This window comes from Leeuwenhoekiella sp. NPDC079379 (assembly GCF_044542075.1).
In the GTDB taxonomy this organism is placed as follows: domain Bacteria; phylum Bacteroidota; class Bacteroidia; order Flavobacteriales; family Flavobacteriaceae; genus Leeuwenhoekiella.
Window position 1 is genome coordinate 172,485 of record NZ_JBITTU010000004.1, and the last position, 57,671, is coordinate 230,155.

Sequence of the window (57,671 nt, forward strand, 5' to 3'; positions counted from 1 at the left end):
TAGGTAAGGTCATATTAATAACCTGTGTCTGCGTATTCTGCGTATGTCTAGCAGTAAGCGCTAGATTAACTTGTGGTACGGTTTGAAAGGTTTTAGAATAAGATACCGAAGAGCTTAGTGTGTTTGTAAGTCTACTGGCGACATTGTCAATGTTTGTAGACTGCCTAAAATAGTTACTACTCCCCAAATTCACAGATGCCGAAAATCTCGAATTAGGGCTCGACTTGGTATCCTGGCTATGCGACCACTGAATGTTGTAGGTGTTTGTTTCGGCAAAATCGGGTAAACCTCGCTCGCTATTGAGTAGTCTTTCGTATCTGATATTTACATTTCCGCTAAACTTGTAGCGTTTTCTATAGGCACTGCTTCCGCGCAGTGCATAACTTCCGTTTGTATAGTAATCACCGGTAAGGGTAAGATCTGCATAATCGCTTAATGCAAAATAATATCCTCCATTTTGAAGAAAATAACCACGCTCGTTATTTTCTCCGGGAGATGGCATTATAAACCCAGAAACACTGGTTTCTTTTTCCATAGGAAAGTAAGCAAAGGGCACTCCTAAAGGAATAGGAACATCGTACACAAACATGTTAACCAGGCCGGTAACAATTTTCTTCCCCGGTACAAATTTCACTTTTCTTGCATAAAAATAATATTCAGGGTCTTCCTCATTCTCACTGGTTGTAAAACGCACGTTGCGCATAAAAACAACGGAATCATTAACCCGTTTGCTAACCTCATTTTTAATATAAAATTCCTGTTGCTTTGTACGAGATCCGTAAATAAGCGCTTTTTCGGTTTTAAAGTTATATTTGATTGAGTCTGGTTCAACGGTGTTTTGCGCTTGTACAAAAACGGGACCTTGAGTGTAGACACCTGCAGAGTCTAGAATACCTTTAGCAAAAACTACATTATTTGTATTATCAACAATAATCTGACCGGCTTTTATGTTGATATCTGTGTAATTAATCTCTGCCTCGTTGTATAAATACAGTTTGTTAGTACGTTTATCAAAACGTGAATAATCAGTGGCACTGTATTTGACAATATCGGTAAGCGGCTCTCGAGTAGGTGTTATACTGTCTATCTTAGTGCTGTCGCGTTGTGTAAGCGGAAGCATACTAGTGAGTTGACTGCCTTGAGGTTTATTTACAAGTTTTTTATATGACGTGTCTGCAGGTATGCTTTTTAGTGTATTTACAGATATCTCTTGAGCCTGTAAAGACCCACAGCAGATAAGGAATACGCCTAGAATTTGCAGTACGATAAGGATCTTTGTTCGCAATGGGATTAGTACTATTTTTGTAAATGAAAGGGCAAAAACCAATGTGCCAAAATTACATCTATTTTTTAGAAGCCATAAGTAATGAAGATTAAAAATGGCTTTGTAAAATTGCATGATATTAAATGACGTTCCCCAAATATGAAAACGAATATATCTTATATAATTGTATTTACCTTGAGTTTGCTGTTTAGCAATTCTTTTTCTAATGATAAACCTGCTGATTTTAAGAAGTTTGTAGTGGTTATTGATGCCGGTCACGGTGGTAAAGATCCCGGTAAACCTTCAAAAACCGGTGTTAGAGAAAAGGATGTTGCACTAAAAATCGCTTTATTAATAGGTGAAGAATTAGGTAGAAATAAAGAGATCGAAGTTTTATATACTCGTAAAACAGATGTTTTTGTTGAATTAGATCGTCGAGGTGAAATTGCAAATAAGGCAAAAGCAGACCTTTTTATCTCTATACATTGTAATGCGCACACGTCTCAGGCTTCTGGTGCAGAGACCTATGTATTGGGTTTACACCGAAACAACACCAATTTTGAAGTTGCTAAGGCCGAAAACGAAGTGATTTTTCTGGAGGATAATTACGAAGAGAAATATGCGCAGTATAATTTAAACTCTCCAGAGTCTTTAATAGGTCTTACGCTTATGCAAGAAGAGTTTTTAGACCAGAGTATCCAATTAGCAAGCTTAGTTCAGGATAACTTTAGAGAAAAGTTAAATCGCAAAGATCGTAGTGTAAAGCAGGCAGGTTTTGTGGTTTTACATCAAACCGTGATGCCAAGTATTCTTATCGAAACTGGGTTTATTACTAATAATGAGGAAGGTAAATATCTAAATTCTTCAACCGGACAAAAAGAAATAGCTCACGCTATAGCTACAGCAATTGAGGAGTATAAAGGTAATGTAAGCGCAAATGATTTTCTAGGGATAACTAAAGTTGTTCCTGCTGTTGAGGTAAAAGATATTGTTTCAGATAGTGAAGTTTACATGGTTCAGATTGCAGCAAGCAGTAAAAGTGTTGAGCCTAAATCATATAATTTTAAAGGATTAGCTGAAATTACTAGGGCTAAAGAAGGAAAGCTATATAAATACTATTATGGTGATACTTCTAATTATAGTGATATTCAGCGTAAACTTTCCGAAGCTAAATCTAAAGGTTATAAATCTGCTTATATTGTAAGCTTTAAAAATGGGGTAAAGCGAAAGGTCAACTAAGTTATAAATAAAAGTTAGCGTCGTAAGTCCTAATAGATTTTATTCCTAAATTTGAAGCTCATCAAAAATAGTACACATTGAACATTTCTAGAGAGGTAAAAACAGGTCTGTTAGCCGTTGTGGCAATAGCTCTTTTAATTTTTGGTTATAGCTTCTTAAAAGGCAATAATCTTCTTCAAAATGACCGTACATATTATGCCGTTTATGATAATGTAGAAGGTCTTTCACCCGGTTCTAGTGTTACTATAAATGGTCTTGCGGTAGGTAAAGTTTTATCTATAGATTTTGCAGATCAGCAAGGTAAGTTGTTAGTTACCTTTAATGTGAAAAACGATTTTCAATTTTCAAATAGCAGTAAAGCCCAAATTTATGGAGGTGGTTTAATAGGAGGAAAGTCCCTTTCTATAGTTCCTGATTATGAGCGTGGGGAAGTTGCTAAATCTGGTGATACCCTAGAAGGTACCATTGATGAGGGTATTTTTGAACTGGTAAATGAGCGATTAACTCCATTACAGAAAAAAGTAGAATCTGTAATAAATAGTACAGACTCTGTATTAACAGGCGTTGCTGATGTTTTAGACAAGGATACTAGAAAAAATTTACGTGCTGCAATTGCGGATATTACTCAAACAGCAGCATCTTTTAAGCAAGCGTCACAGGGATTGAATAAATTATTATCTGATAATGATCAGAAATTAAGCCGCACATTTACTAATCTAGATGAAATGTCTGCTAATTTTAACCAGATGAGCGATAGTCTTTCTCAGGTTAATGTAGGTCAGCTTGTAACTAAAATGGAAGATATGATTGCAGAAGTAGAAAGCATCACATCTAAGATAGATAATGGCGAGGGTAGTTTAGGACAGTTAATTAATGATAAAGATATGTACAATAATCTCGAACGTGCTACAAAGCAGATGGAAGAGCTTATGCAAGACATAAAACTTAATCCTAAACGTTACGTACATTTTTCAGTTTTCGGTAAAAATCCGGGTCCCTACAACGAACCGAAAGATTCACTTAAATAAATTAAATGCAATACCTTCCTAATATATTGTTCATAATCGCATTAGCGATTGGAGTTGTTTTTTTTGCTAAAAACGTTCAAAAGCTAATCCGCAATATAAAATTAGGCCGCGATGAAGATCGAAGCGATAACAAGTCACAACGCTGGCGAAATATGGCTAAGATTGCCTTAGGGCAGTATAAAATGGTACGAAGACCAGTCTCGGGCATAATTCATGTACTCGTATATCTGGGATTTATTATCATCAACATTGAAGTTCTTGAGATTGTAATTGATGGTATTTTTGGAACCCATCGTATATTCAGTTTTATGGGTGGTTTTTATAACTTCCTAATAGCTGTTTTTGAAATTTTTGCACTCCTTGTTTTAGTAGGCGTTATCATATTCTGGATACGTCGTAATATTTTGCACATAAAGCGTTTTCTAAATCGCGAAATGAAGGGTTGGCCTAAGTTAGATGCTAATCTTATTCTGTATTTTGAAGTGGTACTAATGCTGTTATTCTTAACGATGAATGCAGCAGATTATATGCTTCAGGTAAAAGGAGCAGAACATTATGCAAGTGCTTCGGGTATTTTAGGATCTTTTCCTGTGAGTCAGTTTATAGCACCTTTATTTGAAGATATGAGTATATCTTCATTAATACTTGTGGAGCGCACTGCCTGGTGGATTCATATTTTAGGAATACTTGTATTTTTAAATTACCTATACTATTCTAAACATTTACATATTTTACTTGCTTTTCCAAATACATATTTTGCAAGATTAAAGCCGCAGGGGCAGTTTGATAATTTAGATGCGGTCACACAAGAAGTAAAATTAATGATGGATCCCGATGCAGATCCTTATGCAATGCCAGAAGAAGGTGCGGCTGATGAAGTGCCGGCAAAGTTTGGTGCTAGTGAAGCGACAGATTTGAGCTGGGTTCAGTTATTAAATGCATATACTTGTACCGAGTGTGGTAGATGTACTAGTGAATGTCCTGCAAATCAAACCGGAAAATTACTGTCGCCACGTCGCATAATGATGGCTACACGTGATCGTCTTGAAGATATAGGGAAAAATATTGATGCTAATAAAGGAACCTTTCAGGATGACGGGAAACAATTATTAGATGACTATATTACCCGTGAAGAATTATGGGCGTGTACCACTTGTAATGCTTGTGTAGAGGCTTGTCCGGTGGGTATAAATCCACTTTCTATTATTATGGATATGAGGCAGTATCTTGTAATGGAGCAGAGCGCGGCGCCTACAGATTTGAATAATGCAATGACCAATATTGAAAATAACGCAGCACCATGGCCTTTCAATCAAATGGATCGTGCAAATTGGATCAACGAAATTTAGAAACCAACCAATAAATTTTAAAATAGAGAACTCATGAAAAAAGAGGAAGTGGACAAAATGTTAAGTGAAAAGCTGCAGGATGGGGAACATGTAAGCCCGGTTTTGCCAGAAGGAGTGAAGAACTACCTCATTGATATTGATGGGACCATTACTGAAGATGTTCCTAACGAGGAGCCTGAGCGTATGGGAACATGTGAACCTTTCCCAGACGCATTAGCAACCTTAAACAAATGGTATGATGAAGGTCATATTATATGCTTTTTTACTTCTCGTACCGAAGATCATCGTGAAGTAACCGAAAATTGGTTAAACAAGCATGGTTTTAATTATCATAGCCTTTTAATGGGGAAACCCCGAGGAGGTAATTATCACTGGATAGATAATCACTTAGTGCGTGCAACTCGCTACAAAGGAAAATTTACAGATCTTGTTGAAAAAGATGTAACTATAGAAGTGTTTAAAGACTAAACTTTTAAGAACTAATAGGAATAAAAATTAGATTATGGCAGAAGCTATCAAGGTACCTACGATGGCAGAATTTATGGCACAAGGCAAATCTCCAGAGGTTCTCTTCTGGGTAGGCTGCGCCGGAAGTTTTGACGACAGAGCAAAAAAAATAACAAAAGCTTTTGTAAAATTATTAGCAAAGGCCGGAGTAGAATTTGCTGTATTGGGTACCGAAGAAAGCTGTACCGGCGATCCTGCAAAACGTGCTGGTAACGAATTTTTATTTCAAATGCAGGCGGTAACTAATATTGAGGTTCTTAATGCGTATGACGTTAAGAAAATCGTTACTGCGTGTCCGCATTGTTTCAATACAATAGCTAATGAATATCCGGGACTAGGCGGTAATTATGAAGTTCTACACCACACTCAATTTTTAAAATCATTAATTGATGAAGGTAGACTTACTGTTGAAGGTGGTAAGTATAAAGGTAAGCGAATTACCTTTCACGATCCTTGCTACTTAGCTCGTGCTAATCGTATTTACGAGGCTCCGCGAGATTTACTTCGTAAATTAGAGGTAGAGCTTGTTGAGATGAAACGCTGCAAAACAAAAGGTTTCTGTTGTGGTGCTGGTGGCGCTCAAATGTTTAAAGAGCCAGAGCCGGGTACAAAAGATGTTAATATAGAGCGTACAGAAGAAGCTTTAGAAATTAAACCAGATGTTATCGCTGCGGGATGTCCTTTCTGCAATACTATGATGACTGACGGAGTTAAAAATAAGGAAAAAGAAGATTCTGTAGAAGTTTTAGATATTGCAGAGATGATCGCAAATGCAGATGATCTTTAAAGAATCTAAAGCAAGAAATTTTAAAAAGCATCGGTTTTACCGATGCTTTTTTTATTTAGAATTTGGGGTCTAGTTTTTGATATAAGCTAAGTAGAAATTTAAAATTTTCCATCTGACTCTAAATTACTTATTCATTAAATAATTATGATTAAAATAATCTTAGAGAACTCTTGAGATAATTCTAGATACTTTAAATTGTAATAATTACATTTTTAAAAATTTTGAAGGCTTTTAACATTATCTTTTTTAATGACCGCCTTTATATACATTAAGTTTGTGCTATTAATTTTTATATACATTTATGTTAATTCCTTTTCAAGATTTACCTGCTAATTCCCGACTTTGGATTTATCAAAGTGACCGCAAATTTACTGAGGAAGAACTTGCTAAACTTCAAGAACTATTAGAGAACTTTCTAAAAGAGTGGACCGCTCACGGAGCAAGTTTAAATGCCGGTTACGAGGTAAAATATGATCGATTTATTGTAATAGGGCTTGATCAAAGTGCAAGCGCTGCAAGTGGGTGTTCTATAGATACGCAAGTGCGATTTATACAACAAATTGAAAAAGAGTTTGAAGTAGAATTATTAGATAAAATGAATGTCACTTACATTCAAAATGATCGAGTGCATTTTAAGCCTTTAGCAGATTTTAAGAAAATGGCAAAAGAGGGTGCTGTAGGTAAAAAAACCATTGTATTTAATAATCTCGTAAATACTAAAGAAGAATATCTAGAATTTTGGGAAGTACCTGCAATAGAAAGCTGGCACAATCGTTTCTTTAAATAAAATATACCGCTTATGATGCGTGAACACTTACTCGTTGGAGTATTTCTTATACTTACTTTTCAAGGTTTTTCACAATCAAAAAATCCGTTACTGGCAAAGCAATTAACTGAGCAACAAGCTTGGGTTGATAGCATTTACAATAAAATGACCTTAAAAGAAAAAATAGGTCAATTGTTTATGGTAGATGTTTTTTCTAGTGATCCAAAATCTAAAACAGATGCTATAAAGACACTTATCAAAAATAATCATATTGGAGGGGTTATTTTTTCTAAAGGAGGTCCTATGCGTCAGGCAAAGCTCAATAATGAATATCAGGCATTGAGCAAAGTTCCTTTAATGATGGCGATGGATGCAGAATGGGGTCTGGCAATGCGATTAGATTCTACTTATGCTTTCCCATGGAATATGACTTTAGGAGCTATTAAAGACAGTAATATTGTAGAGGAAGTAGCCAAGCAAATAGGTTTGCATAATAAACGAATGGGCGTTCATATAAACTTTGCGCCGGTTGTAGATATAAATGTAAACCCTGAAAATCCCATTATAGGCAACAGATCATTTGGTGAAGACCGCAATAATGTAACCGATAAAAGCGTGGCTTTTATAAAAGGAATGCAAGGAGCCGGCGTGCTAGGAAGTGCAAAACATTTTCCGGGTCACGGGGATACAAATCAGGATTCGCATAAGACGCTTCCTTCGATTCCATTTAGCAGAAAGCGCTTAGATTCCATAGAAATGTATCCGTACAAAAAAGTTATTGATGCGGGGATCGCTAGCATTATGATTGCGCATCTTAATGTTCCTGCATTAGAGAGCAAACCGGGTTATCCTACGTCGTTATCTCAAAAAGTTGTAACTGGCCTCTTAAAAGATAGTTTAGGTTTTCAAGGATTGATATTTACAGACGCTTTAAATATGAAAGGCGCATCTAACTTTAAAGAACCAGGTCTTATAGATCTGGAAGCTTTTAAAGCAGGTAACGATATTTTGCTTATGAGTGAGAACGTGCCTAAAGCGATGGCCAAGTTTGAAGAAGCGTACAACGCAGGAGATATCACAGAAACCCGCCTGTCGCGTTCCGTGAAAAAAATATTATTTGCAAAATTTAAAGTAGGTCTTAATAATTACCAGCCGGTTAATACTACAAATCTTATTAAAGACCTAAACAGTGTAGAAGATGATGTGATTTACCGTAAGGCAATGGCTAGTGCTCTTACTGTACTTAAAAATGACCAAGCGATTTTGCCGGTTAAAGATTTAGATCTAAAAAAAATAGCATACGTTGAGCTGGGCGATGACAGTGGAAATCCATTTTATAAATCGCTACAGAAATATGCCGAAGTGACAAAAATAAGCGCTTCTAGCAGTGCCGAATATTTAAATAAATTAGAAAAATATAATTATGTTATTATAGGTTTTCATCGTTCTGATGATAACCCCTGGAAATCATTTTCAATGACTTCTGCAGATATTGCTATTATAGAAGCCATAGCCAAGTCAAAACCAACGGTTCTCGATGTTTTTGTAAGACCATATGCACTTTTAAAACTGAATGATATACGTGCAATTAAAGGTATTGTAATGTCTTACCAAAATAGCGCAATAGCTCAGGATTTAAGTGCTCAGTTGATCTTTGGTGCTATAGGTGCACAGGGCAAATTGCCGGTTTCACTAGGAAAAAACTTTCAGATTAATACAAGTTTTGAAACGGGTACTTTACGCAGGCTACAATATGGTGTACCTGAAGAAGAGGGTATGAATTCAGAAAAACTGAAAGAAATTGACGAACTCGTCAAAGAAGGACTTACCAATGTGATGTTTCCGGGGGCTCAGGTTCTGGTGGCGCGCAATGGTAAAGTAATCTATGAGAAAGCTTTTGGTCATCATACCTATACAAAACGAGAGGATGTAAAACTTACTGATGTTTATGATTTGGCATCAATAACTAAAATTCTGGCTACATTACCTTTATTGATGGAACGTTATGATGCTGATAAATTTAAACTTAACGATAAATTAGGGAGTATTCTTCCGGTTTTAAGAGGCACTAATAAAGAAGATATAACCATTAAGCAGGTGCTTTCGCATTACGGTAAGTTGAAACCCTGGCTTCCGTTTTACAGAGCCACTTATGATGAAACCGGTCACATATCAAAAAAATACTATCGCTCTTCTTCCGAGGGCGATTTTTCTATAAAGATTGCTGATGATATGTTTTTGCGTAAAGATTATCCTGATACAATTGTCAAGATTATTGCAGATACAGATTTATTACCATCTCGAGTCTACAAATACAGTGACTTATCTTATTTTCTGTTTAAAAAATATCTTGAAGATACTGCTTTAACAGATCTTGATACGCTTAGCCAGCGCATGTACTACAAGAATCTTGGTGCAAATTATATGGGTTATAAGCCTCTAAGCTTTACTCAAAAAAGTGGTATAATACCTTCTGAAAATGATACGTACTGGCGTATGCAACAAATACAGGGTTATGTACATGATATGGGAGCGGCAATGACAGACAACGTGGGTGGTCACGCCGGTTTGTTTAGCAACGCTAATGATGTGGCTAAAATGATGCAGATGTATTTACAAAATGGATATTATGGCGGTAAACGCTTTTTTTCAAAAAATACAATGAGTGATTTTAATACCTGCTATTATTGTAATGAAGGTGTGCGCAGAGGTGTAGGCTTTGACAAGCCGCAGCTAGGAACTGTAGGCGGCACGTGTGGTTGTGTTTCTAAAGCTAGTTTTGGACATTCAGGATTTACAGGAACTTTTACCTGGGCAGATCCTGAAACGCAAATCGTGTACGTTTTCTTATCAAACAGAACCTTCCCTGATGCAGAAAATCGAAAGTTAATACAGTCAGATCTTCGCAGTCGTATTCAAGAGGTAATTCAGAATGCTATAATTCCTTAGCAATTCTTCTTAAATAAAATCTAAAACCGCTTTAGAGATATCGGTGCTGGCTTAATAATTGGTAATTTTAAGCCATGAAAATAGCTATAGTTTGTTATCCCACATTTGGCGGTAGTGGTGTTGTCGCTACCGAGTTGGGTATTGCATTATCTAAAAGAGGACACGAAGTTCACTTTATTACTTACAAACAGCCGGTTAGGCTTGATTTGCTTAATGAAAAGATTTTTTTTCACGAAGTAAATGTTCCCGAATATCCACTTTTTCACTTTCAGCCGTATGAGTTGGCGCTTTCTAGTAAACTTGTAAATATCATCAAGGCCTATCATATAGATGTGTTGCACGTGCATTATGCCATACCACACGCCTACGCCGGTTATATGGCAAAAAAAATGCTTCAGCAGGATGGCATAACCATACCGATGGTAACTACTTTGCACGGTACAGATATCACGTTAGTAGGAAGTCATCCGTTTTATAAACCTGCAGTAACCTTCAGCATTAATAAAAGTGATGTGGTAACTTCAGTATCTCAAAGTCTAAAAGACGATACAAACCGTTTATTTGATATCAAGCGTAAGATTCAGGTAATTCCTAACTTCATAGATATAAATACGCTTAAAGACTCTTTTACAGATTGTCAACGCGGATTAATGGCTACCGAAGAAGAGCGTATTATCACCCACATTAGTAATATGCGGGAGGTAAAATGTATTCCCGATGTAATTAAAACCTTTAATGAAATTCAAAAACATATTCCTTCAAAATTAATCATGGTAGGAGAGGGACCAGAGCGTGGCCCTGCCGAGTTGCTCTGTGAGCAATTGGGTATTTCAGGTAAGGTGATATTTTTAGGAAACAGTAACGAAATTGACAAGATATTGTGCTTTTCAGACTTATTTCTGTTGCCTTCAAAAGCAGAGAGTTTTGGTCTGGCGGCTTTAGAAGCAATGGCGCACGGTGTCCCGGTTATCTCGTCTAACGCAGGTGGTCTTGCAGAGGTAAATACACACGGTTACTCGGGTTATATGAGCGATGTAGGTGATGTAGATGCGATGGCAGCAAATGCGTTGAGTATTTTAAAAGAGCGTGAAACTCTTGATCTTTTTAAAAAACAGGCCCGTTTACAAGCTCAACAATTTGCTATTGAACGCGTAGTACCTATGTATGAAGAGGTATATTTAAAAGCTATAAATAGAATTAAAGAAATTTCTTCAAAAGCAATTAGTGAATAAAGATTTGATTTTATACGGAACAAAAAAATCCCGTTAGCGCGAGCTAACGGGATTTTTTAATTTATAAAGTTGAGATTAGAATTGGTAACGCAAACCTAAAGCTATATCAAAACCTAAATCATCATTAAAATCATTAAAGCCTATTTCTGGTCTAAAATCTAAAGAGATTAAAAGTGGAATATCAAAATTGTATTCGATACCTATATCACCAGCTCCAAAAAGGAAAACTTCAGAGTTATCGTCATTATTTCTTCCTGGAAAATCATCATCATAGCTTACACTACCTAAACCACCACCTACACCAGCATACCAGTTAAAACCACCGTCAATATTCCAAACCCATTGGTAAAGACCAGCTAATTTAAAAGCATCATATCTGTTACCATCATTGATACCTAAATCTACTTCAAGACGGTTGTTATCACCAAGAGCACGCTGATAGGATATTTCTGCACCAAAACCATCATTGTCTCCTAATCTAAGACCTAATGCATTTTTAGAAATCTCTTGTGCTTGCGAAGAGAACGAAAAACCTGCAATTAAAACAAAAGCTATAAATAATTTTTTCATAATTGTAATTGAATTTGTTGTTTGTTCGGCAAATGTAAGTTCACACCTCCTTTAGTTTTACGAGGGTCCCCCCAATTTTTTGTTAAGCTTATCTTACAAAATGTTAACGCTCTAAAATGAATATAATTGTAACTTTATCCTATGATTACAGACTTTACAGAAGCACTTGATGACCTTGCGAAAACTTTAAAAGGAGATTTATATTTTGATGATTTACACAAAAAACTGTATGCTACAGATGCTTCCGTTTATCGTGAGCTACCTCTGGCTGTGGCCTTCCCGAAGTCTGATGAAGATCTAAAAAGTATAATACTATTTGCAAGGCAACATAAAGTAGGTATTATACCTCGTACTGCTGGTACTTCACTTGCAGGGCAATGTGTGGGAGAAGGTATTGTTGTAGATGTATCTAAGCATTTTACAAAAATAGTATCATTTGATGCAGCTCAGAAAACAGTCACAGTACAACCGGGAGTGATTCGGGATGAGTTAAATAGGTACTTAGAACCACATGGTTTATTTTTTGCGCCAAATACATCTACTTCTAACCGATGTATGATAGGCGGAATGGTGGGTAATAATTCTTCCGGTACAACTTCAATACAATATGGGGTTACGCGTGATAAAGTAATTAACTTAAAAACTATTTTAAGCGATGGTAGCGCTGTTGATTTTAAAGAAATTAATGCTGAAGAGTTTGAGCAAAAGCGAAATTTAGAATCTTTAGAAGGGAGTATTTATTCAGCAATATACAGGGAGTTGAGCACACCCGAAGCGCAACAGGAGATACACGCTAATTTTCCGAAGCCAGAAATACACCGAAGAAATACAGGGTATGCGATAGATGTTTTACTTGATAATAGTGTTCTTGGTACACAAAGTAATTCACCATTCAATATGTGTAAACTACTTAGCGGTAGTGAAGGTACGCTCGCATTTACTACAGAAATAACATTAAAACTTGATGAGTTACCTCCTGCTGAAGCAGTTATGGTTGCAGCACATTTTGAGAGTATAAATGCCTGTCTCGAAGCCGTTGTACCTGTTATGAAGCACAATCTGTATGTGTGTGAAATGATGGATAAAGTAATACTTGATTGTACCTTAAATAATAGAGAACAACAAAAGAACCGGTTTTTTATAGAAAGAGATCCTGCTGCTATTTTAATGCTTGAGGTACGCGCAGCAACTCTAGATGAAGCACGTATTAAAGCGCTACAACTTATTGAAACTATAAAAGCTTCTGGTCTTAGTTATGCCTATCCTACATTAGAAGGTAGCCAGATAAATCAAGCGCTAGAGTTACGTAAGGCTGGGCTTGGCTTGCTGGGTAATATAGTGGGAGATCGTAAAGCAGTGGCTTGTATAGAAGATACGGCTGTTGCTTTAGAAGATCTCGCACCCTATATAAAAGAGTTCACAGCTTTAATGGCGCACTTTAAACAAGATGCGGTTTACTATGCACACGCTGGAGCGGGTGAAATACACTTGCGACCTATTCTAAATATAAAGACTAGTGATGATGTAACTCTTTTTAGAACCATTACCACAGCAGTCGCAAATCTTGTTAAAAAGTATAAGGGTTCTATGAGCGGTGAGCACGGTGATGGGCTCGTACGTGGAGAATTTGTGGAACTAATGATAGGGGAAACCAACTATGCCGTATTAAAACGCATTAAACACACGTTCGATCCTGATAATATATTTAATCCCGGTAAAGTAATAAATGCTAAACCTATGGATGAGCAACTGCGATATACGCCAGACCGTAAAGAGCCTGAGATAGACACGCTGCTTAATTTTGATGATTCGCAAGGGATTTTGCGTGCTGCAGAACAATGTAATGGTAGTGGTGATTGCCGCAAGTTACCAGAGGCAGGCGGCACTATGTGTCCCAGTTACAGAGCTACCCGAGATGAAAAAGATTCTACACGAGGTAGAGCAAATACGCTACGCGAATTCTTAACCCATTCTGAGCGTAAAAACAGTTTTAATCACAAAGAACTTAAAGAAGTTTTTGACCTGTGCTTGAGTTGTAAGGCCTGTGCAAGCGAGTGCCCAAGTAATGTAGATGTGGCTACTTTAAAAGCCGAATTTGAATACCAGTATAAGAAAGAAAATGGAAGTTCGCTACGTACACGCGCATTTGCCTTTAACGCGTATCTTAATAAGTTTGCTTCAGTTTTACCGGGAATTACAAATAAGTTGTATAAGGCTAAATTATCTGGGAGCTTTATTCGCAAAACGCTTGAGGTTGCTCCAGAACGTAGTCTTCCGCCTTTAGCGAAAAAAACATTACGGGCACGTTTTAAAAAATTAAGAGCCTTCAATCCTAAAAATCCTATAAAAACGGTTTATCTGTTTGTAGATGAGTTTACAAATTACCTTGATGCACAAATAGGCGAAGACGCTGTGATATTACTGCAGCGTTTAAATTATGAAGTACGCGTGATTACACATGCAGAAAGCGGGCGTTCTCTAATCTCAAAAGGATTTTTAAAACAAGCTCGAAAATTAGCTCAAAAAAATATCCAAACATTTAAAGATCTTGTAGATGCAGAACATCCTTTAATAGGTATAGAGCCTTCTGCTATTTTAGGGTTTCGGGATGAATATTTAAGATTGTCTAATAATGTGGAAGAAGCTAAAATACTGGCACAAAACACATTTATAATTGATGAATTTCTAAATGCTGAAATTAAACTGGGTAATATAAAATCTACCTCTTTTACTTCGGAAGCTAAGAAACTGAAAATTCACGGGCATTGCCATCAAAAAGCTTTGAGTGGTATAGAACACACCTTTAATTTACTCAATCTACCTGAAAATTTTAAACCTACGATTATACCTTCGGGATGTTGTGGTATGGCAGGTTCTTTCGGCTACGAAAAAGAGCATTATGCATTAAGTATGCAAATAGGTGAGCAAACCTTATTTCCTGCTGTGCGTAAAGCCTCACAAGATACGATAATAGCTGCGCCGGGAACCAGCTGCAGGCATCAGATAAAAGACGGGACGCAGCGCGAGGCATTGCATCCCGTAACTATTTTAAAAGAAGCTTTAGTTTAGAATTAATTTTAAACTGAATTTAGCATCAGATTCTTCTAGTGTCATAAAACCATCGTGTAGATTTTTTTGTTCTACCGCATAAGGGTAAAAACTTATAGGTTCTATACAAATCATATTAGTCACCTCTGTCCACAGCATAAAATTGCCAAAACCTGCAGACTTTAGAGTAATTGATTTTTTATCTTTTAAAGTGATTTCTGTGCAGTCTGCTACTTGATAGGCTCGGCTACCTACAGCTAAAACTTCTTCTAAAGTAATTTCTTTTGTAGCAGTCTGAATTATCGGTTTTTCAGTTTGCAGGTTAAATGCAGGATGATAGCCCAGCATAAAAGGCATTCCTTTTTCTCCGCTTATTATAAATTCAACTTCTAAAGCATTCTCGCTTAAGGTAAATTGCTTTTTAAAATTGAAATCATACGGCCAGGAAAGCCATTCTTCAGTAGACTTATCTGGAAATTTTGAGTTTTTTACTTTTGTATTTGCCTTATATTTTTTTTCAAATATAGCAGTGGTTTCCGTGGCCTCTATACAAGTATAGGTAAGTTCACGTAACAAACCATGTTGATCTTGAATAGCACTTTCTTTAGGTGTTTCTACTCTAAAATTAGCTTGATCTGTAGGACCTATTATCGGAAACATTTCGGTATCTGCACTGCGCCATCCGGGAGTTCCTTTTTGGTGTATATATTGATAGTCGTCTTGCAGGAAGCTAACAAGTTCGCCTTTATCAATAGTTACGTTGAGGTTTTTTAAGTGTAGCTGTGTCATCTAGTTTAGGTTTTCTAAAGCGTTATAATAATCGAGTCGCAGATCTTCGTGAAGACCTTCAACTTTCTTGGTGATATATTCTAGTTGTCTCAAATAAAGATTCCGTAAGGTATTGTTATTACGAATAGATGGTTCAAAAGCATCCATTTTCTCGCAGAAATAAATAAGAAGCTGTACTTCAGTTTCTTTGTTACCTGAGTATCTGATGTATTTTTTTATTTCCTTTAAAATTTTACGAATCGCCTTTTTAAGCCAGTAGTAATTTTTTGTATTCGCTGCTTCAAACTGCGCATCAATTAATTCTTTGACAGAATCTATGTAACCCGCCTCATAGTCTGACTCAAAAAGCAGGTACGTAAGGAGTTCTTTATTTTCCTTTTTAAAACGAGAGAGTTTAAGGCATAGTTGTAGTAATTCTTCTGTGTCTTTTTCCTTAAGTTCTTTTTTAAGTTGCGTTACGGTTGCTGTCTTCATTGTTGCAATTTAGCGAAAATGCTGTTAAGGCTTGTTAATACTAGCCTTTCAAAAGCTAAATTAGATTTAAAAAGTTGCGGTTGGTAGGATTGATTGTTAGATTTAGATATAATTAAAAAATAAAAAAACAACGATATGAAATTTTCAAGAAACGCATCTGCAAACTGGAAAGGAAAAATAAAAGAAGGACAGGGTACAATCTCAACCGAAAGTACTGTTCTTGATGAAGCAAAATATGCCTTTGGTACCCGTTTTGAAGATGGAAAAGGTACAAATCCTGAAGAGCTTCTGGGAGCGGCACACGCAGGATGTTATACGATGCAGCTTTCTGCATTTTTAGGAGAAGAAGACTATACTGCAGACAACTTACACACAGATGCAAAAGTAACTTTTGAAGATGGTGAGATTACAAAAGTGCATTTAACCTTAAAAGGTAAAGTATCAGGAATTAGCGAAGAAGAATTCGTAAAAATTGCTAACAAAGCAAAAGAAAATTGCCCGGTTTCAAAACTGTTTAAAGCAGAAATCACTTTAGATGCTACTTTAGACTAATTATTTTGAACTGAAGTAAATATTAAGTCGCCTACGGCGGCTTTTTTTATGAGTAGAACTCAAATACTGAAAGTGTATATTTGAGCATTTAAAAGTGATTCTCTGTGGTGCAAATGCTTCTATTTCTTTTACCGGCACTTATAGCTTTTGCAATGACCTTTGCTATCGGGCAATTGTTATGTAAACCTTTTTTTGCCCAGTATTTTTTAGCAGAAACCGGTGGAGAAAAATTACACAAAACAGCTGTGCCTGCATCGGGAGGTATTGCGTTATTTTTTGGTATTTTTTGTACCGCACTCGCTTTTGAAGGAGATTATTTGATTCGTAATCACTTATATCTCTTGTTAGGATTCTCGGCAATGTTTCTCTTAGGGCTTGTAGATGATCTAAAATCTTTAGGATGGTTACCAAAGTTGTTTTTTCAGATTCTGATTATTAGCCTTGTGGTCATTTTTGCAGATTTGCGCTTACAATCTGTTTTACTCGAGCACAGTTTTTTTCAGATACCGTATTACATCAGTGTTATTTTAAGTATCGTGTTACTCACTTTTTTTACCAATGCTTTTAATTTTATAGATGGCATAGACGGTCTTGCAACCACAGTTGCTTTACTCTTTATTTTAGGTTTGTTGTATTTTCAAATTCCATTCTCTAGTGTATTTTTAATGTGTGTGGGAGCAGCACTTTTTGGATTTAGAAGAATAAATAAAGAACCTGCGGCATTATTTATGGGAGATAGTGGTTCTTTATTTTTGGGCTTTTTGTGTGCAGCTTTTTTAATAATTTTTATAGAAGCAGATTTAACGGCTTCAAACACCAGACTTGAGAGTTACCAACAACGTTTACCTATTATTGTAGCGCTCTTTTGGTATCCTATTTTTGATACAATACGCGTTTTAATAATACGTATATTAAGTGGTACATCTGTTTTTAAAAGAGATAGATTACATAGTTATTCGTTACTGTTACGAGTGGGTTACAGTCATACTCAGATTGTAATTCTGGTTGTTTTTTTAACACTTATTCAAGTAGCTGCTGTACTGTTTATAGAACCTAAAATAGGATTGACCGTTTTTTTTCTTTTGCAAATTGTTTTTTGGCTCCTACTTCATTTATTTCTCAACTTATTGATTAAAAATTTCAAAAGGAGAAATCTAAAAAAGTAACAATGCTTAAACCCAAGAAAATAGCACTTGCCTTACCGCAAATTAGTGAGCAGGATACTGTTTCCGTAAATGAGGCCTTGAAAGCAAACTGGGTTACTTCTGGCGGGCCATTTGTAGCTGAGTTTGAAACAAAGTTAAAAGAGACTTTAAATACAAGCCGCAGTATAATAGCGCTAAACTCTGGTACTGCTGCGCTGCATCTTGCTTTGACGTTAACAGGTGTTAAACGTGATGATTTAGTCTTGTGTCAAACTATGAGTTACGTTGCAAGCGCTAACCCCATTCAATATTTAGGAGCGCGACCAGTTTTTATAGATAGTGAGCAAGACACCTTTAACTTATCACCTAACTATCTCAAAACTGCAATAGAAGACTGTTTAGAAAAAGGCAAATTACCGGCTGCACTTGTTGTGGTGCATTCTTATGGATTACCTTGTAAAATAGAGGAAATTGCAAAAATTGCAAGCCACTATAAAATACCCTTAATTGAGGATGCGGCAGAAGCATTAGGAAGCAGGTATAAAAATAAGTCTTGCGCACTTTTTGGAGATTATGGTATTCTTTCTTTTAACGGAAATAAAATTATTACTACCGGTGGCGGCGGTGCATTAATTTGCAAATCTGCAGAAGATGCGCAACGTGCACGCCATTTGGCTAGTCAGTCAAAAATAGGTCAGGCAGGTTTTGAGCACGATGCTGTAGGTTTTAACTACACGATGCCGGGACTTAATGCAGCTTTGGGAATGAGTCAATTAAAAGCGCTTAATTCGCATATTGAAGCTAAGCGTAACATTCATTTTTTTTATAAGGAAGTCATTGCGCAAATACCAGGTGTTGAGTTGTTAGAAGTACCTGATGATTCGTACTATTCAAATTATTGGTTAAGTTGTATTCGGTTAAATTCTCAACTACTAAAGAATAAGTCTTCGGAAGGTTTACGCAAGTTTCTGGAGCAACACGAAATTGAGTCTCGTTTTCTATGGAAACCGCTACATTTACAGGGTATTTATGAAAATCAGGAATTTTATGGCGGAGATGTGGCAGAAAACTTATGGAAATCTGGACTTTGTCTACCTTCAGGTTCTGGTTTGACAGCATTTGATCTAAATAGAATTAAAGATGCTTTGCTTGATTATTTTTTCAATTAGATATGAATGGTATCTCCTTATTAACTAACGAAACATTACTTATTACCGGAGCTGCCGGAAGTATAGGTCGTGAACTCGTTTTAGGGTTTGCTTTTAAAAAGCCTAAGCGACTGATTTTAGTTGATATTTCAGAAACCGGTTTGCATAGTTTGCTTGAAGAATTAACTGTTAAGTTTTCTGAAGTAACAGTTTCTTATTTTGTAGAAAGTGTTTGCAATGCAGATTTTTTAAATCATCTTTTTGTAAATTTTAAAATTACATCTGTTTTTCACGCTGCAGCCTATAAACACGTTTCTTTAATGCAGGAAAATACCTGTGCTGCTATTACTACAAATATTTTAGGAGCACAATTACTCATTGATAGTAGTATAAAATACAAGGTCAATCAAGTAGTGGTGATTTCAACAGACAAAGCAGTGAGCCCTGTAAATACAATGGGAAGAACAAAAAAGGTAGTTGAGAGTTATTTAAATTTTAGGCTAAAAGATTGTGTAAATACTAAGCTGATTGCATTAAGACTTTGTAATGTATATGGGTCAGCAGGCTCAGTAGTGCCGGTCTTCAAAAAGCGTATCGAACAAAATTTACCTATTGAGATAAAAGATAAAAATCTTGTGCGTGATTTCATCTCATCGACACAAGTGCTTGAGATGTTTAACTATTTACTCGCTAATAAAGAACTTGAGGGACTATTTATTCCGAAGAAAACTGAAAAAAAAGCCATTACGCAAATTGCAACAGAAGTACTTCATGCCTTTGCTGTTGATGCTAAAAGTTACCCTATTGTATTTACAAAACTTCCTAAAATAGAAAAACTAGAAGAAAAGCTTTGGTCTTCTACGGAATCAAGAAAAAATATTGAAAATTCTCCTTTAGTAGCTGTAGAAAACACAACTGATATATTGTTTGACTTACAAATAATGCAAGAATGTATTGCAGCTGCACAAAACTATTCGATAGAAAATGCACAAAATAAATTAGTTGTGCTTACCTCGGCTTAGCTACTAAAAGTAGTATTAGTGTTAGAAATGATGCGATCTAATGCAAGCTCATATTTACCTGAAAGCTTCACCTTTTTTAACCCCTCTATATGACGCATATGGTGAGTGTCTGTTCCTAAAAATTCGTATTTACCATCGTTTAAAAGTTGAAGTGCTACTTTTTCAATTCCCGGGCCATAGTATCCACTTATCGACAATGCATTTAGCTGAAATTTACAAATAGCACCTAATTCGGTATAAACATCCATAGTTTTGTGATAAAACGCGTAACGCTCAGGATGTGCTAAAACAGGTATAAAGCCTGCATTACCCAACTTAAAAAGTATTTCTCTAAGATTAATAGGTGGTTGCAGATAAGACATTTCTACAAGAACATAATTATCTTTTAAAGGAAGAATATTTTTTGCTTCTATGAGATCTGCAAAAGACGAGTCCATCATATATTCTGAAGAAGCTCTTATTTTAAAATCGTTTTGATTTTTTTCAACTAAAAAAGCTTCGAGTCGCTGCTTAGCATCTATAATAGTTTCAGGATTATTGGGGTAATAATCACTTATAGTATGAGGTGTGCAGATGAGCTCTGTAATACCTAACTCTTTAAAATAAGTTAAAAGCTGCAAAGAATCTTCAGGAGTTTTAGCTCCATCGTCAATTCCGGGTAGTATATGATTATGAATATCTGTAAATTCGCCCAGCTTAGAGGCTAAAAATTTTTTAGAATTAAATATAGAGAACATGCTTCTTTATTTTTGGCAAAAGTAAACAATAGATTGAGTTAAAGCCTACACTTAACAGAGCTTTAGAGTTAAAATACTTATGATGAAAAAAATACTGATTTTACATATATTTCTTGGTGCATTATTACTTAATGCTCAGGATAGTATAGTTACATCTATAGAGACACGTGGTATGATATCTAGCGGTGATTCACAGCCATTTTGGTTCTATGCCAATCAAAAAGGACGACTAGATTCTCAAACAAACTTTTTGGCATTAGCAGAATTGAAATATGCTAATCAGTTTAATGAGTCAAATAGTTTAGAAATAGGGGGAGGTTTAATGTACAACGACGGTCTATATGACGGTGCTAAAATTGATCAATTATATGCAACCTACAGATGGAAAATAGTCGAAGCAAGTGTAGGTGTTAAACACAGAGCTGAAAAATTAAAAGGGATCTCAAGCGTAGGTGGTGACATAATATGGAGTAATAATGCACGAGCGCTGCCAGGTTTGTATATAGAAATGAAAGAACCTATAAAAATTTTTAAGTGGCTTGAAGCCAAAGCAACTTTTGGACATTACTTTTTAGAGGAAGATCGTGTTGTGCAAAATGCCTTAGTTCATCACAAAAGTTTGGATCTTGCATTAGTATTTTCTCCTAATGATCGTCTATCTGGCGGTATGCAGCATTATGTACAATTTGGAGGAACTTCAATTAGTAGGGGTAAGCAACCTAGCAGTTAAAGAAATTTTATAGATGTTTTTTTGGTCAAGCTTCGAGTACAAATGATGCATTTGAGGGAGATCAAATTAATTCACTTGGTAATGGCCTTGGTTCTTATCAATTAGCTTATGATATGAATAGAGAGAAATTTCTTTTAAAACTATATCATCAATCATTATTTGAAGATACATCAGGCATTGAGTTAAGCAATTTTCCTGATGGAGTCTGGGGGGCCTTTTTAGAACCGAAAAACTCAAAATATATTGATGCCATATTATATGAATACGTGCAGACCGTTTCTCAAAGTGGCAGGTTTGAGCGCGGAGGAGCAATAGGTAGGTTTAGCGGTGGCGATAGTTATTTCTGGAACGGTATTTATGGTACTGGCTGGCAATATCAAAATCGTATTATAGGATTGCCTTTTATACTTCCGGGAGAATTTGGACAACGTTTTAAAAACGATCGTAGTTTTGTGCATCATCTGGGAATGACGGGTTCGGTAGGATCATTTAATTATAAAGCAAAAGGAACTTATGTAAAAAATCTCGGTACTTATGATAAGCCCTATCCTAAATCTGAACAAGCAATATATTCCTTTTTAGAATTGGAGTATCCTACTCATTTTGGGGCTTTTACAGGTCTCTTTGCTGTTGATTATAGTAATCTAAGTAAAGAAAATTTAGGTTTAGGATTAAAATATAATTACAGTTTTTAAGAGCGCTTGATAGCTTCATAGATTTTGGAGTAATTGAGTATATTGCTTTATAATCTATGCTTTAGTGAGATTTCCTAATTTATATTTTCATATATTAATTCTACTGGCTTTTAATTTTTTAAATGCTCAGGAACTTCCTCCTATACTTAATTTTTCTCCAGATTACTACAACGCAGAAAATCAAAATTGGGCTTTAGCCCAAGATGATTCTGGTTATATCTATTCAGCAAATAATAGTGGTCTATTGCAGTTTGATGGTGCAAAATGGCGCTTGTACCCTTCACCTAATAACACCATTATAAGATCTGTAGCTACTGTAGGTACCCGTATTTATACAGGTAGTTATATGCAGTTTGGTTTCTGGGAAGAAGACCATACTGGGAAGCTTGTTTACAATTCACTCAGCGATTCATCAAAAATACCCATTTTAGAAGATGAGCAATTCTGGAATATAATACCGCTAGATCATTGGGTGTTATTTCAATCTTTGAATAGAATCTACAGCTATAATATTAATACGAAGTCTTTTGAAGTTATTAAAAATGACGGTACGATAAGTAAATCGTTGTTGCTTGACGGGAAGATATATTTTCAAAGTGTAGATGAAGGATTGTTTTCTATGTTAAATGGAAAGAAAACTTTAGTATCAGATTCACCAATATTTAAAGATAAACTTCTTGTAAATCTTTTTAAAGTAGCTAATTATATTGTAGCTGTGACTCAGCATTCCGGTTTTTATAAATTAGAAGGGGACGAGGTTTCTACCTGGAATACTTCCGCAGATAAAGAACTTTTAGATAAGACCATATATAGTAGTAAACAACTTGAAGATAAAACGCTCATTGTAGGTACCATTTCTAATGGTGTTTATCATTTAAGTGAAAACGGATCTATTTTATATCATATTAACCAAAATGCAGGTTTAATAAATAATACAGTGTTGAGTATCAATGAAGACCGAAATGCAAATGTGTGGTTAGGTCTTGATCGTGGTATTGCTTTAATAAACAGTAATTCACCGTATCGGGTTTACAAAGATAATAGTGGTGAACTTGGAGCTGTATATAGTGCTGTTGTAAATGATTCAACACTTTATTTAGGTACAAATCAAGGGTTATTTTATAGAGATTTATATAAACCGGAAATCCCTTTTAAGCTCGTGCCTAGTACAAAGGGGCAGGTGTGGTTTTTAGAAAAATTAGGAGATGATCTTTTTTGTGGCCATCATGAGGGCACTTTTTTAGTCAAAGATAGACGTGTTGAACGTATTTCTTCTGCACAGGGAACCTGGAAAATACAATGGCTTGACGAAACCAAGAAGCTGGCCTTGCAGGGTAATTACAATGGACTGTATGTCTTAGAAAAGCGAGGTGATGATTGGAGTGTACGTAATAAAATAGAAGGATTCAACATATCAAGTAGGTATTTTGGCTTAGGAGATGCCTATACACTTTATGTAAATCATGAATATAAAGGGGTTTTTAAATTAAAGTTTGATAAGAATTACCAACGAGTAACCAATCAAGAACTCGTTCAGAATTTAGAGAAAGGTGAGAAATCGGGCATTGTAACTTACGGTGATGCTTTGATTTATGCATCAGATAACGGAATTTTCAAATTAACCGAAGGGAGCCCAATGTTTATTAAAGATTCTGTTCTAAGCAGTGGAATGTTTAAAAAAGGTAATTATTCTAGCGGTAAACTTACCTATGATGCAATCAAGAAAAGACTTTGGGGCTTTAATTCTGAAGATATTTTTTATTTTGAACCCGGCAGTCTTGCTCTAGCACCTAAAGTAACTCATATTCCGTTTTCTGCAGAAAAAAGAAGCGATGTAGCAGGTTTTGAGAATATAACTTTTCTGGAGAATAACAGGTATCTTCTAGGAAACTCCTCTGGTTATACCATTTTAGATTTAGATAAAGATATAGATCGTGATTATTCAATACATCTACGTTCTGTGCAGAATGGGAGTATAGACCAGAATCTAAAAAATATTTCGTTAAATGAAAGTTCAACGTTTAAATCAAAAGATAATAATTTTCTGTTTAATTATAGTGTCACTAATTACGACACCTTTAAATCTATAAAATTTCAATACAGACTTTTGGGTCTTTATGAAGATTGGAGTAGTTGGAGCAGTGCTTCTCAAGTTTCTTTTGAAAATTTACCATCAGGCTCCTATACATTTGAAGTACGAGCCCGCGTAGGCGATAAGGTTACAACTGAAGTAACTTCTTATAAGTTCACCATTAAGCGCCCCTGGTACCTGTCAATAACTATGCTCATTATCTATGTTATTCTACTTCTAATAATATTTATTACAATTCACATATTCAACCGAAAATTCTATAAAAAACAAAAACAACGACTTATTGATATTAATGCACGTAAAATTGAACTTTCGCGTTATGAAAATGAGCGTAGAATTATGCAGCTTGAGAACGAAAAACTCGTTCAGGATGTAGAAAGTAAAAACCGAGAACTTGCAGCTTCTACAATGAGTATTGTTAAGAAAAATGAATTGTTGAATGCAATTAAAAAGGAGTTAATGCCATCAAGTGATGAGGGTGATATGAAATCTGTGATTAAGATTATAGATAAAAATTTAAACCCTAAGAAAGATTGGGAGTTTTTTAGTCAGGCTTTTAATAATGCAGATAAAGATTTTCTAAAAAAAATTAAGGCTAAGCATGCTAAGCTAACTCCGAATGATTTGAAATTGTGCGCATATCTAAGACTTAATTTATCTTCTAAAGAAATTGCACCACTTTTAAATATTTCAGTACGTAGTGTTGAGATTAAACGATACCGTTTGCGTAAAAAAATGGATCTAGATCACGAAGATGGCCTTGTAGAGTACATTTTATCTATCTAAACGACTACAACAATAATTAAATTCACCTATACATTACCTATACGAAAACGATAGTAATAGAGGTTTTACAATGTTTATATGCTCTCTTCTAAACTTTAACATATACCCTTTACGTGCCTTTACGCATACGTTTTCGTTGAGATTTTTATAATGCAGAAGATCTATTTATGAATTGTATATTTTTTGTTGTGGTCTAAATTTTCAAATTTGAAAAACACTTATATAGATTTGATTCACAAATTAAATTTATATGAAATCATTTTTATCCTTGATCTTATTTGGGTTTTTAAGTACTGCTGTTTTTAGTCAGGCTTCTACTCAAGTTCGTATCTCTGGTACCGTGACAGATGCAACAGGAATGCCATTACCGGGCGTTAATGTTTTAGTAAAAGGTACTAATAGAGGTACAAGTACAGATTTTGATGGTCTGTTTACTATTGATGTCGCATCAGGAAACCTATTACAGTTTTCGTATTTAGGTTTTGTAACCAAAGAAGTGTCGGTTACAAGTGCTACAAACTTGTCTATTACTCTAGATGAAGATGCAAGCACACTTGACGAAGTGGTTGTAGTGGGTTACGGTACTCAAAAAAAGAAAGAAATCACCGGTGCAGTTAGTGTTGTTAGTTCGGAGACTATTGAAGATCAGAATCCCGTGCGTGTAGAACAAGCTTTACAAGGTAGAGTTGCGGGTGTAAACATAAGTTCTAACTCGGGTTCTCCGGGTAGTGCTTCTACAATATCGATACGTGGTATTTCTACTAATGGTGATAACAGACCTTTAATTCTTGTTGATGGCGCTGTTATCGAAGATTTGAGTGTGATTAACCCTAACGACATAGAAAGTATTAATGTATTAAAAGATGCAACGGCAGGTATTTATGGTGTGCGTGCAGCAAATGGTGTAATTTTAATTACAACTAAAGGCGGTCGAAAAAACACAGATTTACGAGTTGATGTAGATTCTTATGTAGGTCTTCAAGAAACTACACGCAAACTTCCGGTTTTAAATGCTACTGAATATGGAGCAATTATCAACGAAGCTTACGTCGCAGGAAATCAAGCTCCGCCGTTTCCTAATCTTGCTTCTTTGGGGCAGGGAACAAATTGGCAAAATGAGGTATTTAGACAAGCTTTATTGTCTGATGTAAATGCAACGGTTTATGGAGGTGGTGAGAAATCTACGTATTCCGTTGGTGCAGGGTATTTAGATCAAGATGGTATTGTAGGTGGTGGTGCTGTAAACTTTAATAGACTAACAGCAAGAGGAAGTTATAATCTTGATATTTTAGAAAATTTAAAGCTTTCTACAACGGCAATTTATACAAATTCTAACCGAAAAACACTTTCTGAAAACGCATTAGGTTCAGTATTGTTTAATGCGGTAAATATGGCGCCTACGTTTAATGTACGCGATGCTAATGGAGACTTTACCATAGCTAATGGTTTGGGCAATGAGGTAATTAATCCTATAGCACAAATAGCAAATACATTTAATACGAATGAGGTTGCTAAAATTACCGGGACCGTTGGACTTTCATACAATTTCTGGGATCATTTTACAGCAGAATCACGCTATCAGTTTAATTATTCTGAAGTGCGTGGCCGTAGCTTTTTACCATCAGAATTGAATTTTGGTGATGGAAAAGTGTTTAACAATTTAGGTGTTAATCAATATTTTGTAAACGATAGTTTCTTTAGAGATTATACGTTTGATAACTTTTTAACCTATAAAAATACATTTGCAGACGATCATAATCTAACAGTGTTGTTAGGTATGTCTGTCTTTAAAACCAGTGGTGAGTTTTACAATTTTACGGGGCGTGATGTTCCCGGTAATACATTTGCCGAAGCTGGTTTAGATGGGGCAGGAGAAGTGATAGATGCACGCGATATTAGTGGTCCTGCAGAATTTGACCAGCGTTTATTATCTTATTTTACTCGTGTTCAATACAATTATAAAGAACGCTATTTACTTTCGGCCGTACTACGTCGAGATGGTTCTTCAAACTTTGGTCCTGAAAATAAATTTGGTTATTTCCCTTCTGCATCTATTGGTTGGGTAGTAAGTGACGAGCCATTTTATGGTACGAGTGATGTTTTAAACTTCCTTAAAATTAGAGCGAGTTACGGTATATTAGGTAATGACCGTATAGGGGCTTTTGGTTATATCTCTACGCTAAATGCTGAAGGTACTTATGTTTTTGACAACGAGCTTGTAAATGGTGTGGCTGCTGGCCAACTTTCTAATCCCGAAATTAAATGGGAACGCCAAAAAACATTTGATTTAGGTTTTGATTCGCGTTTGTTTAATAACAAAATTGATCTAACAATAGATTACTTCAAACGTAGAACAGATGATTTACTTCTTATTCCACAGGTTTCTGGTATTCTGGGTGTATATGCACCTGGAGCAGGAGCACCTATTGTAAATGCAGGTAGTGTTGAAAATAGCGGTTTTGAATTTTCAATCTCTTATGACGAAAATATAAGTGATGATGCAAGTTTCAATCTAAGTTACAATTTTACGACACTTAAGAATGAAGTAATTGCTGTGGGTAATGAAAGCGGTTTTATTCCCGGAGGCAGCTTCGGTTTTGGTCAGGAAGAGCCTGCACGTATGGAAGCTGGTTTTCCAATCGGGTATTTCTACGGTCTACAAACTAACGGAATCTTTCAGTCTCAGGCAGAAGTAGATGCACACGCTACACAAACCGATGCAACACTCGGTGATTTAAGATTTGTAGATCAGAATGGCGACGGATTGATAGACGGTAACGACCGCGTTAACATAGGCGATCCTATTCCAGATGTTACGATGGGGCTTAATCTAGGTTTTAAGTATAGGAATTTTGACTTTACTGCATATGCTTTTGCTTCTATAGGTAATGACATTATACGCTCATATGATCGTAATCAAAATCTTACTAATAAAACAAATTATGTACTAAATCGCTGGACGGGACCAGGATCAACAAATACATATCCGCGAGTTACAATAGGGCCCAACTCTAACTTATTGTTTTCAGATTTTTATGTTGAAGACGGCTCGTATTTAAGACTACAAAATATACAGCTGGGTTACAGTTTAGGTAATGATGTTTTAGACCAGTTAGGAATACGCAAATTACGCTTTTACCTGGCAGTAACTAATGCATTTACGCTTTCAGAATATAACGGTTATGATCCCTCTGCATCGTCTGGAGCACCTATAGGTGGTGGTATTGATCAAGGTTTTTACCCGGTACCCAGAACCTACACAGCAGGAATGAACTTCAAATTTTAATAGAAGAGCGATGAAAAAAATAAAAATACAATTAGGATTTATTGCGATGCTGGCTTCAGCTGTACTTGTGGCTTGCGGTGATGATTTTGTTGAAGTTGACCCTATAAATGAAAATTCTGAAGATTTCTTTAATTCTGAAGAAGATTATCAGGATGCTTTAGTAGGAGCTTATGATTTATTACAAGCGACGTACTTAAATGTAATGGTAGGTGAGATCGCTTCGGATAACACATTAGCCGGTGGCGAAAGCGCTACAGATACTCCGGGTATTCAGCAAATAGATAATATGACGCATACCCCTGTAAATCAACAGTTACGAGATATCTGGGGATGGATGTTTGCGGGTGTAAATCGTGCAAATTATATTTTAGAATTTCAGGATAAAACAGATTTTGCCGGAAAGGATCAGGTAATTGCCCAGGCACGTTTTTTAAGAGCATACTATTATTTTGAATTGGTAAAATGGTTTGGCGATGTGCCTTTAGCGGTAGATCAGCGTCTGCTATTTGGAGATCAGTTTACTATAGACCGCACACCTAAAGCGGAAGTTTATGCACAGATTGAACAAGATTTGATTTTTGCTGCAGAAACGCTTCCGGCTACACAGGCAGAGCAAGGTCGTATTACTAGCGGTGCAGCACGTGCACTTTTAGGTAAAGCCTATTTATATCAAGATAAATTTGCAGAAGCAGCGAGTGCATTAGATCTTGTAATTGCCGGCCCTTATGATTTAGTAAATGATTATTCAAGCATTTTTGAGCAAGAAGGAGAAAATAGTATAGAATCTGTTTTTGAAGTTCAGTATACAGATAAAGAAGGAGCTGGTTTTGGCTGCTTGCAGTGTAGTGAAGGTAATGTGGCTGTAGGTTTTAATGGAATACGTAATTATAGCGGACCTCTCTTTGACAGTGGATTTAGCTTTAATATTCCCGTTAAAGATGTCTATGATGCTTTTGAACCCGGTGATTTGCGAAGAGATATTGCAATATTAAATATTGAGGAGTTTTCAGCAGCTAACGGAGCTACATTTAATGAAGGCTTTGAGCATACGGGGTTTTATAATAGAAAGTACATCGCTCGTAAGGGTGATGCAAACTTAGGTGATGCAAACCTTACTAATCCTAATAATTACCGTTCTATACGTTTTGCAGATGTACTACTTATGGCTGCAGAAGCACATAACAGTAAAGCCACTCCTAACGACGGTCTAGCGCAGCAATATTTAAATCGCGTGCGTAGAAGAGCATTTGGTGATACTAATCATGATATAACTGCTTCAGGAGCTGCATTAACAGATTTTATTTATGAAGAAAGAAGACTTGAGTTAGTGGGAGAAGGACACCGCTTTTTTGACTTGGTACGTACCGGTAGAGCAGCTCAAAATATAGATGGCTTTCAAGCCAATAAAAATGAATTATTCCCTATTCCCGCAATCGAGATTCAACTTGCTGGAAACCGTTGGGAACAAAATCAAGGATACACTAATTAATACACTACGATACAATGAAAATTTTAAAATTACTAGTTGCATTTATAGCGGTAGTTACAGTTTTTACAGGTTGTGAAGATGATGTCATTACTAATTATGCATTTCAAGATATTTCTGCGCCTACAGGCGTAACAGCAAATTTCGGAATAACGCAAGATGATACTGGCTTAGTAACAATTACACCAGTAGGTGAAGGCGCTTCTACATTTACAATTTATTATGGGGTAGAAGGCGCAGAACCACAAACTATAAATGCGGGTGAAACAACATCTTTTACCTATACAGAAGGCGAGTATTCAATACGTATTGTAGCTACGGGATCTACAGGATTAACTAGCGAGTTTAATCAAGTAGTTAGGGTGTCATTTACAGCACCTGAAAACCTTTCTTTTGAAACCGCAGTAAGTGGTTTAACAGCTGTAGTAACTCCTGCAGCAGCTAATGCAACTATGTTTGATGTGTATTTTGGAGCTAGCGACGATGAAGAGCCGGTTACTGTAATGGCAGACTCATCTGTAGAATTTACATATGCAGAGCCGGGTGAATATAGTGTACGCGTAGTGGCAAAAGGAGCAAGTGTAAATACAATTGAATTAACAAAAACTATAACAATCACCGGTGCTGTTGATCCAGTTGTATTGCCCGTTACTTTTGATAACCCAACTGTAAATTATGCATTTGGGGTATTTAATGGTGCGTCGTTTGAAGTTGTAACAAATCCTGACCTTTCTGGAGCAAATACAACAGATTCTAATGTAGGGGCAATCACAAACTCTGGAGTACAATTTGAAGGCGGAGCGTATAATCTAGGTGAGCCGGTTGATTTTAGTGGAGCCAATAAAACAATTACAATGAAATTTTGGTCTACAGTTGAAGTACCGGTTTTATTAAAATTTGAAGGTGGTGTAAATGGTGAGCGTCAAACTGAGATTACAAAAACACACAGCGGCTCGGGATGGGAAGTTTTATCTTTTGATTTTGCTACTGAGGCGATAAAAAGTTTTATTGATGGTAATCAAGGTGTAGGTGAAGCATTCGTTCCTTCAGGACAGTACGCAACCATGGTAATTTTTGTAGATGGTCCCGGTACAACTGCAGGTACTTTTTATATTGATGATATAGAGCAGTCTGGAGGAGCTACAGAACCAATGATTGCAGCAACTGCTCCGACTGCAGCAGAAGCTGATGTGCTTTCAGTTTTCAGTGATTCGTATACAGATCCGGCATCGGTAAATTATTTTCCTGATTGGGGGCAGTCAACAACTTACGAGCAAGTTGATCTTAGTGGAAATGCAGCGATTAAATATGGAAATGCAAACTATCAAGGTATAGATCTTGGAGGTGAATTTGACGCCTCCAGCTATGAATTTATACATATTGATGTATGGTCTGCAGATTATGCAAGTATTCCGTTTTTTATCATTGATACTTCAGGAGAACGTCCGGTAAACTTAGAAGTTACCGCTGGAGAGTGGACCAGTATAGATATTCCACTTTCAGCATTTACAGATCAGGGAATTTCGTTAAGTAACGTATTTCAATTTAAGTTTGATGTACAACCTAATAATGGAGGTACTTTTTATATAGATAACCTGTACTTCTACAATGCGAGTGCTTCAGTACCAGATAGCCCGCAAGCAGCTGCACCGGCACCTTCGTTTGACGCGGCAAATGTGATCTCATTATTTAGTGATGCGTATTCAGATGTAAATATGGCTACCTGGAGAACAGACTGGTCTGCTGCGACTTTAGAAGATCTAAGCATTGCAGGAAATGCTGTTAAAAAATATTCAGCATTAAATTTTGTAGGAGCAGAACCGGTGTCACAAATTAATGCCAGTGCAATGACGCATTTTAGCACCGATATGTGGACGGGAGATGCTACTCAAATCAGAATTAAATTAGTTGATTTTGGAGCTAATGGAACCTACCAGGGAGGTGATGACAGTGAGCACGAGATTGTATTAAATTTTGATAATGGTGATTTTATTCGCAACAGCTGGGTAACGTTAGATATTCCATTAGCAGATTTTACAGGGCTTACCTCACAATCTAATATTGCACAATTGATTTTTTCTGGAGGACCAGCCGGTGAAACAACGGTTTATATTGACAACGTATACTTTCATAACTAGGATTTAAATAGCAAGATATTATGAAAAAGATAATTCAAATCGTATCCTACTGCTTTATACTGTTTACTGTATTAAGCTGCCAAGATGATGATTCCACATTAGAGCAGGTTCTGGTTCCTCAGAATCTAGAGGTAATTACAGAGATAACCACAGACGGTTCGGGCAATGTAACCTTTACAGCTTCGGCAGATAATGCAGTGACCTTTAGATTCTCTTTTCCTGATGGCTCTACGGTAGTTGCTCCCGCTGGAGTTTACACAAAGCGTTTTACAAAAACCGGTTTAAATAGCTATCAGGTAACTGTTTTGGCTTATGGTCAGGCAGGTGTGAGTAGTTCTAAACTCGTAGAAGTTTCGGTAGAAAGTGATTTCTCAGATCCCGATGCTATTGAGTTATTAACCGGCGGGGGATCCAAAACCTGGTATTGGGCAGCAGATGTTCCCAATCATCTAGGTGTAGGTCCTAATAATGATGATCCTAATCAGAACTATTTCTGGGCATTCTTTTCATTTACAGAACCTTTTGCCTTAGCAGATATTCCTTCAGCATCCTGTGCATATGATGATGAGTTTATTTTTAGCACATCTAATGGTGAGAATTTAACTTACGTATACGATAATAAAGGCGCATCATTCTTTAACAGAAGCTACGCAAGTGTTGTAGGTGGGCAATCTCCAGATGACAGTTGTTATGAATTTGATACTAGTGGAGAAAATGCTGTTATATTGGCCCCATCTGAGTCTGTAGTTGCTGCAGAGCGTAAGCGCGGTACTGTAATGACACTCGGGGATAATGGTTTTATAGGTTACTATATAGGTACTAATGAATATGAGATTATATCTCTTACCGAAAACAGAATGGTTTTAAGAGCAGTCCAGGGTAATGATCAAGGCTTGGCCTGGTACGTTATCTTAACCTCTCAAAAACCGGTACGTGGAGCTACTGGTCCTGTTGCTGAAACAGATACATTTCCTAACTTATTGTGGTCAGACGAGTTTGATGTTAATGGAGCTCCTAATCCTTTAAACTGGACCTATGATATGGGTAACGGTCAGGTAGGATGGGGAAATAACGAACTTCAATATTATACAGATCGCGCAGACAATGTTAGTGTTGCTGATGGAGTTTTAAATATTACCGCTAAACGCGAAAACTTTATGGGACAGGAGTTTACTTCTGCTCGTTTAAAATCTGAAGGGTTACAGGAATTTACATTTGGTCGTGTTGAGGTACGTGCAAAACTTCCTGAAGGTGTAGGTACCTGGCCTGCAATCTGGATGTTGGGAGCAGATTATCAAACCAATCCCTGGCCGGGAACTGGTGAGATTGATATAATGGAACACGTGGGACGTAATCAAAATGAAGTGTTGTCTACGTTGCATTTTCCGGGAAATTCAGGAGCAAATGGAATATCTCAAAGTACTACAGTTAATGATGTTGCGGGTACCTTTCATGTATATGCAGCAGAATGGACCGAAACTCAAATACGTTTTTATGTAGATGATGAGTTATTTCATCTTTTTGAAAATGATAGTGAAAAACCATTTGACAAAGATTTCTTTTTGATTTTGAACGTTGCGATGGGTGGAAACCTGGGCGGAGACGTAGATCCGGCATTTACACAATCAAGTATGCAGGTTGACTATGTGCGCGTTTACCAGCGAGATTAAAACCTAATAAATGAAAAATAAACTCATTATAACCCTTTACATTTTAATGCTTTTGCCTTTGCTAAATGCAGTGGCGCAAGCAGAGGGTATAAATAATATCGATCCCGTAATTGAGCAAAAAATAGATTCTATAATCAGCTTAATGACGGTTAAGGAAAAAGTAGGTCAAATGACCCAATACAACGGAAGCTTTGACGTGACAGGCGCTCCTTCAGATATTGATTCTAAAACTAAACTTGAAAAACTAAAGAATGGGGAAGTTGGGTCTATGCTTAATGTACTAACTGCAAAAGCCACACGAGAGGCACAGGAAGTAGTAATGCAAAATTCCCGTTTAAAAATACCTTTGATTTTTGGCTACGATGTGATTCACGGGTACAAAACTATGTTTCCGGTTCCTTTAGGGGAGAGTGCCAGCTGGGATTTAGAAGCTTTAAAATTGAGTGCACAAATTGCCGCTGAAGAGACTGCTGCTTCTGGTGTACACTGGACGTTTGCTCCTATGATAGATGTTTCTCGCGATGCGCGATGGGGTCGTATTATGGAAGGTGCAGGTGAAGATCCCTACTTAAATAGTGTTATAGGCGTTGCGCGTATTAAGGGTTTTCAAGGTGAAGATTTAAAAGCTATAAATACAATTGCGGCGTGTGCAAAACACTTTGCAGGATATGGATTTGCCGAAGCAGGTAGAGATTATAATACAGTTAATGTAGGTGAGTCTGAACTGCAAAACGCTATTCTATTACCTTTTAAGGCAGCCTCTGAAGCAGGTGTAGCTACATTTATGAATAGTTTTAATGAGATAGATGGTGTGCCGGCCACAGCTTCTACACATTTGCAGCGAGACATATTAAAAAGAGACTGGGATTATAAAGGATTTATGGTTTCAGACTGGGGATCTATCGCTGAATTAATACCGCATGGGTTTGCAAAAGACAAAATGCAGGCAGGTAAATTAGCTGTTGTTGCTGGTAGCGATATGGATATGGAAGGTCGAGTTTATGAAATGGCTTTAGAACCTTTAGTTGCAGATAATCAAATTGATGAAAAACTACTTAATGATGCAGTGCGTCGTATTCTACGCGTAAAGTTTGCGTTGGGTCTTTTTGAAAATCCGTATAAGTATAGTGATGAAAAGCGCGAGAAGGAGGTTTTGCTTTCAAAAGAAAATCTAGAAGCCTCTCGGGATATCGCTCGTAAATCTATTGTGCTTTTAAAGAACGAAAAGGGAATGCTTCCACTCAAAAAATCGTTGAAAAGTATAGCCGTAATCGGTCCTCTAGCAGATGACAAAGATGCTCCACTAGGAAATTGGCGTGCCCAGGCAATAAAAAATTCTGCAGTTTCTGTTTTAGAAGGAATTAAAAATGCAGTGGGCAAAAACACACAGATTAATTATGCACAAGGCGCTTCTTTAGGTATGGGAGAACGTAGTTTCCTAATGCCATTAACTATAAATGAAACAGATACGTCTGGTTTTACTGAAGCTTTAGAAGCTGCTAAAAAATCTGAAGTGGTTGTTCTGGTAGTTGGTGAGGATGCATTTCAATCTGGAGAGGGGCGTAGCCAAACAACAATTAAGTTAAGAGGTGTTCAGCAAGAATTAATAGACGCGGTAGCTGAGGTTAACAGTAATATAGTTTTAGTTCTAATGAATGGTCGCCCTTTAGATATTAGTAAGCCTAATGAGCAGGTTTCTGCAATTTTAGAAACCTGGTTTTTAGGTTCAGAAGCTGGCAATGCGATAGCCGATGTACTTTTTGGAGCATATAACCCTAGCGGCAAATTACCGGTATCTTTTCCTAGAAATGTAGGACAGGAGCCATTGTATTATAATCAGAAGAATACAGGAAGACCATCTAGTGATATGGTAACTTACTCTGGGTATCAGGATTCTTCAAGAGAAGCCTTGTTTCCTTTTGGTTTCGGGTTGAGCTATTCTACGTTTGAGTATGGTAATGTAAGCCTTGACGCTAAGGACTTTTCTGGTGAGGGTATGCTTAATGTTTCGGTAGCTATAACAAATACCGCTAACGTAGCCGGTAAAGAAACGGTACAATTATACATTAGAGATCTAGTTGCAAGTCGCACGAGACCTGTAAAAGAACTACGTGATTTTAAACAGATTCTGCTTGAAGCAGGAGAGACAAAAACAGTGACTTTTACGATTAACTCAAAAACCTTAGAATTTTATTCCGCGAATGCGAAATGGGAAGTAGAACCAGGAGATTTTGAGATTATGATAGGTACAAATTCTGTTGATTTACAAACAGTAAAGATTACTTATGAGTAATTAAATTTAAACACCTATTGTTTCCCTAGACGTTAGGTGTTTTTCTTAAATATAAAGTGATGATTAAAAACATATTGACTATAGTTGGCCTTACTCTTATATTAGTGAGTTGCAAAGCACAGAAACAGTCACAATTAATTTGGTCAGATGAGTTTAATGGAAACAGACTAAATACGTCTGCATGGAATTTTGAGACGGGTGATGGCTGTCCAAACCTTTGTGGTTGGGGAAATAATGAACGCCAGATCTATACCAAAGATAATCATCGATTAGAAGACGGTAAATTGATTATTACAGCCCGTAAAGATGGAGACGTCTATACATCTACGCGTATTACTACAAAAGGGAAGCACGAGTTTAAATATGGTCGTATGGAAGCTCGTGCAAAATTAGCATTGGGTGAAGGCTTATGGCCGGCATTCTGGATGCTAGGGTCAAATATTGATCAGGCAGGGTGGCCGTCGAGTGGTGAAATAGATATTTTAGAATATGTAGGCAAAGAGCAGGATATGGTATATACAACACTTCACGTTCCTGCTGGTCACGGGGATTCAGCCTTTAGTAAGAAAACAAAAATTGAAGATATAGAAGAGGGATATCATACTTATGCGGCCGAGTGGTCTCCACAGCAGATAGAATTTTTTGTAGATGACAAATCTGTATTTATTTACAACCCAGAAGATAAAACTAAAGAGGTTTGGCCTTTTGATCAGCCGTTTTATTTTATAATTAATCTCGCCATAGGCGGAAACTTTGGCGGTCCTAAAGTTGATGATTCTGTTTTTCCGCAAGAATTTATAATAGATTACGTGCGGGTTTACAAGATGGATTAAACTGGTGTTTAAGAAAAAAAAGGCTCCTATCTAAAGTTAGATAGGAGCCTTTTTTTCAAAATGATTTTTTAAAAGGAATAGCTGAGGTAAACCCCTTGAAAACGAGAATCTAATACTGGCGTAAACGATAAATCTTCGTATTTTTTCTTATGCAATTCAGGAATTAAGATCCCCGATGCCGCACCCATTGCATAACCTAGTAAAACGTCGCTTAAAAAATGATTACCGGCTTCTACTCGCATAACGCCTACGGTTGCAGGTATGATTGCAGCTCCAGTCCAGACAAGCCATTTATTTTTCATATCGGGGTTAAAGTCGGTTAATACTTTAGCCGCAAAAAAAGTAGCTGTAGCAGAAGCAGCTACGTGACCCGAGTAGAAACTTCTTGTATTGGTAGACTTCATACGTTCATCAAGGTCTAAATCTTCATTGTAAGCACGTGGCCGAATACGATCTGTTAAGCCAGCAGATAGTGTAAATAGCGCAGCAGTAGTTGATAAAGATTCCAGATACATCACACTTAACTGACCTATATGATTATTTTGATCGCCCGTAAAGAGCACTGCTAATGGCACAGCGAATGCTGTATAAAAGGGAATATCACTTAATTTATTTAAATCATCGTCATAATTTCCGGCAGACCATCTATCAAAAGAAGGAATATTTTTTTTATCGAGATTTAAAATAGTCTCTTCAGAGATATCTTCTTTATTTTGAATTATTAAAAAACCTCCCGCGGTACCTGCCAGACCTGCACCCAGCCAGGTTGCATCTTTTGCCCAGCTTATTTCGTAAGGAGACGGTTTGTTTTGAGAGTGAAGTGTTATCGAGAAGAAAAGCAAAATTAAAAATGTACTGCGCATAGATAGGTTATTTGGTTGTTGGGCTAAATTCTGTAATTTATAAATATGCTGTATGCGATTTAACGATATTATAGCACTTTCTTCCACCGAAGCAATGACTATATTTGCAAGGTATGAGCACACTTATTTCTTTAAATATTCTTCCGGAAGAATTAGAAAATACAGATCTTATTTTGAGGTATGCTTCAAAAAAAGCAAATATTAAACCAGACCAGATTAGAGATTGGCGTATACGCAAGCGATCAATAGACGCCCGTAAAAAGCCAGTTAAAATGCAACTTCAGATAGAAATATGGAAAACTGAAGAGCAGCGTGAGCATCTTAATAAATTTAATTCTCAAGATGTAAGTAGTTGCCCTGCAATAGCTATAATAGGCGCAGGTCCTGCAGGTTTATATGCAGCTTTGCGTGCTATTGAGGCAGGTTTAAAGCCTATTGTTTTTGAACGCGGTAAAGATGTACGAGAACGCAGACGCGATCTTGCTAAAATAAATAAAGAACAAATTGTAAATCCTGAGTCTAATTATTGTTTTGGAGAAGGGGGTGCCGGTACTTATTCTGACGGGAAGCTTTATACGCGATCAAAAAAACGCGGTAATGTATTAAAGGCTTTAGAGTGGCTGGTAAATTTTGGTGCAGATGAAGATATTTTGGTAGATGCGCACCCGCATATAGGTACAAACAAGTTGCCTAAGCTTATTACAGCAATGCGTGAAGCTATAATTGAAGCCGGTGGTGAGGTTCATTTTGATTCAAAACTTACCGATTTAAAGATCGAAGAAAACAGAATAAAGGGTATTGTTATTAACGAAACCCAGAAGTATGAGTTTACAGAAGTGATATTGGCAACAGGTCATTCTGCCAGAGATATTTTTTATATGCTTCACGATAAAAAGGTAAAGCTTGAGGCTAAACCTTTTGCACTGGGTGTGAGAATAGAGCACCAGCAGGAAGTGATCAATTATATTCAATACCATGGGGAAACTAATAATCCTTATCTCCCGCCGGCTGCTTACAGTCTGGTAGCGCAAATAGATGGAATGGGTGTGTATTCGTTTTGTATGTGCCCCGGTGGGATTATAGCTCCGTGTGCTACAGCGCAGGAGGAGGTAGTTACTAACGGTTGGAGTCCTAGCAAACGTAACAATCCTTATGCAAATTCTGGAATAGTGGTTAGTGTAGAGCCAAAAGATTTACCCAATTACACTCCAAATGATCCTTTTGTATGTCTTAATTTTCAGAAGGAAGTAGAACGTATTTGTTGGGTTGCAGGGGGAAAAACGCAGCAAGTGCCGGCACAACGTATGACCGATTTTGTAAAAGGAATTAAATCTAAAGATTTCCCTAAAACTTCGTATCAACCCGGAATTGTAAGTGCAGATCTTAATAAAGTTTTACCGCATTTAATAGCTAGTAGGCTGAAGAAAGCATTTCTAAATTTCGGTAAAAAAATGCCGGGCTATTTATCTAAAGATGCCGTTTTACATGCTCCGGAAAGCAGAACTTCATCGCCGATATCTATACCCAGAAATAATGAAACTTTAGAACACGTAGAAATTCACGGACTTTACCCTTGTGGAGAAGGAGCAGGTTATGCCGGTGGTATTATGTCTGCTGCAATTGACGGTATTAATTGTGTAGATGCGATAGCTTTAAAATATAAGCTCTAAGATTATAATCACATACACCCATAAATTACAAAAGCCCTGCAATTGCAGGGCTTTTGTTTGGATCTTTGTAGTTTTTTGAATTACTCAGCAGCAGGAGTTTCAACTTGAAGAGTGTCATTAACAACTTCTTCAACTTCAACTTCTTGAACAGGAGCTTCAGGAGCAACTTCTTCCATAGAAGTTTCTTCCATTACTTCTTCTGTCTTCTCCTCAGATGCTTCTCTGCAAGATGCAACTGTAATCATTAGACTCAATGCGAAACCAGCTAATAAAATGCGTTTCATAATTATAAATTTATTGCGTTTAAAATGCGTGCGAATGTAATCTAAATCTCAATACGCCAAACAAATTAATTTAAAATTTTTTTGATTTTTTTAGGCGTATGCCTGGGTGATCATTTTTATTCTTCTATCTAAAAATTGCTTCTCATTTAAATCGAGTTGGGATGCAAAATTATTGATATAAAGTTTAGAATAATTTTTAATAATGTGATGTAGAATTTGACTTCTAGATTTCTTTAGGAGTGCTGTATTTAAACCTATTACCATATTTTTAGGTTCAATTATACATTCTTTTTTAAATGGATTCCAAAAGGTTGTTATATGTACTTTGTCAGAATCAGAATTATTCATATCATCAATGATTTTTTGAAATTTCAAAGCATCATTATGATTTAAATTATTGAGTAATTGTTCCTGGAAGAATGGACTACGCAAAATTAGATCTGCTCTATTAACAGCGCTTTTAATTAGCGTATTTTTTCCCTCGTATTTTAGGTTCATGATAATTAAGTGATTAACTAAATCGATATTTATATCGATAATAAATTAGATTATTTTAATGCTATTATAGGAGGGGTATGGGGCGCTGTAGAGGTCGAAAATATTCTAAAATCATTTGTAGGTTGTCTTAACAACGTAACTAATTTCCTACTAGACTTCTGTCCATTCTCTTACACTACCTAACAAATTTAGAAATTTAATTTTCACTCAAATGTGAGAAAGTACAAATTTAGATACATTACAGAAATAAACGATTAAGTGTAAAATAGAACATTAATAGTTGCTCTATTTCTTAATATTCAAAATAATTTATAGAAATTAATTGATTTAATTGAAGAATATTCATGTATGCTGAAATATCTACTGGGCAATTGAGATAGTTCTATTTTAAAATTAAAATCTAATAGAAATCTTAAAATAAGGGAATTTATTTAAAAACTTGGGAAATAATTAATAGTTGCTATTAAAGTATTTGTAATCATTATTATTAGAAGTGAATTGTCTTGTAATTTAGAGTTGTAAATAACAAGATTATGAAAACTCTTATAACCATATTCAATATATTTTTAATTTCATTTAGTGGAATTACCCTAGATGAAAAACCTGCAGAACTTATTCAAGACCAACTCGTTTTTGATGGTTATGAAGGAAATTATTATTTCTTTACAAATAAAGATTATCAAGCAGTAGTGCTAGAATTATCAAATCAAGAATCTTTAAAATATGATCTTGTAAATGGCAATCTAGAAGGTAAAACTTTTAAAGTCGCTTACAAATCAATTGAAAACCCTAAAAATTCTTCAGCAATAGGTACTATTCAATCTTTAGAACCCATACAGTAACCGTAAATACTAACTTTTAAAAAGCCTATTCGGGCTTTTTTTACAGCTACTAACGACCCAAAATGGTGAATGTCTGGTTAATTTTGTAAAAGAATTTTTAATTGTAATAAAACTGATGTTATGCTGAATACCATACGTGTTGAAGAGAATTTACAGGCAAAGCATATTCGACCCACGGCAATGCGTATTTTGGTTTATAAACTATTAAACAGTGCAGATAAGGCGCTTGCCCTGGCAGATATTGAGCACACCTTTACTTCAGCAGAACGCACCACATTATTTAGAACACTCAAAACTTTTGAAGAGAAGGGTATTGTACATCAAATTCAGGATGGGACAGGTATTACTAAATATGCATTGTGTGAACCTAACTGTAATTGCGAACTCGATCGTGATTTACATTTGCACTTTCACTGTACCATTTGTGACGATACCGTATGCCTTACAGAGCATAAAATACCTCATATTAACTTACCAGAAGGCTATAAGGCCGAAGATGCCAATTTAGTTATAAAAGGAGTGTGTGATAAATGCAATTCACTGTAAATGCACTTCTGTTGCATTGATTTTATAGAGACCTTGCAACTATGAAAACTAAGAATACACCTCCAAACAAAGTTAAAGATTGCTGCATTACAGGCGATGAGCATTCAGAACATGATAACCTTAATGAATCAGGGCATAATCATTCTGTAAATAGTAGTTTTAAATCCTATTTGCCGGGTATTTTCAGTTTTGTCCTTCTAATAACCGGCATTGCATTAGATTTTTTTGAAGTTGGTTTTTTTAGGGGATGGGTGCGGCTTATCTGGTATCTAGTAGCTTACGTTCCGGTAGGCTTACCGGTCGCATTAGAAGGATGGAATAGTATTAAGAATGGGGATTTTTTTACCGAATTTCTCTTAATGACCATCGCAACAATAGGTGCTTTTATTCTGGGAGAATATCCAGAAGGGGTGGCTGTAATGGTTTTTTATGCGGTAGGTGAAGAGTTTCAACATACCGCGGTGAGTAATGCCAAGAAAAATATTAAAGCATTATTAGATGTGCGTCCTAATGAGGCATTGGTATATCGCAATGCTCAGTTTATTTCAGTAGATCCTGATGCTGTAGCAATAGGTGAAAAGCTTCAGGTGCGTGTGGGGGAGAAAATTCCTTTAGATGGAATTTTAACTTCGGAAAAAGCAACGCTTAATACTGCTGCACTAACAGGAGAGAGTACGCCTGCTTCGGTACGAAAAGGAGATAAGGTTTTTGCCGGAAGCATTAATCTTGAGCAGGTAATTGAATTGAAAGCTACCGCAGTATTTAAAGACAGTTCGGTAGCGCGTATTTTAGATCTGGTTCAAAATGCAACTTCCAGAAAATCAAAAACAGAATTATTTATTAGAAAATTTGCTCGTATTTATACGCCAATTGTAGTTTTTCTGGCGATAGGATTAACCTTGTTTCCGTATTTTATTGTTGAAAACTATGTGTTTGGAGATTGGTTATACAGAGCATTAATCTTTCTGGTAATTTCGTGCCCTTGCGCTTTAGTGATTTCAATTCCGCTGGGCTATTTTGGAGGTTTAGGAGCTGCATCCCGCAACGGAATATTATTTAAAGGCGCATCGTTTTTAGATACTATGACTAAAATTAATACGATAGTTATTGATAAAACGGGAACGGTAACACAGGGAGTTTTTAAAATAAAACAAATTGTAAATAATACAGATTTTAGTGAAGCAGAATTTATGGAATATCTGCTGACACTAGAAGAAAAGTCAACTCATCCCATTGCAAAGGCACTTTTAGCGTATAAGCGTGAGACTTCAGGATTTGAAGCGACCTCAATTGCAGAAATTGCCGGTAAAGGTCTGTCGGGTATTGTTAATAATAAAACGGTTTTAGCAGGTAATAAAGCATTAATGAATGCGTACAACATAATCGTACCCAAAGAAACTGAAACAATTGTTGAGTCTTTAATCTACGTTGCTATAGCTGGAAATTTTGCAGGTTATGTAGTTATAGCAGACGCGTTAAAAGAAGATGCACACAGAGCAATTGCTGATCTTCGCAAAGCAGGCATTTCAAAAATCATTATGCTCTCTGGCGATAAAGATTCTATAACTCAACAAGTGGCTAACGAACTTAAACTAGATTGGGCAAAAGGAGGTTTATTACCCGAAGATAAATTGAATGAAGTAGAATTACTTAAAAAGCAGCCCGGTGTTTATGTGGCATTTACAGGTGATGGTATCAATGATGCTCCGGTGCTTGCTGTGAGTGATGTAGGCATTGCAATGGGAGGGTTAGGGAGTGATGTTGCTGTAGAAACGGCAGATGTAATTATACAAACAGACCAACCATCAAAAATTGCAAAAGCCATAAAAATAGGTCATTCTACCCGCAAAATTATTTGGCAAAATATTGCGCTTGCTTTTGGTGTAAAAGCCATAGTTCTGGTGCTAGGAGCAGGAGGTCTGGCTACTATGTGGGAAGCTGTTTTTGCAGATGTAGGCGTTGCATTCTTAGCAATATTGAATGCGATACGTTTACAAAAAATGAACTGGTAACTAACTGGCTTTATGAGCGTAATAAAAATGGTATTACCAAATACTACAAGGTATCTCTGTCTTTTTCCGCTCTGCGTTCTTCTCTATTTTGTTTACGTTCTTCTTTTCGGGCAGCTCGTTTTTCTTTAGCGGTTAGATCTTCATCATCATTAAATGCATCTTTAAATTCAATTTTATCATCAGTTTCTCCTTTAAATGCGCTTATCCAGGCATTTTTAAAAATTCCGCCTATCGTAGGCCAGACACCTGCTTCGACATTATTTAAATCACCTTCAAGAGGAATTTCGGTAGCCAATGTATCTGTACGTTGATTTTTAAAAGCAAATTTAAAAAAGCCTACAAAGCCTTCCCATAGGGTTTCTAGAAAGCCATCTTCTTTGCCTATAAGTTTTGTGTCTATAAGTAACGGTTTCATATACCCCTTAAGATATCCGTCTGCAATTGCTAGCTCGCTATACAATTCTACCGTACCGCTATCAAAATCGATCCCTGCATAGTAGTTTGTAAAATCATTCAATGCCGTTGCATTAGCTTTCTGTAGTGAGAAGGCAAGATCCATATCAGGAACTTCTTTTATAATATTGATATTTCCGTCAAGTTTCACGTTTCCACCTCCAAAAGAAATACCTGTTGCACTAATAGGAGAGGGAAGTACCCGGCCTTTTTCAACCACATTACGCAGGTTGTCTGCGGTAAGCTCTAGCTTTTCAATAGCAAGGTCTACATTAGGATCTGCAGCTAATTGTACAAAAGCCAGTTTACCATTATGCACTTCAAAATGGTTAATTTCTAAAGGAACAATTTCGGTGATCGCTTTAGTCCAGTCATCAACATCTGCAGTACCACCTTCAGGAGTTGTTTTTTGATCTTCAAAAACGTAGATAATTTCGGGGCTGTTCATGGTAATTTCAGCAACAATTTTACCTTTGATTATAGATTTCCATTCTATAGAAATATCAGTCTTCGGGAAATTTAAAAAAGGGACCTGAGTTCCGGCATCTACTTTATTTAAATAAAGTTTGTTAAGCACATAAGCGCCTCTGTACAGTGCAATATCTACATCATCAACCTGCCCGTAATAGCCCGGGATATCTGCTAAGGCTTTGTTGATACTGTTTTTAACCAGAGTTGGTAAATACAGTCTAAACGCAATAAGTAAAACAAGCAGCGTGATGGGTAAAATATATCGCTTTTTTTTATAGCGTGGTTTTTTTGTGGTAGCCATAGTTTACTATTTTATGAATTATGCGTGAATACTTCCGGCAATATCTCTTAGCGATTTTATTTCTTTCTTTCGCACGACAGCTGTAATTTCAGAAATTATAGAATTAGCTATTTCCTGAGGCGTTATCGCCCCTATATCTAAACCTGCCGGGCCGTAAATCTTTTCAATAAATAAATCTGCTTTATCAGGTCGAAATTCGATTAAATCATTTAACAGTTTTTCACGACGTTTTACAGAACCTAACGAGCCGATGTAAATCGGATTTTTTTCTAGGATATGTAAGAGGAAATTAAGATCTGTAGCGTAATTGTGATTCATCAAAACAACCGCAGAATTCTCATCAATAGACAAGGTGTGACTTTCTTCAGGACTAATATGTAGTAGGTTTGTAACGCCCGGAAAGTGTTGTAATTCTTTCTGATCTTTAGCTGAAGCAATTACAGTGACTTCCCACCCCATAAGGCTTGCTAATTGACCCAGTTGTACCGCGTCGTGTTCTGCACCAAAAAGGAATATTTGAAATAACGGATTCAATTCTTGCTGAAAAAAGAGTAGTGCTTCATCATTTTCAGGTCTAAATTCTTCCGGTTCTGAATAGGTTTTTATTTTTTCTCCGTTATTCAATAGGATCTCAGAACCTAAACCATGTAAAGGTTTTTCAATATCTAAGGAATAGTGTGAGGCAATTTTAAAGGGTGTACGTTTCTCAAATTCTACAGTAAGATTTTTAAAAATCGACTCGTTTACTACAAAGGGTTCAATAAGAATATATAAAATGCCCTCACAGCCTAAGCGATAGCGACCATCATAGGTCATCATCTTGGATTGGCGACTTTCAAAAACGGCAGCAGCTTGAAATAGAATTTCTTTTTCTACACAACCACCACTTACCGCACCGGTCATAGTACCATCCTGAGCGATTAACATTCTAACGCCAGGTTTACGGTAGGAAGAGCCTTTGAGATGCACTACAGTCGCTAGAACGCAGGAAATGCCTTTGGTATGATACGCAAAGGCATTTTCTACAATTTTTTTAAATTCGTGAGTCATTGAATAGCACTAGATTCTGAAAACTTCAGAATAAATTTTAGATTTCTTAACCGTTTACCGAATTTACGAAAGAAAGCCTGAAACCAAATTTTTTAGCATTTAATTGACATTAGACTTAAATGATACGATGAGACTGTTTGTTTCAATTTAACTCTTCCACAAACTTTTTAAACACATCTTTATGTAGCTCTAGATTTAAGTTGGGTGATAAAGATACCCGTACGATATAATCTTTGTCACCTTCTTTAGTCGTTCCCTGCGTTGAGGTTGCAGGTATCGTCCAGTAACATCCTTTTAACTGACCATAACTCACACAATATTTACTCTCTTCTGGAATAGCTGTAATCATCATATTGATAAGTTTGAGATTTAATTCCCTCTTGTAAGTCTCTTTTTCTTCTGCGGAGTCTCCTTTTGTAGGGAGATCAAGAGAAAAAACAGAGGGTGTAAAGCCTTGTTGCGCCAGTTCTTCGGAAACAAAATTAATTTTAGCAGCTGGTAAGGTTACTTTTATAAAATTCACAAATTCACGTGTGTTTTTATAAGCTTCTGCAATACGAGCATTCATAGAAGGCAACTGTTCTGCAAGAATTTCAACCTGAAGTGCTGTAGCCTCGTTATCGCAAATTTTAAAGTGTTTTTCTATTTTTTCGAGTAGGTATTCCGCTTTTTTATTGGCCACGCAATATCCTGCAGTACACTTTCCACCACTGGGAAATTTAGATCCGCTTACGTAGGATATGGTTTTTACATCTGCAAGTATACCGCTCTCACTTAAAAACTGAACATTAGGACAAAAAGTTTGATCTAAGATAAAAACAGGATTAATCGCTTCAGTTCCTTGAGGCGTTTTACGTTTTTTACTTAAGGCTTCTCGTAGCTTATCAAGATCAGGAACCTCAACTCGCGGATTAGTTGGAATTTCAGCAATTATGTAAGGCACAGCATCTTCGCGGGCAACCTGATCTAAAACCTGATCTGTACTTTTGACCATGTCGTTATTTCCATCTACTGGGAGATCTAGTATTTCTACCCGATCAACACTTGCTGCCACGCGTCTTGCCTGATCGTTTGTACCTCCATAGCAATTAGGCGGAACGATAATCTTTATAGCCTTACCGGGATGCTTTTCCAGCGCATCATCAATAAGCCCCATCATTATCGCATATTGAACCGATAAACCCGACGATCCCAAAAGCACTTTAGCCTGAGTCGCCGTTATTTTTTGTATAGTACTTACGACTTTGGTTTTATTCTTATTTAAATCACTTTCAGCAGAATCAGCTACGGGTTTCCCGGTTAATAGTTGTAGCATTTTAAGACTGTCTGCTGGCGTCATTGCGATAGATTCTCTTCTTCGTACGTGCTGTATGGGTGCTACATAATCTGCATTTTCCGCTCTATTAATCAACAGAATACTTCCCAGTTTATCGTGAAGACTTACTAAGAAATCAATAGACTTATGAATATGTGTTTCAGCAAGATTTATGGTATCAGAAATATAAATAGTGCTTCCTTCAAATTGAGGTAATGCAGCAGGATTCTCAACTTGTATGAGTTCAAAATCGTAGCCGTAAACCTGTTTTAGACTTTCGGTATTAAAATGTTCAGGTAAATTACCGGTGTAGGCAATTCTCGTTTTTTTATTAGCCAGCGCATTGGTTCTTAAAATGGCTAGAACAGGCATTGTTTGAGAAGAAAAACTAATAACACATTCCGCTTTAAGTGCATTTATCTTAGCAACACTCCATTCAAGAATACTAGATAATGGATGCCCCAGCCTAATGTAGTCGTACGCAGTAGGTAATTGGCTTAGGTTTGCCGTACTGATTCCACCAGAATTTAGCAGGTTTTCAAATTCTTCTATAAATTGGCTTTTGGCCCGTTCTTCGTTATAAATATCAAGTCTGTGAGTAGTTAATCTTAACCAGTCTCCCGGTATATTAACTAACACCTCTTCTATGGCTTTAAGTACGTTGTTATCGTTCAAAATAGTTTATTTTAAAGTTGATCGCGCGATGGACCTGATTTAATTTATTTTGGAAAGCAAAAAATACGTTTTTTTTGCTGTTACAAAGGTCTTAAAAGTGAGACGCTTTTGCAGCTACAAACTAACAAAGATCTTCCTTAAAAAAGAGGTTATTGTATAGAGTCATTTGATTACATGATCTAGTGTGACAATACCTGTGGAAGCAGTAGATTTTTGATATGTTATTTACCGATACAATATTTTCGGTTTCTTTATTTATAGGCCTTCCCAAGGATTGAGGTGTAAACTAGGTGTACAGTGTGATCTGTTTATCAGATGTTTAGATTTTTAACTATTACCAGATATTTCGTAAAATAATTTATTTCATTTCTGTTTGATCATCTAAAATCTTAATTAGATTTAATTTAAGAGATTGACTTAATTCGTTAAACTGACTAAAAATTGTACTCGTGTTTTCATTTGCCAATTGCTCTAAATTCCCTATAAAAGGTATTTGATAGGCTTTGACTTCTATTTCCTGATCATCGGCTAATGTGTTTTTAATTTGTAACGTTTTAATTTCGCAGGCTTCCATTGATTTAATTGAATTAGGATAGAATAGGATTATTTTTTTTGATTTAAATCTAATGGCATAAGAAACCATTTGATAAAGATCTGATTGTGATAATCCTCTTTTTGAATCCTGCTTATTAAGGTTTACAATTTTATACTTAGTATCAGCAACGATATGATGACTGTTATAACTAAGAAGTAAATCTGGTTTAAGAGCAAAATGCTTAGCGCTATCTAAGTAGGTACTTGAGATTTGTGCTTTTGCCTTTAGATCATCAATCTCTTTTTCCAGGAAGCCGAAAACAAAGTTTTCAAACACATATTCCATTGGCAACAGAAAGGCAAATAATTGTAAAGAGTTTTTGTAATTGAAAGAAACTGAGTTTTCTAAAAACAGCACACAATAATCTCTTACAGTTGCAAACTCTTTAAACATTGGGTTAAACTGTATGCTCCTACATTGATTAGCTGTAATTGATTCTTCACTTACTTCATCTAGAATAAAAATTATGTCTCTTAAATTTCGTTTAGATTGACTGTCTTTTGATACTGTTAGTAGGAGCTCTGCCACATATTTGATACAACGATTAAATTCATTGTCTAATTCGAAAGAATCATAAGAGCAGGGTATGTGATGGTAGTTTCCCCTTGAGATATGATTGTTTATATATTTATTAAAATCGATACTGCCTTTAACCACATTTAAATCTCGTTCTACATTTACATAATGTTGAAAAATAGAGGATGATAATAACTGTTTGGTGTATTTGCTAAATAGGTAGATTAGAATCTCAAAGAAGTCTTCTTTTTCGTTTGTAAGTCCGGTTTGATAATTAGGAAAGCGCAATTTTCTGCAGTAACTCAGCCACCATAGGACATGCGCATTAATTACTTTTATGTCTTCTCTAGTATATTTCCTTTCTTTTTCAAAGAAAACCTTTGGAAGTAGGTTTATGGTTTCTTTGTTAAAATGAATAACTCCAACATACTTATTTGACTTTAGATGATGATCTTTTCTAAGTAATTGTAAAAACCGTTGAGCTTCTACTTTATCTTCATCTTCATCGGAGACATTAAAGTAAGTTGATTTTTCTCTTTTGTTCCAGATATCATCCAAAAACAGCTCTAATTCATCAAATTGATTTTCTTCAAAAGGCTCTTGATTCTGATATTCAAATAAATTAATCATTTGTCTTTTCTTTGATAAGCTCAAGAGGCCAATTACCAATTTCTAATCCTGCATAGTCAAGAACTGTAATGACCTCTTTTTCATCATTCATAAAGTATTCTAAGAGTAGCGGAATGATTTTTTTATCAATAGTATTTTTTAGACTAAAGAGTTCTCCCATAAAATAGGAGTGACCTATTGTAAAATCACGTGTTTTTAAATCTTTAATTTTTTCGTTTATCTTTTCAAGAATTTCTGGCCTTTGAACTCCTTCAATAGTGAAATCAGGATACATGGGTACAAACTCAAACCTTCTTCTTAAAGCAATGTCTAAAAGAGCAATGGATTTATCTGCAGTATTCATGGTACCTATTAAATAAAGATTCGAAGGCACAATAAAGCGCTCTCCTGATGGTAACGTGCAGGTAAGAGGTAATTTGCCATGAGAGCGTTTATCTGGCTCTAATAGGGTTATGAGCTCTCCAAACACTCTAGATATATTTGCTCTGTTTATTTCATCTATTATCAAAACGTAAGATGGAACATCATTAGCGTTGATAGATCTTATTTGTTCCAGAGATGTTTTAGCTAATAATTCTTTTTTCCGATCATAACTTATATCATCATATTTTAGTTCATCATAAATATCTTCTTCAGATAATTCCAGATCGTAATCTGTTATGTAGTCTTTTCTAAATTCAATAAACTCTCTAAGTGCAACGTAATAAACGGTAGTATTGCATCCACCTATAGCTGCTCTAATATCATCGTGAATTTTTTGAATTTGATTAATATCAGGAAAGATCTCATAAAGCTTGAAAAGACGATCTTGAGATACTAAGTAAGGTCTACCATTTTCAAAATGTGCATATTCTACATTTCTACTTTTTGAGAAACCAACAATTTGAATAGAGCTTCCTGATTTTGTCTTAAAATCCTGTCCTTTTTTTAAAGATTTAAAATATGCAGAATATACTTCTGATAGTTCGGGTTCTTTAACCGGTTTATTATCTGATTCAAGTTTTTGCTTTTGTAGTTTTTTGTAATATTCAAAAAGAGCATTTGTGGCTATTTGAGCAAATAAGCCGTCGTTACGTTGAAAGCTTAACTCTTTGTTCTCGATATCTGGTCTAAGTCCCTGAATAAAATCTTCGTAACTGTAATTTTGATGAAAGGTTATAAACTCTATTCGGTTACCTAAGTTTTCTTGAAAAATTTTACGAGCACTTTCATATTTCTCTATTCTTTGACCAGTAATTATTTCAGCAGATTTAGAAACCGTATTATAGGTTTTTCCTGTTCCCGGCGGGCCGTACAATAATTGGTTTAATGGAAAATTCATAATAGGTTTTGTGTTTTCTGAATCTAGTGTGTTTGATTGAATATTTCCTAATAATCGTTTTCGGTAATCGATATTAAATAGGGCCAATTCAAATGCCAGATTATTATACTTGCTGTAACTTGATTTTGAAGTTCTACTTAATTCCGATCTTATTGCATTGAAAGCGGCATTTTTATATAATTCAATGTCTTTAAGATTTTGAAATCTTGTATACCAGGCTTTTGGTTTACCCGAGTATAATTTCGATTCTTGGTTTATTTCTGTATCTGTTATTAAACCAAGTGCAGGTTTGTCGTTTCCAGAGTAGAGATTCCAGCAGTAGCGTTGACCTATTGTGAGATTTAAGTTGTCATTTGAAATACCAGTTACAAAGCGCTTATCGTATGTACTCAAATTTAGTTTCTCCACCATTTCATCAAGTACTTCAAAATAAGACATTAAGTCCTCATTTGAGAATTTTTTAAGAACTTGAATTAGCTTGTTTTGTTCGGATATTAAATGGTTAAAAAAATTAAATTCATTCTTAGAAACTTTAAAATTGGTGCCTCTATTGCCAGCATTAAGTCCTTGTAAATCAGTAATTTCTTTTAATTCACTCCAAAGCAAAGGAGAGTCAGCTGTATAATGAGAGATTTTTAATTTAACACGCGAGTCGTACGAACTATCAGGTTCATTTACATAATGCTGCTTTTCAAATTGTTCTTCTTCAAATTTACCCACATCACCTGTTATCTCTGCTAATGCATAGCAACCTGATTGCTTACCCGTTTGCCAAATAATTACTTTGTCACCTATCTTGATCTTATCTTTGTGGGCACTTACTTTCCAGCTTTTTAGATGCCCTCCTTTTAAGGCATTTGTAATATTATAAACATCAGGGTTGCCTTGGAATAACCAATAATTAATGTTCTTCTTTGATTCAGAATATTCCCAGGAATTGTAAGATAGCTCTGCAAAAGATTTGCTCGATTTGGTTTTTATTTGATTTAAAACAGTTTGATACTCTGCAAGCGTTTTGAACTCAGGATTTATATGAAGAACCTCTTTTAAATAGGGTTTTGAAGGACCGTTAATAGGGAAGAAATTTTCTGGATCTACATAAAAAAGGGCTTCGGTGATTTTTGTTTTACCAATGCCGTTAATCGCCAGTGCTTTTTCAAAAAGCTCTTGTGTTAGATTTTTTGATACAGTTTGATCAAATAGCTTCCATAACGTATCAATTTCATTGGTTCTATCATACTTATAAGGAAATAGCCACGTCTTTTGCGCATTTGCAGAAGGAAGACCGCGCTCATCTTTAGGTCTTGTGATTCCTAGCTGATCTGCAATACTCTGCAGAACCTTAAGTCTTTTCTTTTCACCATAAATATAGATATAACAAAAAAAGGTAAAGGGATCTATCTCTTCTAATGGTATTGTGGTATCATAAGACGATTTATCATCTTGCACATTTACACCTGCGTTTTTAAGAATAGTGATTAACTCTGGTTGGTCATTTCTTTTCTTGGCTAAATATTGAACCAATTCTTTATGGGTTTCTACCCAGCTGTAGTAAGATGATTCTTTTGTTATGTTTTGAGGGATCATAAATTGTTTTCCTAACTATTTGCTATTTATCAGATTCGTTCTCAAGCTTGTTTATAAGCTTAGCTCTTTCCTGAAAAAGATCGCTTAAGTCTTTTCCTGTCAATATTGTATAAAAGATCACAAATATTAGAGTAATAGTCACAGCACTCAAAAACCATAGTATAAAAGTCCTTTCTAAAGTTGTTTGCAGTATGAGCTCATAGGTTATGTAGATTTGAAAAACGAAAGGGATACAAACTATTAATAAAAGAAAGGGTATTAGTAAGAAAATTGTTGAAAATGAGCTTTTAGCCAAATCAGAAAACAAATTGTTCAATGCGAAATCAGGCCATATTCCACTAAGCCAAGCTTGACTTTTTTTATCCTTAGGGGCTAAAGCTTCAATAAGCATAAATAGAGAATTCATTTTTGTGGCAGAATAGAATAAGTAATAATAGATGCCTAAGCATAGAATAGGCATAAAACTTAAGATTATTTCGTTATTAGCAATGCTTACAAAACCAAGCGAAACATTTATATTTATACTGTTACCAATCAAAAAATAAACTACAGGGCATACGTAATATAAAACACCAAGTCTGGTAATACGCTTTTTAAGAACTGTAACTTCACCAAGTAAAGTTTGAATATAAAATTCATTCATAAGTATAACCGGTTGTAAGTTTTCTTATTGATTTTTTACTTTTAATGCAGGCTCCAATCCTAAATTTAATTTATTGAGTGCCTGTTCTTCAATGCCATTTGGGCTAAAGAATATATCTTGAAGTACATTAGTTAGTTTATCTCCAAAAGTCACAGTTGAGTTAATAAAATTCTCTTCGTAAAATGTAACTATTTTATATCTGTTTTTATTATCAGATACTCTTTTATGAGAGAGGCAAGGAGAAATTCCTTCGATTATAATTTTTTGATGAATTTCATCTTCAGATGTTTTTTCTTTTAGATCATGCCAAACTTCAAAAAAGAACTCAACATAGTTATTCTCAAGGATTGATTTTGCATCATTAATCCAAAAAGCTAGGTTTTCATTTTTTGGATGAACGAACCATACTTCGTAAGATTTGTAGTTCAATGTTTCAAACACTCTTTTGATTTCTGCATCGAGAAAGGTAATGGCCTCTTTCTTTTTTTCTTCAATATCTTGAACGGCTTTACGACTTAATATAAGTGCTGTTACTACATCATTCATTTTTGGCTGGTTGCTAAGGTTAAAATAATGAGATTCTATATTTTTAAAATATTCTCTCAGATAGAAAATGTCTAATTCTGGTATGGAAGTATCAAAGGGTATTTCTTTGCGCACTTCATTAATAAGTTCCTTATGCGTAATATTGATGAACTCAGAACCGGGTTTTGGGTTCAGGAGTTCTAAACTCAAGACTAAACAGAGCAGTTCTTTCTTCTTTGATTGCGCGTGCTCCAAATAAATATTAAGAGGATTATTTAATAGATGATCTATTTTATTTTCTATTAAAATGCACCAATCTCTACCTTCAAGAACAATATCAATAGATTTTAAACGATTCTCTTCTTCCTTTACAGAACTTGTACGTTCTTCGGTAACTACCGAGGTAACAGGCTTATAAAATACACCATTAATATGTGATGTTTTAGATTTTATAACTGCAAGCAAAGCGTTCTTAAAAAGGTCACCATAAGCGTGATCTTCATTTGGGTCAAAGAAATAAGCCAGAATCTTACTGTTTAGGGTCTCTTTGCGTTGTATGGTTAGAATATCAAAGAAGTTCTTTCTAGGAATATTGGGTAAGCTCGGTAGCCGCAATGCTACATCTTCTATTGTTTTGGATAGATTACTCATTAATTTTCTATTTGTGCATAACAGATTATTTTTTATAAAAAATATATTCAAGTCTCTTTTTCATGGATTTATTGTCGCCAAATAATAGATCAAAATATTGATCGTGAAGATCTTTATTAAATTTCGCATATTTATAATTTTGAAAACGATCTTCGTCATAGGGAGTAGCCAAGGTTTCTTCATAATATTTTTTGTATGAGTCACCTAGCTTGTTTTTAGATAATAATGTAAAATATTTTTTTAATGAAAATAAATAGTGTTTATCATGTAAGTCAAGGTTTTTCCCTACAAAAAGAGCTTGAGCTGTCTCGTCCCCATATCTAGCTTTTAAATTGAATGCATTTACATTTCCATAGCGTCTATTTTCTTCATCAGAATATTTTCCGAAAATTTTTTTGTATTTCGCACTGGTTTGAGATGCATTTGCTTTTAAAATCACTTTATACCTCGGATTATCCAATCCACTTAAAACGGATTTAAATACGAGGCTTTTATTAAAACCGTCTTGATAAGGGTTTAAGTGGTAATCATTTGTAAATTCTATTGAGCCTTTATTTGTTTGATTACAAGTAGTATCTGAAGGTATCAAGTTATATATAGAATAGCATAGTAAAGGAAATCTTGCTTTATCAAAAAAATGATCAAGATCGTGACTAGCAGCAGGATTTCCTTGCGAATCAGTTATGAATTTGACTTTATCTAAATTGCAATAAGGACAATATTCGATGAAATTTTTTTCTCTAAAGAATTTTCTAACTAAATCAGCGATCTCCGTATGTTGCTTGTAGTTAAATGCTAATTTAATATAGAACAAGTCATCGGGTAGTGATAATCCTAATTTGAAACCATTGAAAGTATTCTTTAATTGACTAGCATTACATTTTAATAACTTCTTAAGCTTTATGCTATCATTCACCAACAATTCATTAAAAAGATTAGAGATTCTTGTGAGCTGAGCATTATTTAAATTGTTGTTACTTTGGATATAAGTATTTAAAGAAGTTGTATAAACATCATTATTAAAATCCTGGATAGAATATTTTTTACCTATTCTAATTTCTTTATTGGGATCAATTTCTTCAATGATACTAATTGTTGCGTTTTTAATAAAGTCTATTTCACCGACGTGAATATTAACAGGAAGTCCATTTAGATGATCAATAGCCTTTTTTACGCAAGTAATTCTTTTAATTAATTTAGAAGAAATTTTATTAGAATATTCTTCCTCTACTTGATTTGGATTTTCTATACTTATTTTGATCATTTTATTTTCCCAAATTAGTTTTTATCGCAGATGCTAAAAACTTGTCTCCAATTTCATTTATTAAGAGTATATCTTGCGTAGTTGTTTTTTTTTCATTGACTCTTTGAATTAAGTCGAGGATTTTATTATCCGCAAATGCACCAATTACGCCGTCTTTTAGGAAGAATTTATCAATTAATAATTCGTGAATATTACCACCAAAAGTCTTGCTTAAAGTATTTCTCGCAACCTTAATTCCATCGCTTGTTCTTTCAAATGTTATTATATTATCTTGTGGCAGATCACTTAAAATAAATGGAGAATGGGAGGTTAGTATTATTTGGAAGTTATAATGATGATACTGCTTAAGAAAATCAAAAATTGCTTTTAAGTATTGACGTTGCCATTCTGGATGAAAATATAAGTCGCCTTCATCAATTAAAATAAGAATGTTATCGCGCCTTTTGCTTTTAAGTCTCAGGGCCGCATCTATTCTTGAGAAAAAAGTAATCATAGATTCTTCGCCGGCACTTAGTCTTGACCAATCTAGTTTAATTGAATTTTTCGAAAATGGAATTTTAAAATATATATCAATAATTCTATCCAACAGCGAGTCGTCTGTCTTAACAGCTGCTCTATCTGGAATGTTCATCCATAAACTATCCTGATAAATAAGTAAATCTACTAACTCAATTAAATTAGCAAAATATTCTCTTGTAGAGTTTTCTTTTTCATAATTAGAGTTATTGAAGATCTCAAGCATTTGTCTTAAAAACCTGTCTAAATATCCCTTTTCATCATTATTGTAAATAGCTGAAACAAATCTATCAAGCACCAAATCAATTTTTTCAGAACTATTTATTTCTAGTTTTATAAACTTAGCTAATACTTCAAAAAAAATAATTTCTGTTATTATTATATTATATAATCTTCTTTTTGATTCCGAAATAATTCCTTTTTTTTGAGTATAAAAGGCATTTGCAACGTGATTAACTAGTTCGGGAAGTTGCCTACTTATCTTTTCATTAGTATTCGAACTATTTTTTTCAATTGACTTGATAAGCCTCTTATAGTCTGTGTCCTTTTTTTCAAATGGAATAATTTCAACATAATCAACCCTTTTCAAAAGCTTTCTTATACTGTTAGATTTCTCTGACCGCAGGAAATTTCTATTTCTTTGAAATTCATTTAGTAAGAATCGCTGTTCTGCATTTACTTTTTTTGTTTGAAACTCTCTATTAATCCTAGCATTATAAGTTCTAGAAAGATAAGGTGTGGATGTATTATATAAGATTTCAGATTCAATAAAATCATCATATAAATCAAAATTGTTTGAATAGTAAATAGTTAATTCACTTTTTAAGTGATCAAATAGTTTAGGCTTTTTTCTGTAGGCGATTGTTTCAGACTTTAAGTCTAAATTTTGAATATTGACATTAATGTTTTTTGAATTAATACTGATATGTACTATAATTTTATTGCTTTTCTGATATACTAATAAATCACCTTCTCTTATATCTATTTCATTTCTCCTTTCAAAATAAAGCTCTTTAATATATCTTAGAAATGTTGTTTTACCTACTCCATTTTCCCCAATGACACACGTGACATTTGTAATATTTTTTCCGAAAAAATCTTTTAAAGAATTAGTATTATTTGAGATGTTTAGTTCATTATTTTCGTTATTAAAATTTATGTCAAACTTTGAAGACAGGTTAAAACTTTTGTTTTCTAAAGTCCCGTAAGGTTTTCTAATATGAATGAATAATAATTCCATACTTTTTATTAAACTGTTGCAGTTTTCTTCTTAGTTTCAAATTTCCCTTAATTCAAACCCTCAATCTCCTTCAACAACTCCCTAGCATCCCCATCACTTTCTAATTGAGGCACAAGCTCACCCTTGAAAGCTTTGTTGAGAATAGATTGTCTTAATTCAGGAATTTTAGAATCGAATAACTTGTTAAGATCCATCAATGTTGAGTTATACGTGCCTAGAAAATTTTGAGCCAATTGTTGTACTTCTTCTCCATAAGGCATTCGGATATTACTAAGGCTTTTAAAATATAACCGCGCTCTAACACTCCCTTTAGTATTTGCGCCAATCTCTAACAGACCTTGGTCACTTTTTAGGAATCCCAGAAGTAAATCAGAAGAAAGCTTTTTGTTAGTTCTAAAGACTACATAATCAGGGCTTGTAATTGCAGGAGCATCCTCATTATAAATCGCAATTGAGCCAATATTTACTCTCATTGTATTGTAGATGAAATCTCCCTTTCTTACAACCTTATACTTTTCAAAAGATTTTTTCTGGCCAACACGTAAATCAGTTATGCCTTCTTTTGCTGATACACCAATCAATCTACAT

At 35.5% G+C, this 57,671-nt stretch carries 43 protein-coding genes and 1 pseudogene (2 of these 44 cut by a window edge); 26 read left to right on the top strand and 18 right to left on the bottom strand.

Annotated elements, in window-relative coordinates; genetic code table 11:
• On the bottom strand, positions 1-1,399 hold the start of the coding sequence (locus ACIGAM_RS09150; RefSeq protein ID WP_396511154.1) for a putative LPS assembly protein LptD. The gene continues 1,427 nt to the left of window position 1, outside the view; 1,399 of the gene's 2,826 nt are visible here — the first part of the coding sequence; the start codon lies at positions 1,397-1,399; its stop codon lies off the left edge, out of view.
• A gap of 24 nt (positions 1,400-1,423) precedes the next feature.
• On the opposite strand from ACIGAM_RS09150, the gene ACIGAM_RS09155 reads away from it, so the two are divergent.
• The 8 genes from ACIGAM_RS09155 to bshA all read left to right on the top strand — a co-directional run bounded on the left by ACIGAM_RS09155 (position 1,424) and on the right by bshA (position 11,121).
• Positions 1,424-2,503 (top strand): N-acetylmuramoyl-L-alanine amidase, encoded by a 1,080-nt coding sequence (locus tag ACIGAM_RS09155; RefSeq protein ID WP_396511155.1) that lies wholly within the window; start codon positions 1,424-1,426, stop codon positions 2,501-2,503.
• A gap of 77 nt (positions 2,504-2,580) precedes the next feature.
• Positions 2,581-3,531 carry an MlaD family protein gene (locus ACIGAM_RS09160; protein ID WP_396511156.1) on the top strand — a complete coding sequence of 317 codons (951 nt, stop codon included), beginning with the start codon at positions 2,581-2,583 and terminating at the stop codon, positions 3,529-3,531.
• Positions 3,532-3,536: 5 nt separating this feature from the next.
• Positions 3,537-4,880, top strand: coding sequence for a 4Fe-4S dicluster domain-containing protein (locus ACIGAM_RS09165; RefSeq protein ID WP_396511157.1), 1,344 nt, complete (start codon positions 3,537-3,539; stop codon positions 4,878-4,880).
• 33 nt (positions 4,881-4,913) lie between these two features.
• Positions 4,914-5,348 (top strand): phosphoheptose isomerase, encoded by a 435-nt coding sequence (locus tag ACIGAM_RS09170; RefSeq protein ID WP_396511158.1) that lies wholly within the window; start codon positions 4,914-4,916, stop codon positions 5,346-5,348.
• Positions 5,349-5,382: 34 nt separating this feature from the next.
• The gene (locus ACIGAM_RS09175; protein WP_396511159.1) at positions 5,383-6,174 is read left to right on the top strand and encodes a (Fe-S)-binding protein; all 792 of its coding nucleotides are present in this window, start codon (positions 5,383-5,385) and stop codon (positions 6,172-6,174) included.
• A 301-nt stretch (positions 6,175-6,475) separates the two neighbouring features.
• Positions 6,476-6,961, top strand: a complete 486-nt coding sequence (locus tag ACIGAM_RS09180; RefSeq protein ID WP_396511160.1) for an ABC transporter ATPase — start codon at positions 6,476-6,478, stop codon at positions 6,959-6,961.
• Between the two features lie 15 nt (positions 6,962-6,976).
• A complete protein-coding gene (locus ACIGAM_RS09185) occupies positions 6,977-9,889 on the top strand; it encodes a glycoside hydrolase family 3 N-terminal domain-containing protein (protein WP_396511350.1) in 2,913 nt (970 codons plus the stop codon).
• A gap of 74 nt (positions 9,890-9,963) precedes the next feature.
• Entirely contained in the window at positions 9,964-11,121 is a 1,158-nt protein-coding gene (gene bshA, locus ACIGAM_RS09190) for an N-acetyl-alpha-D-glucosaminyl L-malate synthase BshA (RefSeq protein WP_396511161.1), read from the top strand.
• A gap of 75 nt (positions 11,122-11,196) precedes the next feature.
• Here bshA and ACIGAM_RS09195 read toward each other — a convergent pair whose 3' ends face one another.
• Positions 11,197-11,691, bottom strand: a complete 495-nt coding sequence (locus ACIGAM_RS09195) for a hypothetical protein (protein WP_396511162.1) — start codon at positions 11,689-11,691, stop codon at positions 11,197-11,199.
• Positions 11,692-11,832: 141 nt separating this feature from the next.
• Between ACIGAM_RS09195 and ACIGAM_RS09200 the strand changes: the two genes are divergently transcribed.
• Positions 11,833-14,760, top strand: coding sequence for an FAD-binding and (Fe-S)-binding domain-containing protein (locus ACIGAM_RS09200; protein ID WP_396511163.1), 2,928 nt, complete (start codon positions 11,833-11,835; stop codon positions 14,758-14,760).
• Here the strand turns inward: ACIGAM_RS09200 and ACIGAM_RS09205 are convergent.
• Entirely contained in the window at positions 14,752-15,528 is a 777-nt protein-coding gene (locus ACIGAM_RS09205) for an aldose 1-epimerase (protein WP_396511164.1), read from the bottom strand. The two genes, ACIGAM_RS09200 and ACIGAM_RS09205, sit on opposite strands and share 9 nt — an antisense overlap.
• Positions 15,529-16,002, bottom strand: coding sequence for a hypothetical protein (locus tag ACIGAM_RS09210; RefSeq protein ID WP_396511165.1), 474 nt, complete (start codon positions 16,000-16,002; stop codon positions 15,529-15,531).
• 135 nt (positions 16,003-16,137) lie between these two features.
• Here ACIGAM_RS09210 and ACIGAM_RS09215 point away from each other — a divergent pair, with 135 nt between their 5' ends.
• The 4 genes from ACIGAM_RS09215 (at position 16,138) to ACIGAM_RS09230 (ending at position 19,869) form a co-directional block, all read left to right on the top strand.
• Positions 16,138-16,554, top strand: coding sequence for an OsmC family protein (locus tag ACIGAM_RS09215; RefSeq protein ID WP_396511166.1), 417 nt, complete (start codon positions 16,138-16,140; stop codon positions 16,552-16,554).
• Between the two features lie 113 nt (positions 16,555-16,667).
• Positions 16,668-17,720, top strand: a complete 1,053-nt coding sequence (locus ACIGAM_RS09220) for a glycosyltransferase family 4 protein (RefSeq protein ID WP_396511351.1) — start codon at positions 16,668-16,670, stop codon at positions 17,718-17,720.
• Between the two features lie 2 nt (positions 17,721-17,722).
• A complete protein-coding gene (locus ACIGAM_RS09225) occupies positions 17,723-18,868 on the top strand; it encodes an aminotransferase class V-fold PLP-dependent enzyme (protein WP_396511167.1) in 1,146 nt (381 codons plus the stop codon).
• A 2-nt stretch (positions 18,869-18,870) separates the two neighbouring features.
• Positions 18,871-19,869 carry a polysaccharide biosynthesis protein gene (locus ACIGAM_RS09230; RefSeq protein ID WP_396511168.1) on the top strand — a complete coding sequence of 333 codons (999 nt, stop codon included), beginning with the start codon at positions 18,871-18,873 and terminating at the stop codon, positions 19,867-19,869.
• On the opposite strand, the gene ACIGAM_RS09235 is transcribed toward ACIGAM_RS09230, so the two are convergent.
• Positions 19,866-20,606 (bottom strand): tyrosine-protein phosphatase, encoded by a 741-nt coding sequence (locus ACIGAM_RS09235; RefSeq protein WP_396511169.1) that lies wholly within the window; start codon positions 20,604-20,606, stop codon positions 19,866-19,868. The genes ACIGAM_RS09230 and ACIGAM_RS09235 overlap by 4 nt on opposite strands.
• A gap of 79 nt (positions 20,607-20,685) precedes the next feature.
• Between ACIGAM_RS09235 and ACIGAM_RS09240 the strand changes: the two genes are divergently transcribed.
• The 9 genes and pseudogenes from ACIGAM_RS09240 to ACIGAM_RS09280 all read left to right on the top strand — a co-directional run bounded on the left by ACIGAM_RS09240 (position 20,686) and on the right by ACIGAM_RS09280 (position 36,615).
• Positions 20,686-21,336, top strand: coding sequence for a capsule assembly Wzi family protein (locus ACIGAM_RS09240; RefSeq protein ID WP_396511170.1), 651 nt, complete (start codon positions 20,686-20,688; stop codon positions 21,334-21,336).
• A 56-nt stretch (positions 21,337-21,392) separates the two neighbouring features.
• Positions 21,393-22,031, top strand: a pseudogene (locus tag ACIGAM_RS09245) (hypothetical protein); the annotation flags it as partial.
• Positions 22,032-22,095: 64 nt separating this feature from the next.
• Entirely contained in the window at positions 22,096-24,909 is a 2,814-nt protein-coding gene (locus ACIGAM_RS09250; RefSeq protein ID WP_396511171.1) for a triple tyrosine motif-containing protein, read from the top strand.
• Positions 24,910-25,159: 250 nt separating this feature from the next.
• Positions 25,160-28,195, top strand: a complete 3,036-nt coding sequence (locus ACIGAM_RS09255; RefSeq protein ID WP_396511172.1) for a SusC/RagA family TonB-linked outer membrane protein — start codon at positions 25,160-25,162, stop codon at positions 28,193-28,195.
• A gap of 10 nt (positions 28,196-28,205) precedes the next feature.
• Positions 28,206-29,684: a RagB/SusD family nutrient uptake outer membrane protein gene (locus ACIGAM_RS09260; RefSeq protein WP_396511173.1), complete on the top strand. Its 1,479-nt coding sequence runs from the start codon at positions 28,206-28,208 to the stop codon at positions 29,682-29,684.
• A 14-nt stretch (positions 29,685-29,698) separates the two neighbouring features.
• On the top strand, positions 29,699-31,819 hold the full coding sequence (locus ACIGAM_RS09265; protein WP_396511174.1) for a hypothetical protein: 2,121 nt from the start codon (positions 29,699-29,701) through the stop codon (positions 31,817-31,819).
• Positions 31,820-31,839: 20 nt separating this feature from the next.
• Entirely contained in the window at positions 31,840-33,489 is a 1,650-nt protein-coding gene (locus tag ACIGAM_RS09270) for a family 16 glycosylhydrolase (RefSeq protein WP_396511175.1), read from the top strand.
• Positions 33,490-33,499: 10 nt separating this feature from the next.
• Positions 33,500-35,782, top strand: coding sequence for a beta-glucosidase BglX (gene bglX / locus ACIGAM_RS09275; protein WP_396511176.1), 2,283 nt, complete (start codon positions 33,500-33,502; stop codon positions 35,780-35,782).
• A 59-nt stretch (positions 35,783-35,841) separates the two neighbouring features.
• Positions 35,842-36,615 carry a family 16 glycosylhydrolase gene (locus ACIGAM_RS09280; RefSeq protein ID WP_396511177.1) on the top strand — a complete coding sequence of 258 codons (774 nt, stop codon included), beginning with the start codon at positions 35,842-35,844 and terminating at the stop codon, positions 36,613-36,615.
• A gap of 68 nt (positions 36,616-36,683) precedes the next feature.
• Here ACIGAM_RS09280 and ACIGAM_RS09285 read toward each other — a convergent pair whose 3' ends face one another.
• Positions 36,684-37,478: a phosphatase PAP2 family protein gene (locus tag ACIGAM_RS09285; RefSeq protein WP_396511178.1), complete on the bottom strand. Its 795-nt coding sequence runs from the start codon at positions 37,476-37,478 to the stop codon at positions 36,684-36,686.
• 113 nt (positions 37,479-37,591) lie between these two features.
• On the opposite strand from ACIGAM_RS09285, the gene ACIGAM_RS09290 reads away from it, so the two are divergent.
• The gene (locus tag ACIGAM_RS09290; RefSeq protein ID WP_396511179.1) at positions 37,592-39,148 is read left to right on the top strand and encodes an NAD(P)/FAD-dependent oxidoreductase; all 1,557 of its coding nucleotides are present in this window, start codon (positions 37,592-37,594) and stop codon (positions 39,146-39,148) included.
• An 80-nt stretch (positions 39,149-39,228) separates the two neighbouring features.
• Here the strand turns inward: ACIGAM_RS09290 and ACIGAM_RS09295 are convergent, their stop codons facing one another.
• Positions 39,229-39,393, bottom strand: a complete 165-nt coding sequence (locus ACIGAM_RS09295; protein WP_159105997.1) for a hypothetical protein — start codon at positions 39,391-39,393, stop codon at positions 39,229-39,231.
• Between the two features lie 129 nt (positions 39,394-39,522).
• On the bottom strand, positions 39,523-39,930 hold the full coding sequence (locus ACIGAM_RS09300; protein ID WP_396511180.1) for a hypothetical protein: 408 nt from the start codon (positions 39,928-39,930) through the stop codon (positions 39,523-39,525).
• Positions 39,931-40,463: 533 nt separating this feature from the next.
• Here ACIGAM_RS09300 and ACIGAM_RS09305 point away from each other — a divergent pair.
• From ACIGAM_RS09305 to ACIGAM_RS09315, 3 genes are all read left to right on the top strand, one after another.
• Positions 40,464-40,772 carry a hypothetical protein gene (locus ACIGAM_RS09305; protein ID WP_396511181.1) on the top strand — a complete coding sequence of 103 codons (309 nt, stop codon included), beginning with the start codon at positions 40,464-40,466 and terminating at the stop codon, positions 40,770-40,772.
• A gap of 120 nt (positions 40,773-40,892) precedes the next feature.
• Complete coding sequence (locus ACIGAM_RS09310) at positions 40,893-41,318, top strand: Fur family transcriptional regulator (protein WP_396511182.1); 426 nt, start codon at positions 40,893-40,895, stop codon at positions 41,316-41,318.
• A 41-nt stretch (positions 41,319-41,359) separates the two neighbouring features.
• Positions 41,360-43,330, top strand: coding sequence for a heavy metal translocating P-type ATPase (locus ACIGAM_RS09315; RefSeq protein ID WP_396511183.1), 1,971 nt, complete (start codon positions 41,360-41,362; stop codon positions 43,328-43,330).
• Positions 43,331-43,373: 43 nt separating this feature from the next.
• Here ACIGAM_RS09315 and ACIGAM_RS09320 read toward each other — a convergent pair whose 3' ends face one another.
• From ACIGAM_RS09320 to ACIGAM_RS09365, 10 genes are all read right to left on the bottom strand, one after another.
• Complete coding sequence (locus tag ACIGAM_RS09320) at positions 43,374-44,555, bottom strand: DUF748 domain-containing protein (RefSeq protein WP_396511184.1); 1,182 nt, start codon at positions 44,553-44,555, stop codon at positions 43,374-43,376.
• 18 nt (positions 44,556-44,573) lie between these two features.
• Positions 44,574-45,605: an XdhC family protein gene (locus ACIGAM_RS09325; RefSeq protein WP_396511185.1), complete on the bottom strand. Its 1,032-nt coding sequence runs from the start codon at positions 45,603-45,605 to the stop codon at positions 44,574-44,576.
• A 142-nt stretch (positions 45,606-45,747) separates the two neighbouring features.
• A complete protein-coding gene (locus ACIGAM_RS09330; protein WP_396511186.1) occupies positions 45,748-47,595 on the bottom strand; it encodes a cystathionine beta-synthase in 1,848 nt (615 codons plus the stop codon).
• A gap of 358 nt (positions 47,596-47,953) precedes the next feature.
• Positions 47,954-49,336 carry an McrC family protein gene (locus tag ACIGAM_RS09335; RefSeq protein ID WP_396511187.1) on the bottom strand — a complete coding sequence of 461 codons (1,383 nt, stop codon included), beginning with the start codon at positions 49,334-49,336 and terminating at the stop codon, positions 47,954-47,956.
• A complete protein-coding gene (locus ACIGAM_RS09340; protein ID WP_396511188.1) occupies positions 49,329-52,244 on the bottom strand; it encodes an EVE domain-containing protein in 2,916 nt (971 codons plus the stop codon). The genes ACIGAM_RS09335 and ACIGAM_RS09340 overlap by 8 nt, the downstream gene beginning before the upstream one ends.
• 22 nt (positions 52,245-52,266) lie before the next feature.
• Positions 52,267-52,887: a hypothetical protein gene (locus ACIGAM_RS09345; protein ID WP_396511189.1), complete on the bottom strand. Its 621-nt coding sequence runs from the start codon at positions 52,885-52,887 to the stop codon at positions 52,267-52,269.
• Positions 52,888-52,911: 24 nt separating this feature from the next.
• Entirely contained in the window at positions 52,912-54,063 is a 1,152-nt protein-coding gene (locus ACIGAM_RS09350; RefSeq protein ID WP_396511190.1) for a PD-(D/E)XK nuclease family protein, read from the bottom strand.
• A gap of 25 nt (positions 54,064-54,088) precedes the next feature.
• Complete coding sequence (locus tag ACIGAM_RS09355; protein ID WP_396511191.1) at positions 54,089-55,327, bottom strand: hypothetical protein; 1,239 nt, start codon at positions 55,325-55,327, stop codon at positions 54,089-54,091.
• Between the two features lies 1 nt (position 55,328).
• Positions 55,329-57,083, bottom strand: coding sequence for an AAA family ATPase (locus tag ACIGAM_RS09360; RefSeq protein ID WP_396511192.1), 1,755 nt, complete (start codon positions 57,081-57,083; stop codon positions 55,329-55,331).
• Positions 57,084-57,130: 47 nt separating this feature from the next.
• On the bottom strand, positions 57,131-57,671 hold the end of the coding sequence (locus ACIGAM_RS09365) for a restriction endonuclease subunit S (protein ID WP_396511193.1). The gene runs 692 nt beyond the window's last position; the window shows 541 of its 1,233 coding nt (coding positions 693-1,233); the start codon falls outside the window, past its right edge — the gene reads right to left on this strand; its stop codon occupies positions 57,131-57,133.

What these genes read in the sequence shown, in the direction of transcription:
- ACIGAM_RS09155 (WP_396511155.1), top strand. Translation starts at nt 1,424, where the DNA reads ATGAAAACGAATATATCTTATATAATTGTATTTACCTTGAGTTTGCTG.
- ACIGAM_RS09165 (WP_396511157.1), top strand. Translation starts at nt 3,537, where the DNA reads ATGCAATACCTTCCTAATATATTGTTCATAATCGCATTAGCGATTGGA.
- ACIGAM_RS09170 (WP_396511158.1), top strand. Translation starts at nt 4,914, where the DNA reads ATGAAAAAAGAGGAAGTGGACAAAATGTTAAGTGAAAAGCTGCAGGAT.
- ACIGAM_RS09175 (WP_396511159.1), top strand. Translation starts at nt 5,383, where the DNA reads ATGGCAGAAGCTATCAAGGTACCTACGATGGCAGAATTTATGGCACAA.
- ACIGAM_RS09180 (WP_396511160.1), top strand. Translation starts at nt 6,476, where the DNA reads ATGTTAATTCCTTTTCAAGATTTACCTGCTAATTCCCGACTTTGGATT.
- ACIGAM_RS09185 (WP_396511350.1), top strand. Translation starts at nt 6,977, where the DNA reads ATGCGTGAACACTTACTCGTTGGAGTATTTCTTATACTTACTTTTCAA.
- bshA (WP_396511161.1), top strand. Translation starts at nt 9,964, where the DNA reads ATGAAAATAGCTATAGTTTGTTATCCCACATTTGGCGGTAGTGGTGTT.
- ACIGAM_RS09195 (WP_396511162.1), bottom strand. Translation starts at nt 11,691, where the DNA reads ATGAAAAAATTATTTATAGCTTTTGTTTTAATTGCAGGTTTTTCGTTC.
- ACIGAM_RS09200 (WP_396511163.1), top strand. Translation starts at nt 11,833, where the DNA reads ATGATTACAGACTTTACAGAAGCACTTGATGACCTTGCGAAAACTTTA.
- ACIGAM_RS09205 (WP_396511164.1), bottom strand. Translation starts at nt 15,528, where the DNA reads ATGACACAGCTACACTTAAAAAACCTCAACGTAACTATTGATAAAGGC.
- ACIGAM_RS09210 (WP_396511165.1), bottom strand. Translation starts at nt 16,002, where the DNA reads ATGAAGACAGCAACCGTAACGCAACTTAAAAAAGAACTTAAGGAAAAA.
- ACIGAM_RS09215 (WP_396511166.1), top strand. Translation starts at nt 16,138, where the DNA reads ATGAAATTTTCAAGAAACGCATCTGCAAACTGGAAAGGAAAAATAAAA.
- ACIGAM_RS09220 (WP_396511351.1), top strand. Translation starts at nt 16,668, where the DNA reads ATGCTTCTATTTCTTTTACCGGCACTTATAGCTTTTGCAATGACCTTT.
- ACIGAM_RS09225 (WP_396511167.1), top strand. Translation starts at nt 17,723, where the DNA reads ATGCTTAAACCCAAGAAAATAGCACTTGCCTTACCGCAAATTAGTGAG.
- ACIGAM_RS09230 (WP_396511168.1), top strand. Translation starts at nt 18,871, where the DNA reads ATGAATGGTATCTCCTTATTAACTAACGAAACATTACTTATTACCGGA.
- ACIGAM_RS09235 (WP_396511169.1), bottom strand. Translation starts at nt 20,606, where the DNA reads ATGTTCTCTATATTTAATTCTAAAAAATTTTTAGCCTCTAAGCTGGGC.
- ACIGAM_RS09240 (WP_396511170.1), top strand. Translation starts at nt 20,686, where the DNA reads ATGATGAAAAAAATACTGATTTTACATATATTTCTTGGTGCATTATTA.
- ACIGAM_RS09255 (WP_396511172.1), top strand. Translation starts at nt 25,160, where the DNA reads ATGAAATCATTTTTATCCTTGATCTTATTTGGGTTTTTAAGTACTGCT.
- ACIGAM_RS09260 (WP_396511173.1), top strand. Translation starts at nt 28,206, where the DNA reads ATGAAAAAAATAAAAATACAATTAGGATTTATTGCGATGCTGGCTTCA.
- ACIGAM_RS09265 (WP_396511174.1), top strand. Translation starts at nt 29,699, where the DNA reads ATGAAAATTTTAAAATTACTAGTTGCATTTATAGCGGTAGTTACAGTT.
- ACIGAM_RS09270 (WP_396511175.1), top strand. Translation starts at nt 31,840, where the DNA reads ATGAAAAAGATAATTCAAATCGTATCCTACTGCTTTATACTGTTTACT.
- bglX (WP_396511176.1), top strand. Translation starts at nt 33,500, where the DNA reads ATGAAAAATAAACTCATTATAACCCTTTACATTTTAATGCTTTTGCCT.
- ACIGAM_RS09280 (WP_396511177.1), top strand. Translation starts at nt 35,842, where the DNA reads ATGATTAAAAACATATTGACTATAGTTGGCCTTACTCTTATATTAGTG.
- ACIGAM_RS09285 (WP_396511178.1), bottom strand. Translation starts at nt 37,478, where the DNA reads ATGCGCAGTACATTTTTAATTTTGCTTTTCTTCTCGATAACACTTCAC.
- ACIGAM_RS09290 (WP_396511179.1), top strand. Translation starts at nt 37,592, where the DNA reads ATGAGCACACTTATTTCTTTAAATATTCTTCCGGAAGAATTAGAAAAT.
- ACIGAM_RS09295 (WP_159105997.1), bottom strand. Translation starts at nt 39,393, where the DNA reads ATGATTACAGTTGCATCTTGCAGAGAAGCATCTGAGGAGAAGACAGAA.
- ACIGAM_RS09300 (WP_396511180.1), bottom strand. Translation starts at nt 39,930, where the DNA reads ATGAACCTAAAATACGAGGGAAAAAATACGCTAATTAAAAGCGCTGTT.
- ACIGAM_RS09305 (WP_396511181.1), top strand. Translation starts at nt 40,464, where the DNA reads ATGAAAACTCTTATAACCATATTCAATATATTTTTAATTTCATTTAGT.
- ACIGAM_RS09310 (WP_396511182.1), top strand. Translation starts at nt 40,893, where the DNA reads ATGCTGAATACCATACGTGTTGAAGAGAATTTACAGGCAAAGCATATT.
- ACIGAM_RS09315 (WP_396511183.1), top strand. Translation starts at nt 41,360, where the DNA reads ATGAAAACTAAGAATACACCTCCAAACAAAGTTAAAGATTGCTGCATT.
- ACIGAM_RS09320 (WP_396511184.1), bottom strand. Translation starts at nt 44,555, where the DNA reads ATGGCTACCACAAAAAAACCACGCTATAAAAAAAAGCGATATATTTTA.
- ACIGAM_RS09325 (WP_396511185.1), bottom strand. Translation starts at nt 45,605, where the DNA reads ATGACTCACGAATTTAAAAAAATTGTAGAAAATGCCTTTGCGTATCAT.
- ACIGAM_RS09335 (WP_396511187.1), bottom strand. Translation starts at nt 49,336, where the DNA reads ATGATTAATTTATTTGAATATCAGAATCAAGAGCCTTTTGAAGAAAAT.
- ACIGAM_RS09340 (WP_396511188.1), bottom strand. Translation starts at nt 52,244, where the DNA reads ATGATCCCTCAAAACATAACAAAAGAATCATCTTACTACAGCTGGGTA.
- ACIGAM_RS09345 (WP_396511189.1), bottom strand. Translation starts at nt 52,887, where the DNA reads ATGAATGAATTTTATATTCAAACTTTACTTGGTGAAGTTACAGTTCTT.
- ACIGAM_RS09350 (WP_396511190.1), bottom strand. Translation starts at nt 54,063, where the DNA reads ATGAGTAATCTATCCAAAACAATAGAAGATGTAGCATTGCGGCTACCG.
- ACIGAM_RS09355 (WP_396511191.1), bottom strand. Translation starts at nt 55,327, where the DNA reads ATGATCAAAATAAGTATAGAAAATCCAAATCAAGTAGAGGAAGAATAT.
- ACIGAM_RS09360 (WP_396511192.1), bottom strand. Translation starts at nt 57,083, where the DNA reads ATGGAATTATTATTCATTCATATTAGAAAACCTTACGGGACTTTAGAA.